At 71.3% G+C, this 57,671-nt stretch carries 46 protein-coding genes and 1 pseudogene (1 of these 47 cut by a window edge); 32 read left to right on the top strand and 15 right to left on the bottom strand.

The annotated features are described in order from the left end of the window. Positions 1-454, bottom strand: partial view of an ATP-dependent helicase gene (locus tag U9R90_RS08470; protein WP_411055779.1) — the beginning only. 4,190 nt of this gene lie to the left of the window's left edge; the window shows 454 of its 4,644 coding nt (coding positions 1-454); it begins with the start codon at positions 452-454; the stop codon falls past the left edge of the window. A gap of 91 nt (positions 455-545) precedes the next feature. Between U9R90_RS08470 and U9R90_RS08465 the strand changes: the two genes are divergently transcribed. Genes U9R90_RS08465 through U9R90_RS08455 form a run of 3 tightly spaced genes read left to right on the top strand, consistent with a single transcriptional unit; the run spans position 546 to position 2,480 of the window. Beyond that, positions 546-1,424 carry an AraC family transcriptional regulator gene (locus U9R90_RS08465; RefSeq protein WP_411055778.1) on the top strand — a complete coding sequence of 293 codons (879 nt, stop codon included), beginning with the start codon at positions 546-548 and terminating at the stop codon, positions 1,422-1,424. Between the two features lie 10 nt (positions 1,425-1,434). After that, the gene (locus U9R90_RS08460; protein ID WP_411055777.1) at positions 1,435-2,175 is read left to right on the top strand and encodes an AzlC family ABC transporter permease; all 741 of its coding nucleotides are present in this window, start codon (positions 1,435-1,437) and stop codon (positions 2,173-2,175) included. Beyond that, on the top strand, positions 2,172-2,480 hold the full coding sequence (locus U9R90_RS08455; RefSeq protein WP_411055776.1) for an AzlD domain-containing protein: 309 nt from the start codon (positions 2,172-2,174) through the stop codon (positions 2,478-2,480). Before U9R90_RS08460 ends, U9R90_RS08455 begins: the two co-directional genes overlap by 4 nt. Positions 2,481-2,498: 18 nt before the next feature. Here the strand turns inward: U9R90_RS08455 and U9R90_RS08450 are convergent, their stop codons facing one another. Further along, complete coding sequence (locus U9R90_RS08450; RefSeq protein ID WP_411055775.1) at positions 2,499-3,455, bottom strand: hypothetical protein; 957 nt, start codon at positions 3,453-3,455, stop codon at positions 2,499-2,501. 79 nt (positions 3,456-3,534) lie between these two features. On the opposite strand from U9R90_RS08450, the gene U9R90_RS08445 reads away from it, so the two are divergent. From U9R90_RS08445 to U9R90_RS08425, 5 genes are all read left to right on the top strand, one after another. Further along, a complete protein-coding gene (locus U9R90_RS08445; protein WP_411055774.1) occupies positions 3,535-3,729 on the top strand; it encodes a DUF3046 domain-containing protein in 195 nt (64 codons plus the stop codon). Between the two features lie 266 nt (positions 3,730-3,995). Then, on the top strand, positions 3,996-5,129 hold the full coding sequence (recA, locus tag U9R90_RS08440; protein ID WP_411055773.1) for a recombinase RecA: 1,134 nt from the start codon (positions 3,996-3,998) through the stop codon (positions 5,127-5,129). Between the two features lie 3 nt (positions 5,130-5,132). Next, positions 5,133-6,104 carry a recombination regulator RecX gene (recX, locus tag U9R90_RS08435; protein ID WP_411055772.1) on the top strand — a complete coding sequence of 324 codons (972 nt, stop codon included), beginning with the start codon at positions 5,133-5,135 and terminating at the stop codon, positions 6,102-6,104. 623 nt (positions 6,105-6,727) lie between these two features. After that, complete coding sequence (locus U9R90_RS08430) at positions 6,728-7,942, top strand: NAD(P)/FAD-dependent oxidoreductase (protein WP_411055771.1); 1,215 nt, start codon at positions 6,728-6,730, stop codon at positions 7,940-7,942. A gap of 10 nt (positions 7,943-7,952) precedes the next feature. Beyond that, positions 7,953-8,909 carry a sigma-70 family RNA polymerase sigma factor gene (locus U9R90_RS08425; protein WP_411055770.1) on the top strand — a complete coding sequence of 319 codons (957 nt, stop codon included), beginning with the start codon at positions 7,953-7,955 and terminating at the stop codon, positions 8,907-8,909. Positions 8,910-9,013: 104 nt separating this feature from the next. On the opposite strand, the gene U9R90_RS08420 is transcribed toward U9R90_RS08425, so the two are convergent. From U9R90_RS08420 to U9R90_RS08400, 5 genes are all read right to left on the bottom strand, one after another. Further along, complete coding sequence (locus U9R90_RS08420) at positions 9,014-10,867, bottom strand: FAD-dependent monooxygenase (RefSeq protein ID WP_411055769.1); 1,854 nt, start codon at positions 10,865-10,867, stop codon at positions 9,014-9,016. A 170-nt stretch (positions 10,868-11,037) separates the two neighbouring features. Then, the gene (locus U9R90_RS08415) at positions 11,038-11,967 is read right to left on the bottom strand and encodes an amino acid ABC transporter permease (protein WP_411055768.1); all 930 of its coding nucleotides are present in this window, start codon (positions 11,965-11,967) and stop codon (positions 11,038-11,040) included. Next, positions 11,964-12,632 carry an amino acid ABC transporter permease gene (locus U9R90_RS08410; protein WP_411055767.1) on the bottom strand — a complete coding sequence of 223 codons (669 nt, stop codon included), beginning with the start codon at positions 12,630-12,632 and terminating at the stop codon, positions 11,964-11,966. Before U9R90_RS08410 ends, U9R90_RS08415 begins: the two co-directional genes overlap by 4 nt. Positions 12,633-12,716: 84 nt before the next feature. After that, entirely contained in the window at positions 12,717-13,559 is an 843-nt protein-coding gene (locus U9R90_RS08405; RefSeq protein WP_411055766.1) for a glutamate ABC transporter substrate-binding protein, read from the bottom strand. 98 nt (positions 13,560-13,657) lie between these two features. Next, the gene (locus U9R90_RS08400; RefSeq protein WP_411055765.1) at positions 13,658-14,434 is read right to left on the bottom strand and encodes an amino acid ABC transporter ATP-binding protein; all 777 of its coding nucleotides are present in this window, start codon (positions 14,432-14,434) and stop codon (positions 13,658-13,660) included. Between the two features lie 311 nt (positions 14,435-14,745). Between U9R90_RS08400 and U9R90_RS08395 the strand changes: the two genes are divergently transcribed. Then, positions 14,746-15,459, top strand: coding sequence for a response regulator transcription factor (locus tag U9R90_RS08395; protein ID WP_411055764.1), 714 nt, complete (start codon positions 14,746-14,748; stop codon positions 15,457-15,459). A gap of 8 nt (positions 15,460-15,467) precedes the next feature. After that, complete coding sequence (locus tag U9R90_RS08390) at positions 15,468-16,919, top strand: ATP-binding protein (protein WP_411055763.1); 1,452 nt, start codon at positions 15,468-15,470, stop codon at positions 16,917-16,919. A gap of 32 nt (positions 16,920-16,951) precedes the next feature. Here U9R90_RS08390 and U9R90_RS08385 read toward each other — a convergent pair whose 3' ends face one another. Then, positions 16,952-17,947, bottom strand: coding sequence for a TAXI family TRAP transporter solute-binding subunit (locus U9R90_RS08385; protein ID WP_411055762.1), 996 nt, complete (start codon positions 17,945-17,947; stop codon positions 16,952-16,954). A gap of 110 nt (positions 17,948-18,057) precedes the next feature. Between U9R90_RS08385 and miaB the strand changes: the two genes are divergently transcribed. The 3 genes from miaB (at position 18,058) to U9R90_RS08370 (ending at position 20,996) form a co-directional block, all read left to right on the top strand. Further along, positions 18,058-19,614, top strand: a complete 1,557-nt coding sequence (gene miaB, locus U9R90_RS08380; protein WP_411055761.1) for a tRNA (N6-isopentenyl adenosine(37)-C2)-methylthiotransferase MiaB — start codon at positions 18,058-18,060, stop codon at positions 19,612-19,614. Positions 19,615-19,712: 98 nt separating this feature from the next. Next, a complete protein-coding gene (locus U9R90_RS08375; protein ID WP_411055760.1) occupies positions 19,713-20,117 on the top strand; it encodes a hypothetical protein in 405 nt (134 codons plus the stop codon). Between the two features lie 138 nt (positions 20,118-20,255). Then, complete coding sequence (locus U9R90_RS08370) at positions 20,256-20,996, top strand: class III extradiol dioxygenase subunit B-like domain-containing protein (RefSeq protein ID WP_411055759.1); 741 nt, start codon at positions 20,256-20,258, stop codon at positions 20,994-20,996. A gap of 645 nt (positions 20,997-21,641) precedes the next feature. On the opposite strand, the gene U9R90_RS08365 is transcribed toward U9R90_RS08370, so the two are convergent. Then, on the bottom strand, positions 21,642-21,908 hold the full coding sequence (locus U9R90_RS08365; protein WP_411055758.1) for a hypothetical protein: 267 nt from the start codon (positions 21,906-21,908) through the stop codon (positions 21,642-21,644). 181 nt (positions 21,909-22,089) lie between these two features. On the opposite strand from U9R90_RS08365, the gene miaA reads away from it, so the two are divergent. From miaA to hflX, 6 genes are all read left to right on the top strand, one after another. Next, positions 22,090-23,028: a tRNA (adenosine(37)-N6)-dimethylallyltransferase MiaA gene (gene miaA / locus U9R90_RS08360; protein ID WP_411055757.1), complete on the top strand. Its 939-nt coding sequence runs from the start codon at positions 22,090-22,092 to the stop codon at positions 23,026-23,028. Between the two features lie 108 nt (positions 23,029-23,136). Then, on the top strand, positions 23,137-23,661 hold the full coding sequence (locus U9R90_RS08355) for a hypothetical protein (protein ID WP_411055756.1): 525 nt from the start codon (positions 23,137-23,139) through the stop codon (positions 23,659-23,661). A gap of 95 nt (positions 23,662-23,756) precedes the next feature. Continuing rightward, positions 23,757-24,647 (top strand): diaminopimelate epimerase, encoded by an 891-nt coding sequence (gene dapF, locus U9R90_RS08350; RefSeq protein WP_411055755.1) that lies wholly within the window; start codon positions 23,757-23,759, stop codon positions 24,645-24,647. A gap of 142 nt (positions 24,648-24,789) precedes the next feature. Beyond that, positions 24,790-26,985, top strand: coding sequence for a RelA/SpoT family protein (locus tag U9R90_RS08345; RefSeq protein ID WP_411055754.1), 2,196 nt, complete (start codon positions 24,790-24,792; stop codon positions 26,983-26,985). A gap of 75 nt (positions 26,986-27,060) precedes the next feature. Further along, positions 27,061-28,614 carry a M1 family metallopeptidase gene (locus U9R90_RS08340; protein WP_411055753.1) on the top strand — a complete coding sequence of 518 codons (1,554 nt, stop codon included), beginning with the start codon at positions 27,061-27,063 and terminating at the stop codon, positions 28,612-28,614. A 155-nt stretch (positions 28,615-28,769) separates the two neighbouring features. Continuing rightward, positions 28,770-30,278, top strand: a complete 1,509-nt coding sequence (gene hflX, locus U9R90_RS08335; RefSeq protein ID WP_411055752.1) for a GTPase HflX — start codon at positions 28,770-28,772, stop codon at positions 30,276-30,278. An 83-nt stretch (positions 30,279-30,361) separates the two neighbouring features. Here hflX and U9R90_RS08330 read toward each other — a convergent pair whose 3' ends face one another. Continuing rightward, positions 30,362-31,549 (bottom strand): trypsin-like serine peptidase, encoded by a 1,188-nt coding sequence (locus tag U9R90_RS08330; protein WP_411055751.1) that lies wholly within the window; start codon positions 31,547-31,549, stop codon positions 30,362-30,364. Between the two features lie 280 nt (positions 31,550-31,829). Next, positions 31,830-33,065, bottom strand: a complete 1,236-nt coding sequence (locus tag U9R90_RS08325; protein WP_411055750.1) for a trypsin-like serine peptidase — start codon at positions 33,063-33,065, stop codon at positions 31,830-31,832. Positions 33,066-33,357: 292 nt separating this feature from the next. Between U9R90_RS08325 and U9R90_RS08320 the strand changes: the two genes are divergently transcribed. From U9R90_RS08320 to U9R90_RS08300, 5 genes are all read left to right on the top strand, one after another. Then, positions 33,358-34,758 (top strand): diaminobutyrate--2-oxoglutarate transaminase family protein, encoded by a 1,401-nt coding sequence (locus U9R90_RS08320; RefSeq protein ID WP_411055749.1) that lies wholly within the window; start codon positions 33,358-33,360, stop codon positions 34,756-34,758. 133 nt (positions 34,759-34,891) lie between these two features. Then, the gene (locus U9R90_RS08315) at positions 34,892-36,895 is read left to right on the top strand and encodes an IucA/IucC family protein (RefSeq protein ID WP_411055748.1); all 2,004 of its coding nucleotides are present in this window, start codon (positions 34,892-34,894) and stop codon (positions 36,893-36,895) included. 30 nt (positions 36,896-36,925) lie between these two features. Next, a complete protein-coding gene (locus U9R90_RS08310; protein WP_411055747.1) occupies positions 36,926-37,672 on the top strand; it encodes a GNAT family N-acetyltransferase in 747 nt (248 codons plus the stop codon). A gap of 109 nt (positions 37,673-37,781) precedes the next feature. Continuing rightward, a complete protein-coding gene (locus tag U9R90_RS08305; RefSeq protein WP_411055746.1) occupies positions 37,782-39,728 on the top strand; it encodes an IucA/IucC family protein in 1,947 nt (648 codons plus the stop codon). A 52-nt stretch (positions 39,729-39,780) separates the two neighbouring features. Continuing rightward, positions 39,781-41,772, top strand: a complete 1,992-nt coding sequence (locus U9R90_RS08300; protein WP_411055745.1) for an ATP-dependent DNA helicase — start codon at positions 39,781-39,783, stop codon at positions 41,770-41,772. Positions 41,773-41,872: 100 nt separating this feature from the next. On the opposite strand, the gene lexA is transcribed toward U9R90_RS08300, so the two are convergent. Next, entirely contained in the window at positions 41,873-42,658 is a 786-nt protein-coding gene (gene lexA / locus U9R90_RS08295; protein ID WP_411055744.1) for a transcriptional repressor LexA, read from the bottom strand. A gap of 466 nt (positions 42,659-43,124) precedes the next feature. On the opposite strand from lexA, the gene nrdR reads away from it, so the two are divergent. Together nrdR and U9R90_RS08285 are read left to right on the top strand one after the other, a co-directional pair. Continuing rightward, positions 43,125-43,664 carry a transcriptional regulator NrdR gene (gene nrdR / locus U9R90_RS08290; protein ID WP_411055743.1) on the top strand — a complete coding sequence of 180 codons (540 nt, stop codon included), beginning with the start codon at positions 43,125-43,127 and terminating at the stop codon, positions 43,662-43,664. Positions 43,665-43,870: 206 nt separating this feature from the next. Beyond that, positions 43,871-46,753 (top strand): vitamin B12-dependent ribonucleotide reductase, encoded by a 2,883-nt coding sequence (locus U9R90_RS08285; RefSeq protein WP_411055742.1) that lies wholly within the window; start codon positions 43,871-43,873, stop codon positions 46,751-46,753. A gap of 374 nt (positions 46,754-47,127) precedes the next feature. Here U9R90_RS08285 and U9R90_RS08280 read toward each other — a convergent pair whose 3' ends face one another. Then, on the bottom strand, positions 47,128-47,658 hold the full coding sequence (locus tag U9R90_RS08280; RefSeq protein WP_411055741.1) for a TerD family protein: 531 nt from the start codon (positions 47,656-47,658) through the stop codon (positions 47,128-47,130). A 136-nt stretch (positions 47,659-47,794) separates the two neighbouring features. Here U9R90_RS08280 and U9R90_RS08275 point away from each other — a divergent pair. Continuing rightward, positions 47,795-47,908: pseudogene (locus U9R90_RS08275) on the top strand (DUF4937 domain-containing protein); the annotation flags it as partial. After that, positions 47,889-48,503 carry a hypothetical protein gene (locus tag U9R90_RS08270; RefSeq protein ID WP_411057679.1) on the top strand — a complete coding sequence of 205 codons (615 nt, stop codon included), beginning with the start codon at positions 47,889-47,891 and terminating at the stop codon, positions 48,501-48,503. The pseudogene U9R90_RS08275 and the gene U9R90_RS08270, both read left to right, overlap by 20 nt. A 190-nt stretch (positions 48,504-48,693) precedes the next feature. Here the strand turns inward: U9R90_RS08270 and U9R90_RS08265 are convergent, their stop codons facing one another. Both U9R90_RS08265 and U9R90_RS08260 read right to left on the bottom strand, forming a co-directional pair. Continuing rightward, positions 48,694-49,362: a hypothetical protein gene (locus tag U9R90_RS08265; protein WP_411055740.1), complete on the bottom strand. Its 669-nt coding sequence runs from the start codon at positions 49,360-49,362 to the stop codon at positions 48,694-48,696. A gap of 219 nt (positions 49,363-49,581) precedes the next feature. Then, positions 49,582-51,747 carry a RecQ family ATP-dependent DNA helicase gene (locus U9R90_RS08260; RefSeq protein WP_411055739.1) on the bottom strand — a complete coding sequence of 722 codons (2,166 nt, stop codon included), beginning with the start codon at positions 51,745-51,747 and terminating at the stop codon, positions 49,582-49,584. A gap of 133 nt (positions 51,748-51,880) precedes the next feature. Between U9R90_RS08260 and U9R90_RS08255 the strand changes: the two genes are divergently transcribed. The 4 genes from U9R90_RS08255 to U9R90_RS08240 all read left to right on the top strand — a co-directional run. Beyond that, complete coding sequence (locus U9R90_RS08255) at positions 51,881-53,269, top strand: DUF4192 domain-containing protein (protein WP_411055738.1); 1,389 nt, start codon at positions 51,881-51,883, stop codon at positions 53,267-53,269. Positions 53,270-53,718: 449 nt separating this feature from the next. Beyond that, a complete protein-coding gene (locus U9R90_RS08250; protein ID WP_411057678.1) occupies positions 53,719-55,617 on the top strand; it encodes a glycogen debranching N-terminal domain-containing protein in 1,899 nt (632 codons plus the stop codon). A gap of 75 nt (positions 55,618-55,692) precedes the next feature. Continuing rightward, positions 55,693-56,442 carry an NUDIX hydrolase gene (locus tag U9R90_RS08245; RefSeq protein WP_411055737.1) on the top strand — a complete coding sequence of 250 codons (750 nt, stop codon included), beginning with the start codon at positions 55,693-55,695 and terminating at the stop codon, positions 56,440-56,442. Between the two features lie 179 nt (positions 56,443-56,621). Next, positions 56,622-57,671: ATP-binding cassette domain-containing protein (locus tag U9R90_RS08240; protein ID WP_411055736.1), on the top strand; the 1,050-nt coding region annotated here is incomplete at its 3' end.

The following is a 57,671-nucleotide window of genomic DNA, read 5'->3' as shown; positions in this document are numbered from 1 at the left end:
GCATCAGGAACAGCGACTCGGGGGTGGTGATCAGGATGTCCGGTGGCTTGGTCGCCAGGGAGCGCCGCTCGGCGGCCGGGGTGTCCCCGGAGCGGATCCCGACCTTCACCTCGGGCTCCGGCAGGCCGAGGCGCACGGACTCCTGCCGGATGCCGGTCAGCGGGGAGCGCAGATTGCGCTCCACGTCGACCGCGAGGGCCTTGAGCGGTGACACGTACAGCACCCGGCAGCGCTTCTTGGGGTCGGCGGGTGGCGGGGTGCTCGCGAGCGAGTCGAGCGCGGACAGGAAGGCGGCCAGCGTCTTGCCGGAACCGGTCGGGGCCACGACCAGGACGTCCGAACCCTCGCCGATGGCCCGCCAGGCGCCTTCCTGGGCGGCCGTGGGCGCGGAGAAGGCCCCCGTGAACCAGCTGCGGGTCGCGGGGGAGAACGAGTCGAGCGCTTTCCCGGTCATGGCCCCCATCGTGCACCGCACCACTGACAATCGCCCGGACCTGGGGAAATCCACTGGCGGACACCCCGGACCCGTGCCACACAATGGACGCATGGCGGCAGGGGAGCAGGCGCGGTACTGGCAGTACCCCGACCTGCCCGGCGTGGACCTGCTGCACGCCCGCTACATCCGCAAGGCGTTCACACGGCACACCCACGAGACGTTCGTCTTCGCCGCGATCACCGAAGGCGTCGAGGCGTTCCACCACCGCGACGAACTGGTGCGCGCGGCGCCCGGCCAGCTCGCCGTGGTGAACCCCGACACTCCGCACACCGGACACGCGGGCGTCCCCGAGGGATGGACCTACCGCACGCTGTACCCGGCCGCCGAGCTGGTCGAGTCGATCGCCGCCGACACCACCACGCTGCGTGGCTCGGTGGCCTTCACCAGCCCCGTCGTGGACGACCCCTACGCGGCCCGGCTGGTCGTGGCCGTACACCGGGCGGCCGAGCAGGGCAACGCGCTGGCGGCCGACAGTCTGCTGCGTCTGGTCACGGCGTGGCTGTTGCGCAGCCACGGGGGCCGCCTCTCCCCGCGCCGGCCGCTCTCGGCGGGCGCGCGCGACGCGGCCCGCGCGCGAGCCGTCCTGGAGGAGCGGATGGCCGATCCGCCGTCGCTGGAACGGCTGGCCCAGGACCTTGGTACCAGCCCCTTCGCGCTGCTGCGCGCCTTCAAGTCGGCGTACGGAATGCCGCCGCACACCTGGCTCACCGACGCACGGGTACGTCGCGCCCGCGGACTCCTGGACGCGGGCACCGCCCCCGCCCAGGCGGCCGTCACCGTCGGGTTCACGGACCAGCCGCACCTCAACCGGCACTTCGCCCGGATCGTCGGGGTGCCCCCAGGGGCGTACCAACGTGGACGTACCGGCAAAGGCGTACCAGCGGAGGGCGCAAGAACGTACAAGACCAGGTCAGCGAGGTCCACGTAACGTCACGGAAGTGGGAGAACAGACAGCAGTCGTAGCGATAGGCCCCGAGGTCGAACCTCAAGCGGGCAAACCAGACTCCGCCGTCGTCCGGGACTCGCTCGGGGTAGGCGTCGCCGTCGGTCTGTCCGGGTTCGCCTTCGGTGTGACCGCGGTCGGCAACGGCCTGAGCCTGCTGCAGGCCTGCGCGCTGAGCCTGCTGGTCTTCACCGGCGCCTCGCAGTTCGCGCTGGTCGGCGCCCTGGCGGGTGGCGGCAATCCGGTGACCGCGGCCGCGGGCGCCTTCTTCCTCGGCGTACGCAACGCGTTCTACGGACTGCGCCTGTCGCAGCTGCTCGCGCTGCCGCGCTGGGTCCGCCCCTTCGCCGCCCACTGGGTCATCGACGAGACCACCGCCGTCACGCTCGCGCAGCCCACCCGGCGCGCCCGCCGCATCGGCTTCGCCGTCACCGGGCTCTCCCTCTACGTGCTGTGGAACCTCACCACGCTGCTGGGGGCCCTGGGTGCCGAGGCCATCGGCGACACCGAGGCATGGGGGCTCGACGCCGCGGGGCCCGCGACGTTCCTCGCCCTGCTCGCACCGATGCTGCGTACGACCACCGAGCGTGCCGTCGCCGCGCTCGCCGTGCTCCTCGGACTCGGCCTGCTGCCAGTGCTGCCCGCCGGGGTTCCGGTGCTGGTGGCCGCGCTCGCGGCGCCCATCGTGCTGTTCGTACAGGGCCGCCGCACCACCACGGAAGGGGCAGGGCGTTGACCATCTGGATCGCGATCGCGGTGACCGTGGTCGGCTGCTACGCGGTGAAACTGCTGGGTCTGCTGGTGCCCGCGGGTGTGGTGGAGCGCCCGCTGATCAAGCGCATGGCCGCGCTGCTGCCCGTCGCCCTGCTGGCCGCGCTCACCGCGCAACAGACCTTCGCCGACGGCAGTCAGTTGGTACTGGACGCCAAGGCGGCCGGGCTCGCCGCGGCGGCGGTCGCGTTGCTGCTGCGGGCACCGTTTCTGGTGATCATCGCGGCCGCCGTCGTGGTGACCGCGGGCGTACGGGCCATCGGAGGCTGACCCCGGGTTCGGCAGCCGTCAGTCCAGGGCGCGTCCATAGGCCCGTAGCGTGCGCAGCGCCTCAAGGGTGACGATCGGCCGTGCCTCCATGGCCGTGCTCGGAGCCCACTGGCGCCAGGCGATCGGCCAGCCGCCGTCCTCCCGCTGCTCGCTCTCAAGGAAGTCCAGCGAGCGCGCCATCTCCTCGTCGGTGAACCAGGAGCGGGCCAGCGACTCGGGCACGCGCGCGTAGTCGTGCGGGAAGTGGTGCTCGCCCGGTGCGTAGCCGGGCGCCACCGGGTACTCCGCACGCCGCTCCGGGTCGAGCACGGCAAGGCGCTGCTCCCGGACGAGGCGGCCGAGCCGGTCGGCCGCGACCTGGGCGCGCGACCGGTCGGGCACGCCGTCCAGGAAGGCGACGGCCGCGTGGATCTCGTACGGGTGGGACTTCTCCAGCCCCTCGACGGCCGTCCAGCAGAAGTCGGTGGCCCGGAACAGCCAGGCGTGCCACACCTTGTTGCGATGCAGCAGCCCCACCACAGGGCCGGTGGCGAGCAGATCGCTCGGCGGATCGTCGACGATCGGGATGAACGGAGCCGCCGGGTAGCCGCGCTGACTGGGGTGGATCGCCGGCAGGGCGCCGTCGGCGGTCGACACCTCCGAGAGGTAGCGGCACACCCGCTCCACGCGCTGCCCGCCGCACCGTCCGATGGCGTCCAGGACACGCAGCGCGTGCGCGGTGTGCAGCGGCTGGCTGACGGGGCCGCGCAGATCGGGTTCGAGCGCGTGGCCGTACCCGTCGTCCTCGTTGCGGTACGCGGCCAGGGCGGTCTCGACCGCGTCCGCCGAGCCGTCGAGGAAGTGGTAGGCGAACCGGCGCTGCTCCAGCACGCGCGCGGTGAGCCAGACGAAGTGCTCGGCACGGGCGAGCCGCGAGTGCTCGGGGCGCCGGGAGTCAAAGGAGCCTGCGGGTGCTCCGGGTGCGGATTCAGGCATGCACCGACCGTAGGGCGGTTGGCGCCCGGGGGCAGCCCCTCGGCCCGTGCTGCACTCTCAGGGGCGTGATACTGGGGGCATGCGGTTGACGGTCTTCTGGGAGCGGATGGCGGAGCACTTCGGTGCGGGGTACGTCGATTCCTTCGCGCGTGATCATGTGATGTCGGAGCTCGGTGGGCGCACGGTGGACGAGGCGCTGGCCGCCGGTCTGGAAGCCAAGGACGTCTGGCGAGCGGTGTGTACGTCGATGGGCGTGCCAGCCGAGCGGCGCTGAAGCGTGTCCCCTCGGCAGCTCGTTCCTTGCCGGGCTCGGCAGCCTCGCCCCCGTCCGTGGACGGGGGCGAGGCTGCCGCGTGGTGCGCTTGACACGAAAATCGAACATCCATTCTGATGGAAGCTCCGGTCCTGCTCCAGCCCGGTTTTCCCGGGGGTTTCCAGGGGTTATCCACAGGCCGGGGCCGACGTCGGGGCGCATTGTCAGTGGCAGGCGTTAGCGTCGTGGACGTGAAGCGATCGACTCAAGCAAATCGGGTGGAACCCATGGCAGGAACTGACCGCGAGAAGGCGCTCGACGCCGCGCTCGCACAGATTGAACGGCAATTCGGCAAGGGCGCCGTGATGCGCATGGGCGAGCGGCCGAATGAGCCCATCGAGGTCATCCCCACCGGGTCGACCGCGCTCGACATCGCCCTCGGGGTCGGTGGCATCCCGCGCGGCCGTGTGGTGGAGGTGTACGGACCGGAGTCCTCCGGTAAGACGACGCTGACGCTGCACGCCGTGGCCAACGCGCAGAAGGCAGGCGGGCAGGTCGCCTTCGTGGACGCCGAGCACGCCCTCGACCCGGAGTACGCGAAGAAGCTCGGCGTCGACATCGACAACCTCATCCTGTCCCAGCCGGACAACGGTGAGCAGGCGCTCGAGATCGTCGACATGCTGGTCCGCTCCGGCGCACTCGACCTGATCGTCATCGACTCCGTCGCGGCCCTGGTTCCGCGGGCGGAGATCGAGGGCGAGATGGGCGACTCGCACGTGGGTCTGCAGGCCCGGCTGATGAGCCAGGCGCTCCGAAAGATCACCAGCGCGCTGAACCAGTCCAAGACCACCGCGATCTTCATCAACCAGCTCCGCGAGAAGATCGGTGTGATGTTCGGCTCGCCGGAGACCACGACCGGTGGCCGGGCGCTGAAGTTCTACGCCTCGGTGCGGCTCGACATCCGCCGTATCGAGACCCTCAAGGACGGCACCGACGCGGTCGGCAACCGCACCCGCGTCAAGGTCGTCAAGAACAAGGTCGCGCCGCCCTTCAAGCAGGCCGAGTTCGACATCCTCTACGGCCAGGGCATCAGCCGCGAGGGCGGCCTGATCGACATGGGTGTGGAACACGGCTTCGTACGCAAGGCCGGCGCCTGGTACACGTACGAGGGCGACCAGCTCGGGCAGGGCAAGGAGAACGCCCGCAACTTCCTGAAGGACAACCCCGACCTCGCCGACGAGATCGAGAAGAAGATCAAGGAGAAGCTGGGCGTCGGTGTGAAGCCCGCGAGCCCCGAGGGCGAGCCGGGCGCGACTCCGGTCGACGGTGCGGCCAAGGAGACGAAGGACGGAGTGGCCAAGTCGGTGCCCGCACCGGCCTCGAAGGCCAAGGCGACCAAGGCCGCGCCGGCCAAGAGCTAGCCCGTGGTACGGCGAACGGACTGGCCGGAGGAGGCCGGGCGGCCTGGCGGCTTCGGCCTGGCGGACACCACGCCGCCAGGCGCCTGGTCGCTGCCCGCGGGCAGTCGACCAGGGAGCCAGGGAGCGCTGGGTGACGGGCCGTGGGACGGCGGTTCGCCCGGCGACGCCCCCGGGAGCGACCGGGATAGCGGTCCGGGCGAGCGTCCGCGCGGCGCTGGTCGGCAGCGTGGCGACCGGCGACGGCCCTTCGGGGACCAGGAAGGCGATCCGCGTGACGGCGGTTCGCCCGGCGAGGCCCCCGGGGACGCCTGGGACGCCCGAGACGACGACCCGGCTGGAGGAGGCCAGGGCGGCGGTCGGCGTGGTGGCGGCTCGCGTCGTGGCCGTCGGCGCGCCTTTGGTACGCAGGACAGCGGCTCCCCTGACCCGTCGAGGGCCGGGGACGGGGAGTCGCGCGGGCCGGGCGAGCGGGAGACTGACCCGGCCGAGCGGGCGCGGGCGATCTGTCTGCGCCTGCTCACCGGCACCCCGCGCACCCGCAAGCAACTCGCGGACGCGCTGCGGAAGCGGGAGATCCCCGACGAGGTCGCTCAGGAGGTCCTCTCCCGCTTCGAGGACGTCGGCCTGATCAACGACGCGGCCTTCGCGGACGCGTGGGTGGAGTCCCGGCACCACGGCCGGGGCCTGGCCCGGCGTGCGCTCGCACGGGAGCTGCGCACCAAGGGCGTCGACTCCGCGACGATCGACGAGGCGGTCGGACAGCTCGACTCCGACCAGGAGGAGGAGACCGCCCGCGAACTGGTCGCCCGCAAGCTGCGATCGACCCGCGGCCTGGACCGAGACAAGCGCCTGCGCCGCCTCGCGGGGATGCTGGCCCGCAAGGGCTACGCGGAGGGCATGGCGCTCCGGGTGGTGCGACAGGCGCTGGAGGAAGAGGGCGAGGACACGGAGGACTTGGAATACGGGGGTTTCTAGGTCCGCCGTCCCGCGGCCATCCCGCCTTGCTCCGCCCGGCCCAGGCCAGTCCGGCCCAGGCCAGTCCGGCCCAGGCCAGTCCGGCCCAGGCCAGTCCGGCTCAGGCCAGTCCGGCCCAGGGGTCGGGCCGTCCGGGACGGTTCCGTGCGGCGGCCAGGTGAGGGGCAGCCCCGCCCCGCCCTTGGCTTCGCCTGGTGCGGGCTGGGGTGCCCGAGGGCGCGGCGGCCGACCGCGTACCCGCTCCAGATGCCCGTCGAGCCCGCCCCGACCGGCTGGAGCCGTCCGTCCAGGGGCGGTTCCCAGCGCGGCCCGGTGCGGCCGGTCACGGCCCCGGACACCTCTCCGTGCCCCACGGTGCAAGGTAGCCACCGCGGCTCCTGACGGCACCGTTGCTTCGGGGCCGACCCCTGGTCAGGTCGACACAACATCGATGTCCATGTCGACGGTGATCGGCATCAGATCACCTCGTTCAGCTCGGCCTGCGTCTGTGCCGCCTCGGCGTCGCGAGCATCGTTGGGCGACGCCCTGTCGCCCCGTGACCCATGTCACATGCAGTTCCTGTCAGGAATCGGGGCGCTGTTCCGCTCAAGTCACGGGAGCAAGCGAACCGATAGGAGCGGCACATGAAGCACCGCATCGTCGTCCTCGGCGCCGGCTACGCCGGCGCCTACGTGGCCGGGAACCTGGCACGCCGGGTGTCCCCGGCGGACACCGAGATCACCGTGATCAACGCTGAGCCGGAGTTCGTCCAGCGGCTGCAGCTGCACCGGCTCGCGGCCGGCCAGGAGATCGAGGCTCCGAAGCTCGCCGACGTCTTCGCGGGCACGGGGATACGGCTGCGCCTGGCCCGTGTCACCGCCGTCGACCCCGAGCGCCAGATCGTCACCGTGGCCGACGCTGACGCCGATGGCGGCGGCGAGCTCGGCTACGACACACTTCTCTACACGCTCGGCAGTCACGTCGCCGACCACGGTGTCCCCGGTGTGGCCGAGCACGCCTTCGACGTCGCCGGCCGGCCCTCGGCGCTGCGCCTGCGCGAGCGCCTGGACAGCCTGGGCAGGCGGGGCGAAGGTGGGAGTGTGCTGGTCGTCGGCGACGGGTTGACCGGCATCGAGACCGCCACCGAGATCGCCGAGTCCCGGCCCGGCCTGTCGGTGGCGCTGATCGCCCGCGGCGAGCTGGGCGCCCGACTCTCCGCCGGAGCCCGCAGCCACCTGCGCCAGGCCTGCGACCGGCTGGGCGTCACCGTCCTGGAGCACACCAGCGTCGAAGCCGTCGAAGCGACGCGAGTGCTGTGCGCCGACGGCACCGCCCTGGCCTCCGACGCGACCGTGTGGACGGCCGGGTTCGCGGTCAACCCCATCGCCGCCGCCAGCGGTCTCGAGGTCACCGAGAACGGTCAGATCGTCGTCGATCGCACGATGCGGTCGGTCTCGCACCCGAACGTCTACGCCGCCGGCGACAGCGTCTACGCCATCGGCGACAACGGCCGGCCACAGCCGATGTCCTGCGGTTCGGCCGGCTACACCGGTATGCAGGCCATGCAAGCAATCCTGGGACGCCTGACTGGCCGCGAGATCGCGAACGTCAAGTTGGACTACGTGGGCAACCACATCAGCCTCGGGCGGCGGGACGGGATCCTGCAGATGGTCGACGGCGAAGCGCAGCCAAAGCCGAAGTATGTGGGCGGCCGGAAGGCCGCGCGGATCAAGGCGGGCATCCTCAGGATGTCGCTGTGGACCATCTCGCACCCGACCTTCGGCCTGCCCAAGCGCAAGCGCCGCCTGGCCGCCGCGTCGGATGCGTCCGCCGAGAGGGGCGGTCGCGTAGCCGTCTAGGGTAATCCGCGTGGACAGCACCGCCACTGATCGCTTCGACACCAGCCGGTTCCAGGCCAGCCGGAACCGGCTGGCCTCGCTGGCGTACCGGCTCCTGGGCTCCGCCGCCGACGCCGAAGACGTCGTGCAGGATGCGTTCCTGCAATGGCAGGCCGCCGACCGGCAGCGGATCGAGGTACCGGAAGCATGGCTGACCAAGGTCGTCACCAACCTGTGCCTCGACCGGCTCCGTTCGGCACAAGCCCGCCGCGAACGCACCGCCGGCGCCTGGCTGCCCGAACCGCTTCTCGACGGCGACCCGATGCTCGGCCCGGCCGACACTTTCGAGCAGCGCGAATCGGTCTCCCTGGCCGTGCTGACTCTTATGGAGCGCCTGTCCCCCCTTGAGCGGGCCGTCTACCTCCTGCGCGAAGCGTTCTCCCACAGCCACGCGGAGATCGCCGAGATCCTCGACCTCACCGAGTCCGCGAGCCAGCAGCACCTCCACCGGGCCCGGCGCCGCATCACCGCCGCGCGCCGCCGCGGCGGCAGCGAAGTCGACCCGGCATCCGCCCGTAGGGTCGTCGAGGAATTCCTCGCCGCTGCCTCCTCGGGCCGCATCGAACGGCTGGTGGCGCTGCTCACCGACGACGTGACCGCGATCTCCGACGGCGCCGGCCTGTCCGAGAAGCTGCTGCGGTACGACACTCCGCAGCGCGTCGCCGCCATCGCACGGGCCGGCTTCAAACCCACACCCGCGAAACGGCGACTTGTCGGCGGCACGCCCGCCGTCCACTACGCGGTCATCAACGGCGCCCCCGCCATCCTCACCGTGCTCGGCGACCAGGTCGTCGGCTCCGTGACGTTCGACATCACCGAGGGCAAGATCGCAGCCGTGCATGGCATCGCCGCCCCCGCCCGCCTCGTCCGCCTCACCGAAGCCTGGCGGCAGCACGAACCGGACCCGCCGCTCATCGCCCAGTGGTGACCCGCCGCCGAGCGCGGCCACCGTCGTGCGCATGCTGCGCGACCACGACGAACCGGTCGACACGGCGGTGAGTACGTGATCATCTCGCTACTTCGCACCGTGGGTCACGGCGAGGAGTCCGGAGCCGTCACACGGTGTCCGCCGCCGGGGGCCGCGCCCTGCGGCTCCTCCGCCGGTGCCGCACCAGACGCCTCGTGCGCCTCATGCGCCTCGTGCTGCTCGCGCCCCTCGTGCCGCTCCGGCTTCGGGTCCTTGGACCGCCGTACGACCGGCTCCCCGCCCCTGGCCGCGTCCGCGGCGGCGTAGAGCTCCGCCGGGCGCACCCCGGCGAGCGCGGTCACCAGATGGCCGTCCGGGCGTACCAGCAGCACCGTATGCGCGGCGGCGCCCGGGTAGCTCTCCGCGACCAGCAGTTCGGCGCGTACCGGCAAGGCCGACACCGCGCCCGCGAGCCGGGGCATCACCCCCGCCGTCAGCCAGTGCCGCCGCTCCCAGACACCGGTGCCGGGAGCGATCAGGACCACCAGCAGCCGATCGAGCCCCAGCCGGTCCCGCAGCCGTACCGACGAGCCGTCCGGCGCCGTCACCCGTACGTCCGCGACGGGAGCCCCTCTGCCGGTCCCCACCGTCACCTGCGCGGAAGCGGCCGCCGAAGTCCCGGCGGGCGACAGCGGCGAGTCGGCGTACGAGGGTGGCGCCCCGAGCGGCCCACGCCCCAGATGGCCGTCGGTGAGCAGCGCATCGTGCCCGCGCGCCGCGCCCGGCACATACGCGCGCAGCCCGCCGCCCCCGCGCAGTATCGGCAGCGACTGGTCACAGGCGCGCAGCCGGGCGGCGACCGCGGTGCGCCGCTCCGCCTGATAGCTGTCGAGCAGCGCCTTGGACGGCCCGTGGTGCCAGCAACGCCCCAGCTTCCAGGCCAGGTTGTCCACGTCCCGCAGCCCCTCTTCGACGCCCTGAGTGCCCAGCGCGCCCAGCAGATGCGCGGCGTCCCCCGCCACGAAGCAGCGGCCCACGCGCCAGCGCCGGGCCAGCCGGTGGTGCACCGTGTGCACTCCGGTGTCGAGGAGTTCGTACGGGGGTGTGCTCCCCCCGCACCAGCCGGCCAGGGTGTCTCTGATCCGGGCCACCAGGGCGTCCGGTGTGACCAGTTCGGTCCGCGAGGGCAGCAGCCAGTCCAGGCGCCAGACGCCATCGGTGAGCGGCCGCGCGGTGACCTCAGGGGACGCGCCGCGCCATGGAGGCGTCCGGTGCAGCACCGCCTCGCCCGGCCAGGGGAGTTCGGTGCGCAGTGCGGCGACCGCGTACCGCTCGACCGCCGTACGCCCGGGGAAGCGGATGTCGAGGAGTTTGCGCACCGTGGAGCGCGGCCCGTCGCACCCGACCAGGTAGCTGCCGCGCCACCAGGTGCCCTTGGGCCCCCGGGCATGCGCGGTGACTCCGCCCGCGTCCTGCTCCAGGGAGTCGAGGCGGCTTTCCACGACGACCTTGATCAGTCGCTCGCGTGCGACCGCGTCCCGCAGTGCGCCGGTGAGTACGTGCTGAGCCATATGCACGGGCGAGGGCCCGCCGTCCACCACGTCCCCGGAATCGTCCGACGCGCCCGCGTCCCCCGGACGGTCGAAGCCGCCGCGATTCTCGACGGCGTCCAAGTCCTCGAAGTCCTCCAGGTCCTCGAAGTTCTCAAGGCCGTCGAGGTCCTCGAAGGCGAGTCGCCGCATTACCTGTCGACGCCGCATCGACCGCCACCCGGCCCACCGGCAGTCACTGAAGGTGACCCCGGTCAACCGCTCGACGAGATCCACGGTGTCCGGACGCAACACGGCGGTGCGCGCGGGCCGCTGCTCGTCCTTGCCGGGCCCTTCGTCCAGTACGACGGAGGGAACGCCCTGGCGGGCGAGGGCGAGCGAGAGCGAGAGCCCGACGGGCCCCGCCCCGACCACGATCACCGGGTCCACGGCGCGGCTCCTCCTGCGCTGGAGGCCGCACGGGGTGCACGGGACGTACAGCTACCGGCAGTTGGAGCAAGGTGCACGATCACAGAACGTATGCAACCTATTGCGGGTGCTTGCGTCAAGTGACGGAGGCAGCGGCGTGATCGCCGCTGCCTCCGGTCCCGTACATCTCGTCAGACTGATTTGTCCGGTGGCCGGTCCCCCGGAGTGGGGAAGTCCGGGTGCTCTTGGGCGCCCGGTGTCGCGAGCTCCTCGACCGCGTCGACGCCGAGCACCGCGCCGGTGCTCTTCTTGGCCTGGCGCAGCCGCTTCTCCAGCCAGGAGGCGAAGCTGGTGAGGGCGAAGTTCAGCACGATGAAGACCACCGCGACGACGATGAAGCTGGGGATGACGCTCGCGTAGAACGCCGCCGCCGTCTTCCGGGCGTCGAGCAGCTCGGCGAAGCCGATCATCGCACCGCCGAGCGCGGTGTCCTTGACGACGACCACCAGCTGGCTGACGATCGCGGGCAGCATCACGGTCACGGCCTGCGGCAGCAGGATGGTCCGCATCGTCTGGCCCTTGCGCAGGCCGATCGCCTTGGCGGCCTCGGTCTGGCCCTTGGGGAGCGACAGGATTCCGGCGCGTACCACCTCGGCGAGTACCGAGGCGTTGTAGAGCACCAGACCCGTGACGACCGCGTACAACGGGCGCGTCTCGGTGCTGACGTCGGTGAACTGGTCGTAGAAGACGTTCGCGAACAGCATCAGGATGAGCACCGGGATGGCCCGGAAGAACTCGACGACCGCACCGGCCGGGATGCTGACCCAGAGGTGGTCGGAGAGCCGTGCGATGCCGAAGAGCGCGCCCAGCGGGAGGGCGATGACCATGGCCAGAGCTGCGGCCTTCAGCGTGTTGGCGAGGCCGGGCAGCAGATAGGTCGTCCAGGCCTCGGAACCGGCGAGGAAGGGGCTCCACTTGGCCCACTCCAGCTGCCCGTTGTCGTCCATGACACGCCAGGCCCACCACAGCCCCAGCGCCAGGAGGACGAAGAAGACGACCGACCAGATGAGGTTGCGCCGTTTGGCGGCGGGTCCCGGGTTGTCGTACAGAACGGAACTCATCGCTTCACCGCCAGCCGCTTGCTGAGCCACCCGAGAATGAGGCCGGTGGGCATCGTGATCAGCACGAATCCCAGCGCGAAGATAACGGAGATGAGGAGCACCTGCGCCTCGTTCTCGATCATTTCCTTCATGAGTAGTGCGGCCTCTCCCACGCCGATGGCCGCCGCGACGGTCGTGTTCTTGGTCAGCGCGATGAGCACGTTGGCGAGTGGCCCGATGACCGAGCGGAACGCCTGGGGCAGCACGATGTTGGTCAGGACCTGGGTGAAGGTGAGCCCGATCGCGCGAGCGGCCTCAGCCTGGCCGACCGGGACCGTGTTGATGCCGGACCGTACGGCCTCGCAGACGAACGCGGCCGTGTAGGTGGCCAGTCCGAGTACGGCGAGCCGGAAGTCCTGGGTCTTGAAGTCCCCACCCGAGCCGAGCGTGACGCCGAAGATGTCGGCGAGGCCCAGCGAGGTGAAGACGATGATGACGGTCAGGGGGATGTTCCGGACGATGTTCACATATGCGGTACCGAAACCACGCATAAGGGGAACCGGGCTGACGCGCATCGCGGCCAGAATCGTGCCCCAGACGAGGGCGCCGATTCCGGAGAAAACGGTGAGCTTCACCGTGACCCAGAACGCCCCGAGCAGGTCGTAGCCTTCAAGAAAGTCGAACACGATCTCCCGCGCTCTCGGATGTGTTGATGGCGTGGTACGCCGCCGGGATACCGGCGGCGTACCAGCGATGAGCTCAGACGAACGTCACTTGACGATGTCGCCGATCTTCGGGGCGGGCTCGTTCTTGTAGTCGGCCGGGCCGAAGTTGTCCGTCACGGCCTTGTCCCAGGACTTGTCCTCGACCATCTTCTCGAGAGCCTTGTTGATCTTGTCCAGCATCTCGGTGTCGCCCTTCTTGACCCCGATGCCGTAGTTCTCGTTGCTCAGGTTGAGCCCGGCGAGCTTGAACTTGCCCTTGTACTCGTTCTGCGACGCGTAGCCCGCGAGGATCGAGTCATCCGTGGTCAGGGCGTCGACAGCGCCACTCGCCAGTCCGTCGAGGCACTCCGAGTAGGTGCCGCGCTCCCTCAGCTGGGCCTTCGGCGCGATGTCGTTCTTGATGTTCTGGGCGGAGGTGGACCCGGCGACCGAGCAGAGCTTCTTGCCGTTGATGTCCGCGCCCTTGGCGATGTTGTCGTCGGAGCGGATCAGCAGGTCCTGGTGGGCGAGGAGGTAAGGACCGGCGAAGTCGACCTTCTCCTTGCGCTCGTCCGTGATCGAGTAGGTGGCCGCGATGAAGTCCACGTCACCACGCTTGAGGGCCTCCTCGCGGTCGGCGCTCGGGGTCTCCTTCCACGTGATGTCCTTGGCGTCGTAGCCGAGCTCCTTGGCGACGTAGGTCGCGACGTCGACATCGAAGCCCGTGTAGCCGTCCGGCGTCTTCAGGCCGAGGCCCGGCTGGTCGTACTTGATGCCGATGGTGATCTTCTTGCCGTCGCCGCCGTCACCCGAGTCCCCGCCGTCACCGTCGTCGGAACCACAGGCGGTGGCGGTCAGGGAGAGGGCGAGAACGGTGGCGGCAGCAGCGCTGACCTTGCGGAGATTCATGGTGAACATCCTTTTGTTTTCTTCGGGGGTGCCGAAAGCTCAGTGGTACGGGACTCAGGTGCGGGACGCGGACCCGGTACTCAGTGGTGACCCGGTACTCAGTGGTGCAGGATCTTCGACAGGAAGTCCTTGGCCCGGTCGCTGCGGGGGTTGGTGAAGAACTGGTCCGGCGTCGTCTCCTCGACGATCTGGCCGTCGGCCATGAACACGACGCGGTTGGCGGCTGAGCGGGCGAACCCCATTTCGTGGGTCACGACGACCATGGTCATGCCGTCGCGGGCGAGCTGCTGCATGACCTCCAGCACCTCGTTGATCATTTCCGGGTCGAGGGCCGACGTCGGCTCGTCGAAGAGCATCACCTTCGGCTCCATCGCCAGCGCCCGGGCGATTGCGACGCGCTGCTGCTGGCCACCGGAGAGCTGGGCCGGGTACTTGTCCGCCTGGTTGGCGACACCCACCCGGTCGAGCAGGGCGCGGGCGGACTCCTCGGCGGCCCGCTTGTCCTTCTTGCGTACCTTGACCTGCCCCAGCGTGACGTTCTCCAGGACCGTCTTGTGCGCGAAGAGGTTGAAGGACTGGAAGACCATGCCGACGTCGGCGCGCAGCCTGGCCAGCTCGCGGCCTTCGGCGGGCAACGGCTTGCCGTCGAGCGAGATGTTGCCGGAGTCGATCGACTCCAGGCGGTTGATGGCGCGGCACAGCGTGGACTTCCCCGAACCGGACGGTCCGATGACGACCACGACCTCGCCACGGGCGATGGTCAGGTCGATGTCCTGGAGCACATGCAGCGCGCCGAAGTGCTTGTTGACGTTCTTCAGCACGACCAGTTCGTCAGGCGCCGTTACGGCATCCTTGGCCGCCGATACTTCGGTCATCGGCTTGTTGCTCCATCCTCCTCGGTTGGAGAGGACAGTAATAACCCGGCGCGACCAGCGTCATTATATCTGAGGGGAAATTGAGCATAACGATCCGGCCGCAACCGGACACACCGCGTGAAGGGGACGCTGCGCTCCGTACCGGCTGCATAACGGAACAACCCCGTAACCAGAACGCACTTGACGGGGTCCTCGTCCATCGGCGTGGATGCCAGAGTGCATGCCTGCGCGCGACCTGAGCGTGCACCCGCGACCTGAGAGTGCACCCTGTCAGTGTCGACCAAACGAGTGATGAACCGAGGGAGGCCGGAATGAGACTGCTGCTCGTCGAGGACGACGATCACGTGGCCGCCGCCCTCTCCGCGATCCTCGCCCGGCACGGCTTCGACGTCGTCCACGCCCGCAACGGCGAGGAGGCGCTGCAGGCCCTGCTGCCGAGCGACAAATACAGCGGCGGACAGTGCGACAAGCCGCCGTTCGGGGTCGTCCTGCTTGACCTTGGCCTGCCTGACCAGGACGGTTACGAGGTCTGCGGCAAGATCCGTAAGCGCAGCGGCATTCCGGTGATCATGGTGACCGCCCGTTCGGACGTACGCAGCCGGATACACGGGCTCAATCTCGGCGCCGACGACTACGTGGTGAAGCCGTACGACACCGGCGAGCTGCTCGCCCGTATCCACGCGGTCAGCCGCCGCAACACCGCCGAGGACGGCACCACGCCCGGCGACGGCTCTCTGGCGCTCGGCCCGGTGGCCATCGAGCTCCCCACCCGGCGGGTCACCGTCGAGGGCGAGAGCGTCCAGCTGACCCGCAAGGAGTTCGACCTGCTCGCGCTGCTCGCGCAGCGGCCCGGTGTGGTCTTCCGCCGTGAGCAGATCATCAGCGAGGTGTGGCGCACCAGTTGGGAGGGGACCGGGCGCACCCTGGAGGTGCATGTCGCGTCGCTGCGCTCCAAGCTGCGGATGCCCGCCCTGATCGAGACGGTGCGCGGCGTCGGCTACCGGCTCGTCGATCCGCCCGGCTAGGCCACCCGGTGCGCACTCGTCTGCTCCCGCTGCTCATCGTCCTCATGGCGGGCGTACTGCTCGCGCTCGGTTTTCCGCTCGCGGTGAGCCTGGCCGCGGCCCAGCAGCAGCGGGTCATGGTGGACCGGATCGACGACACCGCGCGCTTCGCCGGGCACGCCCAGTTCGTCACGGAGCGTCCGACCGACTCGCCTTCGACCGACTCGCGTCCGGTACGCAAGGACGAGCGGCTCAAGCGGCTGGAACGCGAACTCGAGCGCTACCACGAGGTGTACGGCATACGGTCCGCCGTGCTCTACCGCGACGGCGTGTCCATGGCCGCCGCACCCGACGGGCGCATCCTCCACAACAAGCAGGCCGAGCGGGCCTACGAACAGGCCCTTTACGGCAAGAGCCGACAGGCCCCCGAGCAGGTCTGGCCCTGGCAGCGGCAGCGCTTGTACATCGCGTCCCCGGTGATCCGCGAAGGCGATGTGGTGGCCGTCGTCGTGACCGACTCGCCCACCGGCAAGATGCGCTCGCAGATCCTGCGCGGCTGGCTGATCATCGGCGCCGGTGAGGCCGCCGCGATGCTGCTCGCCATCGGCGCCGCGCTGCGGCTCACCGGGTGGGTGCTGCGGCCCGTACGCACCCTCGACGCGACCACGCACGACATAGCGACCGGACGGCTCAAGTCCCGGGTGCCGGCCGCCGGTGGACCGCCGGAACTCCGCAGCCTGGTCCGCTCGTTCAACGAGATGGCCGACAACGTCGAGGACGTGCTGGAGCAGCAGCGCGCCTTCGTCGCCGACGCCTCACACCAGCTGCGCAACCCGCTGGCCGCGCTGCTGCTCCGTATCGAACTGCTCGCTCTCGAACTGCCCGACGGGAACGAGGAGATCGCCTCGGTCCGTACCGAGGGCAAGCGTCTGGCGCGCGTGCTCGACGACCTGCTCGACCTGGCGCTGGCCGAGCATGCCGCGGCCGACCTCCAGCTCACCGACATCGGTGAGCTGGCCAACGAGCGGGCCGCCGCCTGGCGCCCACTCGCCGAGACCAAGGGGGTACGTCTGACCTGCGAGGGACTCGCCGCGACCACCGCCTGGGCGGACCCGATCGCCCTCTCCAGCGCGCTGGACGCGGTGCTCGACAACGCCCTGAAGTTCACCCCCGAAGGCGAGACCGTCACCGTCACGGCCGACTCCAACGGCGACACCTCCACGATCACCGTCACCGACGGCGGCCCCGGCCTCACCGAAGACGAACTCACCCGGGTCGGGGACCGCTTCTGGCGCAGCAACCGCCACCAGAACGTCACAGGCTCGGGCCTCGGCCTCTCCATCACGCGCGCGTTGCTCGCGGCGGGCGGAGGCTCGATCCGCTACGCCCACAACACCCCGCGCGGCCTGCGCGTGACGGTGACGGTGCCGCGTACCAGACCGGCGGAGCAGGCGTCACATGGCCGTACGGCTAGGGCTTGACCGAGCGGAGCAGGCGTCACATGGCCGTACCGCTAGGGCTTGACCGAGCGGTAATAGCGGCGGGCCCCGTCGTGCAGCGCCAGCGGGTCCGTGTAGATCGCGGTCCGCAGGTCCACCAGCTGGGCCGCGTGCACCTGGGAGCCGATGTGGTCCCGGCTGTCGATGATCGTACGGGTCAGCCCCTCGATCAGGGCCGGGTCCACCCGGTCGGTAGTCACCAGCAGGTTCGCCACCGCGAGCGTCGGTACGGCGGTGCCGCCCTGCGCGGTCGGATAGGCGTCGGCGGGCATCACGGCCGCCCGGTAGTTCCGGGACACACCGCCCTGGCTGTGCAGCTCGTCCACCAGGTCGCCCAGCGGTACGAGGCGGATGTCGACCCGCTGCGACATCTCACGGATGATCGTCGTCGGCAACCCGCCCGACCAGAAGAACGCGTCGATGTCCCCCCGCTCCAACTGCTCGGTCGCCGCGCTGATCCCGCTGGGCACCGGCTCGATGTCCCTCACCGGATCGAGTCCGGCCGCCCTCAGCACCCGTTCCGCTATCAGCCGCACCCCCGACGCGGGCTGCCCGACGGCCACCCTCTGTCCGCGCAGATCCGCGGCCTCGCGTACGTCCGATCCCTTGAGTACGACCAGCTGTACGTAGTCGTCGTACAACCGGACGCACCCGCGCAGCCGCTCGGCGCCCGCGCGGCCGTCCCGCTGGTACTTCTCGACGGCGTCGGCGGCCGCGATGGTGATGTCGGCCCGCCCGGTCGCCACCCGCGCCACGTTCTGCTGCGACCCCTCGCTGCCGAGCAGCCGGATCTCGAGATCGGGCAGGTCGCGCGCGGCCGCCTTCTGCAGCAGTTGCCCGTAGCGCTGGTACACCCCGCGCTCCACACCCGTACTGAAGGCCACCTCGCCGCTCGGCGACTTCGGGCCCAGCGGCAGCAGCCACCACACCAGCAGCCCGAACACGGCCAGGGCCAGGGCAGCGCCCTGCAGGGCACGGCGTCGGCCGAGGCGGGGGAGTGCCGGGAACATGCCCGCGATCCTGTCAGCTCGGGCCGCGTGCGGACAGGCCCTATGCCCGAGGTCACAGCTACCGGCGCCTGGCGGGCCAGGGCCGCCGGAGGGACCCTTACCCTTGTCGCATGAGCAGCGCGGGCCGGAGTGAAGCAGTGGACAACGTCGCAACAGTGGACAACGTCGCAGTGGGCGACGTCATGGAGCGTACGTACGAGGTGCGCACCTACGGGTGCCAGATGAACGTCCACGACTCCGAGCGGCTGTCGGGCCTCCTGGAGGGCGCCGGTTACGTCCGCGCCCCCGAGGGTGCCGACGGCGACGCCGACGTCGTCGTCTTCAACACCTGCGCGGTCCGCGAGAACGCCGACAACCGGCTGTACGGCAACCTCGGGCGGCTCGCCCCGATGAAGACCAAGCGCCCCGGGATGCAGATCGCCGTCGGCGGCTGCCTCGCGCAGAAGGACCGCGACACGATCGTGGAGCGCGCCCCCTGGGTCGACGTGGTCTTCGGTACGCACAACATCGGCAAGCTCCCGGTCCTGCTGGAGCGCGCCCGCGTACAGGAAGAGGCGCAGGTCGAGATCGCGGAGTCGCTGGAGGCGTTCCCCTCGACGCTGCCGACCCGCCGTGAGAGCGTGTACGCCGCCTGGGTCTCCGTCTCCGTCGGGTGCAACAACACCTGCACCTTCTGCATCGTCCCGGCGCTGCGCGGCAAGGAGAAGGACCGCCGCCCCGGCGACATCCTCGCCGAGGTCGAGGCGCTGGTCGCCGAGGGCGTCAGCGAGATCACCCTGCTCGGGCAGAACGTCAACGCGTACGGCAGCGACATCGGCGACCGCGAGGCGTTCAGCAAGCTGCTGCGTGCCTGCGGCCGGATCGAGGGCCTGGAGCGGGTCCGCTTCACCTCGCCGCACCCCCGTGACTTCACGGACGACGTGATCGCGGCGATGGCCGAGACGCCGAACGTGATGCCGCAGCTGCACATGCCGCTGCAGTCGGGGTCGGACACCGTGCTCAAGGCGATGCGCCGGTCCTACCGGCAGGAACGCTTCCTCGGGATCATCGAGAAGGTGCGCGCCGCGATCCCGCACGCCGCCATCTCCACCGACATCATCGTGGGCTTCCCCGGCGAGACCGAGGAGGACTTCGAGCAGACGATGCACACGGTGCGCGAGGCGCGCTTCGCGAACGCCTTCACCTTCCAGTACTCCAAGCGGCCCGGAACGCCCGCCGCCGAGATGGACGGGCAGATCCCCAAGGAGGTCGTCCAGGAGCGGTACCTGCGCCTGGTCGCCCTCCAGGAGGAGATCTCCTGGGAGGAGAACAAGAAGCAGGTCGGCCGCACTCTGGACCTCATGGTCGCCGAGGGCGAGGGCCGCAAGGACGGGGCCACGCACCGCCTGTCCGGGCGCGCGCCCGACAACCGCCTGGTGCACTTCACCAAGCCGGAGCAGGAGGTACGCCCCGGCGACGTGGTCACCGTCGAGATCACCTACGCCGCCCCGCACCACCTGCTCGCCGAGGGCGCGGTACTGGCGGTGCGCCGCACCCGCGCGGGCGACGCCTGGGAGAAGCGGAACGCGGCACCCGCCGAGAAGCCGGCCGGTGTGCTGCTCGGCCTGCCGCAGGTGGGCGTTCCGGAGCCGCTGCCCGCGGCGACGGGCGGCTGCGGCATCGCCTGAGGGGGCGCGCGGGCAGGCTGTACGGCGTACAGGAGCTGTACGGCGTACGGGATCGGCGTACGAGTTTGGTGTACGAGATGTACGGGGGACGGGGAAGCATGGCGGCGCGGTGGGGCCTCATCGTCGAGGAGAACGACGGGATGGGGGAGCGCAAGACCTGGGCCACCCAGGTGCTGGGGCGGGTCGAGGGCAGTCGCGAGGAGGCCCTCGCGCAGTTGGAGAAGCTGGCGCGAAGCTACACGTCCCAGCATCCGATGAACCCGACCAGCGTCCAGCTGTACCGGACCGCCGAGGGCTTTCTGATGCTCAGCGAGGGGTCCATGCGCACCTATCACTGCCGCTTCTCGGTCGCCGAGCTGCTGTACGACAGCGTGGAGGCCGAGCGGGCGGCAGCGGCGGCCCGTGCCGCCGAGCGCGCGGCGTGGGAGGCCCACAAGGCGGCGGAGAAGGCGGCACGGCGGGCTGAGCGCGGGCCGCTGTTCGGCAGGCGCCGCGGTCGGTGACAGGGCGGGACGCGACGGCGGACGGCTGGCTGCTCTTGTGTGACGGGGCCATGAGTAAGGGCGATGCGGACAACTTCCGCCTCTGTGCGGTGGAGTGGGATTCGGCCTCCCAGGCCCGACGCGCTTAAGCTCCCGATCATGCTTGTCGCCGCAGCCGTCTGTCCCTGTCCGCCTCTGCTGGTTCCTGAGGTCGCCGCGGGCGCGGCGCCGGAACTCGACGCCGCGCGGGCGGCCTGTAGCGACGCCGTCGCGGTGCTGGCAGCGGCCCGGCCGGACCGGCTGGTCGTCGTCGGGCTGGCTGAGCGGGACGGGCGGGGGCCGCATCCGCAGGGTTCCCGGGGTTCGTTCCGTGGCTTCGGGGTGCCGTTCGACGTCCGGCTCGGGCGGTCGGAGCCGGAGCCGCAGGGGGCCGATCAACCCGACGACCGCCCGGAGCGTGAGCTTCCGCCGTCGCTCGCGGTGGCCGCGTGGCTGTTGGAGCGCACGGCCTGGTCCGCGTCGCCGGTAGAGGGTCTCGGTGTGGGGGAACCGCTCGCGGCCGAGCAGTGTGCGCAAGTCGGACGGGACCTCGCGGCACACGCCGAGCGAGTGGCCCTGCTGGTGATGGGCGACGCCAGCGCCTGCCGCACGCTCAAGGCGCCGGGGTATCTGGACGAGCGGGCGGCGGGTTTCGACGCCGAGGCGGCCCGCGCGCTGGGTGCGGCGGACGTGGCGGCGCTCATGGCCCTGGACGTACGGCTGGCAGCCGAACTCCAGGTGGCCGGACGCGCGCCCTGGCAGGTACTCGCAGGCGCGGCAGAGGACGCCTCGCTACGCGGCCAGCTGCTCTACGACGACGCTCCGTACGGCGTGGGGTACCTGGTCGCGGCCTGGTCGTAGGGGCCTGGCGGCGCGGGCGTACGGCGGACAGCCGGCGGCGGGCGCGCCGTGGCGGCCGATGCGCGACTGCGGTCGCCGGACGCGGGCGAGCGCACCGCGCGGCGGCCGTGGGCCTGCGGCCACGATCGCTCCGGCGTGGGCCGCGTAGCACGCGCTGGCGCGAACACGGCGACTGCCGCACCGTGGCGACCGCACCAGAGGACGGCGGGGCACGTGCGTTGGGCGGTGGGGGCGTCGTGGCGGGCGTGCGGCGGCGAGTACAGCGTGCAGTCAGTCGGTGGCGGGCACCTGCGGTGGACGGTTGGAGCGCCGTGCCGGGTGTACTGCGGCTGNGTGGGGGCGCCGTGCCAGGCGAACGGCGGCCAGACGGCGGCGAGCGCACCGCGTGGCCAGGCGGCAGTGGGCACATCGCGCGCCCAGCCGGTGGCGGGTACCCGCAGCCGTCGACGGGTGCCAGGCCTACCGCGCCAGGCCCACGGCGGCCCGACGGTGGTGAGCATGCCGCGTCGGACCAGACCGTGGCGGGCGCGGCGCCGTGGCCTCCCGCGCTGCGCGGCCAGATCGGCCCGGCCGAGGCCGCGGCAGGCGCGCGCACCGCGGCGGCCGTGAGGGCGGTGCCCCACGGCCGTACCCCGGTGCGTCCGCCTACTTGCGGGCGGCTTCGCCCGCCTCGTTGTCGGCCGCCTCGTCCGCCGACTGCTGCTTGGGGATCTCCACACCCTCGGCCGACGCCGCGTCCGCGTCCGTGTCCGGGACGTCGTCGCCGTCGGCCGCGGCCTCCGCGGAGGCCTCTACCGCCTCTTCCGCGGCCTCAGCCGCAGGCTCGACCGTGAGGGTGGCCGCCTGCGCCTCCGCGGTTGACGCTTCCTCCGTGTCCTTGGACTTGCGGCGGAACCGTGAAAAAACGCCCATATCTACTCCATACGCTGTTCGTGCGGGCGAAATCCCGCGCCGCCCGGAGCGTCCCATTGCGTCGCCCGGGGCTCCGGTCCTCACAACCGGCGGCCAGAACCTCGCAACAGGCAACGACCCCGGACGCGTCGCGTCACGTCGCTCGTTCGGGTCCAGGCCCGTGGTTTGCGAGACTGGGGAGGTGAGTACCGCAGCCTCCACCCCCCGGGTCATCGCCGTCGTCGGCCCCACCGCGGCCGGCAAGTCGGATCTTGGCGTCTTCCTCGCCCAGCGACTTGGCGGTGAGGTCGTCAACGCCGACTCCATGCAGCTCTACCGAGGGATGGACATCGGCACCGCCAAGCTGACACCCGAGGAACGCGGCGGCGTCCCGCACCACCTGCTGGACATCTGGGACGTGACCGAGGCGGCCAGCGTCGCCGAGTACCAGAAGCTCGCCAGGGCCGAGATCGACCGGCTGCTCGCCGACGGCCGCTGGCCGATCCTGGTCGGCGGCTCCGGGCTCTACGTCCGCGGAGCCGTCGACAACCTCGAGTTCCCCGGCACCGACCCCGCGGTCCGCGCCCGCCTGGAGGAGGAACTGACCCTGCGCGGCCCCGGCGCGCTGCACGCCCGCCTCGCCGCCGCCGACCCCGACGCCGCCAAGGCGATCCTGCCCAGCAACGGCCGCCGTATCGTCCGCGCCCTGGAGGTGATCGAGATCACTGGGCAGCCGTTCACCGCCAACCTCCCCGGCCACGACTCGATCTACGACACCATCCAGATCGGCGTCGACGTCGCCCGCCCCGAGCTTGACGAGCGCATCGCGACGCGCGTCGACCGGATGTGGGAGGCGGGCCTCGTCGACGAGGTGCGCGCGCTGCAGGAGCAGGGCCTGCGCGAGGGGCGTACCGCGTCGCGCGCGCTCGGCTACCAGCAGGTACTCGCGGCGCTCGCGGGCGAGTGCGGCGAACAGGAGGCGCGCGCCGAGACCGTACGCGCCACCAAGCGCTTCGCGCGCCGCCAGGACTCCTGGTTCCGCCGTGACGCGCGGGTGCACTGGCTCAGCGGTGCCGCCGCTGACCGACGGGAACTCCCGGTGCGGGCGCTGACGTTGGTCGAACGAGCGGTTACAGCCTGATCACGTGATGGCATCGGGACGCTCCGGCGGTCATCCGGGCCAGCGGGGGCGTGCCATCATCAAGCTTCGATCGAGCCAGTGGAGTCCGAGTTGGGAGGGCGCGTGGCGATGGAGGCCAGCCCTCGCGACACCGCACACGAGGACCAGGGACAGCTGAGTCCCGACGGTCCTGAGGCGACCGGCGCCCCCGCGGCGGCCGACCGCCCCGAGCTGACCGACAGGTCCGACACCTCGAACGGCGGTGTCGTCGCGGACGGCCCCGACGAGACCGACGCCGCCGAGGCGGCGTCCGCGAACGAGGTCGAGGTCGAGCTGCGGCCGCAGCGCCGGATGCGGATCTGGCAGACCGCGCCGATCGTGGTGCTCGCGACCGTGGGCTCCCTGATGTTCGCCTTCCCGCTGGCCTTCGACTTCGGCGACGGCGGCGCGGTCGTGGCCATGCTCGGCCTGCTGCTCAGCTGCTGCGCCGCGGGCTGGGCCGTGATGGCCGCCCGCCGCGTCGGCCTCACCTGGCCGGGACTGCCGGGCCGCGGCTCCGGGCGCCGCCCGGACTGGCGGGTGATCGCCGCGTACACCCTGATCGTCGGCGCCGTCGCCGTACTGGCCGTGTGGCGCGTGGCCCGGCTCCGCTGACTCAAGCGCTCCCCTGGCTCAAGTGCGCCCGTGACTCAAGCGCTGCAAGGCCGTACGGCTCGGGGGTTGTCGTACCGACCCCGTACGATCGAGGAATGAGCACGCGGATCGCCTTCCTCAAGGGTCATGGCACGGAGAACGACTTCGTGATCGTTCCCGACCCGGACAACGCCATCGACCTGCCCCCGGCCGCAGTCGCCGCACTCTGCGACCGCCGGGCCGGCATCGGCGGCGACGGCCTGCTGCACGTGGTGCGCTCCGCCGCGCACCCCGAGGCCAGGGCCATGGCGGGCGAGGCCGAGTGGTTCATGGACTATCGCAACGCGGACGGATCCATCGCCGAGATGTGCGGCAACGGCGTACGGGTCTTCGCCCGCTATCTGCAGCGCGCCGGACATGCCACGGCGGGCGACCTGGCCGTCGCGACCCGCGGCGGCGTCAAGCGGGTCCACATCGCCAAGGGCACCGAAGGCGGCGCCACCGACGGCGACATCACGGTCTCCATGGGCCGGGCGGTGCTCCCCGATGAGCAGGCGACCGCCACCGTCGGCGAGCGCAGCTGGCCTACGCGACACGTGAACATGGGCAATCCGCACGCGGTGGCCTTCGTCGACGACCTGGACCACGCCGGCAGCCTGTTCACCGCGCCGTCCGTCAGTCCCGCCGCCGTCTACCCGGACGGGGTGAACGTCGAGTTCGTCGTCGACCGCGGCGAGCGCCATGTCGCGATGCGGGTGCACGAGCGCGGCTCCGGCGAGACCCGCTCCTGCGGCACCGGCGCCTGCGCCGTGGCCGTCGCCGCGGCCCGCCGGGACGGCGTCGACCCCGCGGTGACCGGTGCGCCGGTGGCGTACACCGTGGACCTGCCGGGCGGCCGACTGGTGATCACCGAGCGGCCGGACGGCGCCGTCGAGATGACCGGACCCGCCGTGATCGTCGCGGAGGGTGAAATCACGGAGGAATGGCTGCGTACCGTAATCCCTTGAACCTTCGCTCGAATGGGTGATCCGTTTCATGCTGGGCGAGAGCCGGTGAGTGGCGCGTGATGGGCTCGGTAGCATCAAGCACCGGCCCGGTCGGGGGATGCCGCCGCCCGCCCCGCCGCCGGTCGAGCTGCGGGAGGTGCCCATGAGTACGGAACCGAAGGGGGCGGCGCATGGCGCCTCGGACCGGGCGGCGGGGGAAGACGGGCAGGCGAATCCCGCCACACCCGCGACACCCCGCAAGCGTGGCCGCGCCCGTATCGATCTGCGCAGGCTGGGACGGGCCGCGCTGCTCGGCTCCACCGCACGGGGCCGGCTGCCGGCCGCCATCGGCCATGTGGCCGAAGCCCATCGCGCGTACTACCCGGACGCCGACCTGGAACCGCTGCGCCGCGCCTACGTACTCGCCGAGTCCTCGCACCGCGGCCAGATGCGCAAGAGCGGCGAACCGTACATCACCCACCCGCTCGCGGTGACGCTGATCCTCGCCGAACTGGGCGCGGAGACCAAGACCCTGACCGCATCCCTGCTCCACGACACCGTCGAGGACACCGAGGTGACACTCGATCAGGTGCGTACGGAGTTCGGCGCGGAGGTCTGCTATCTGGTCGACGGCGTGACCAAGCTGGAGAAGGTCGACTACGGCTCCGCCGCCGAGCCCGAGACCTTCCGCAAGATGCTCGTCGCCACCGGCAACGACGTACGCGTGATGTCCATCAAGCTCGCCGACCGGCTGCACAACATGCGCACCCTCGGCGTGATGCGCCCCGAGAAGCAGGCCCGGATCGCCAAGGTGACCCGGGACGTCCTCATCCCGCTCGCCGAGCGGCTCGGCGTGCAGGCCCTGAAGACCGAGCTGGAGGACCTGGTCTTCGCGATCCTGCACCCCGAGGAGTACGCCACGACCCAGTCCCTCATCAGGGATAACGCGGCCCGCCACGACCCACTCGCGGACATCGCCGACGAGATGCGGGCCGTGCTGCGCGAGGCGGGCATCGAGGCCGAAGTCCTGATCAGGCCACGGCACTTCGTCTCCGTGCACCGCGTACGGATCAAACGCGGCGAGCTGCGCGGCACCGACTTCGGCCGTGTCCTGGTCCTGGTGAACGAGGACGCGGACTGCTACGGCGTACTCGGTGAGCTGCACACCTGCTTCACCCCGGTCATCTCGGAGTTCAAGGACTTCATCGCCGTCCCCAAGTTCAACCTGTACCAGTCGCTGCACACCGCCGTCGCCCGCCCCGACGGCTCGGTCGCCGAAGTCCTCATCCGTACGCAGCAGATGCACAAGGTCGCCGAGGCGGGCGTCGTCGCGCTCGGCAACCCGTACGCGCCCGGCGCCGACGAACCGGGCGACGGCGAGCGCGCCGACCCCACCCGACCCGGCTGGCTCTCGCGGCTCCTGGACTGGCAGCAGGCGACCCCCGACCCGGACGCCTTCTGGAGCTCGCTGCGCGAGGACCTCGCCCAGGACCGCGAGATCACCGTCTACCGCAACGACGGCGGCACCCTCGGCCTGCCGGCCGGTGCCAGCTGTGTGGACGCGGCCTACGCCCAGTACGGCGAGGACGCGCACACCTGCATCGGCGCGCGGGTCAACGGCCGCCTGGCGACGCTCAGTACGGTGCTGCGCGACGGCGACACCGTCCAACTGCTGCTCGCTCCGCAGGAGACCGGCTCCGGGCCCTCGCCCGACTGGCTCGACCACACCCGCACCCCGGCCGCCCGGATCGCGATCCGGCGCTGGTTCGCCACGCACCCGGCCACGGCGCCGGAAGCCACCGGGCCCGCCGAGCGGCAGCCCGGTTTCCCGGAGAGCTCCGCGGCCGCCGCACCCCGGCCGCCGCAGCTCACCGCGGCCGCCACCCGACCGGGACAGCCCAGCGCCGTGGTCGACCTGCCGGGCGCGACCGTACGCCTCGCGCGGTGTTGTACCCCGGTGCCGCCGGACGCGGTGACCGGGTTCGCGGTGCGCGGTGGCGTGGTCACCGTGCACCGTGTGACATGTCCCGCGGTGCAGCGGATGGCCGCGGCAGGACGCGAGCCCGTCGGCGTGCGCTGGGAGGACCCCGACGACACCGCCGAGTGCCGGGTGACGCTCTTCGCCGAGTCCTTCGGGCGACCCCATCTGCTCGCCGACCTGACCGAGGCCATCGCCCTGGAGGGCGCGGAGATCGTCTCCGCGACCGTGGAACCGCCGACCGAGGGGCGGGTGCGCCACACGTACACCCTCCAACTCCCCGACTCCGCCCTGCTTCCCTCGCTGATGCGCGCGATGCGCAAGGTCCCGGGCGTGTACGACGTGGGCCGCGCCCAGCACTCGGCGACGGCAACGCAGTAACCCGGGCAGACCCGTTCGGGTGGGCGGGGCGCGCGCCGTCGCGGCGGGGGCGGCATGCGCTGATAGCCGTGGTCCATGTTGCTCTCGCCCCGGACCAGGGCCGCCCTGCTGGCCGTCGCCTCCGCATCGCTGCTCGCCGCGAGCCTGCCCGCACCCGCCGCCGCCCCACTCGGCATCGGCGACCCGCTCTTCCCGCACCTGGGCAATCCGGGATACGACGTCACCTCGTACGACATCGCCCTCATCTACCGCGGTGACAACAGCAAGCCGCTGGACGCCGTCACCAAGATCGACGCGCGGGCGACCGCCCCGCTGGACCGGATCAACCTCGACTTCACCCGCGGCACGGTGCGCTCCGTGGACGTCAACGGCGCCGCGGCCGGCCACGAAAGCGTCGGCGAGGACCTGGTCCTGACCCCGAAGACCCCGATCGTCTCCGGGAGCCCGATCCGGATCACCGTGCGGCACACCAGCGATCCCGCGGGCGCGTCCGACGGCGGCTGGGTACGCACCAGTGACGGTCTGGCCATGGCCAACCAGGCCGATGCCGCCCACCGGGTCTTCCCGTGCAACGACCACCCGGCCGACAAGGCCCACTTCACCTTCCGTATCACCGCACCCAAGGACCTCACCGCCGTCGCCAACGGACTGCCGACCACCCAGCGGCGTGGCGCGCGGGACACCACCTGGACCTATCGCACCCGGCACCCCATGGCCACCGAGCTGGCGCAGGTCTCGATCGGCCGCTCGGCCGTGGTGCGGCACAACGGGCCGAACGGGCTGCCGTTGCGCGACGTGGTACCGGCCAAGGACCGGGCGAAGCTGGAGCGGTGGCTGGAGAAGACCTCGGACCACGTGGAGTGGATGGAGCGGAAGGTGGGCCGCTACCCCTTCGAGACGTACGGGGTCCTGGTGGCCGACGCCGAGACCGGCTTCGCCCTGGAGACCCAGACCCTGTCGCTGTTCGAGCGGGCGCTGTTCACCCGGCCCGAGTACCCCGAGTGGTACGTCGACTCGATCATGGTCCATGAGCTGGCACACCAGTGGTTCGGCGACAGCGTCAGCCCCCGTGGCTGGTCCGACCTGTGGCTGAACGAAGGGCACGCCACCTGGTACGAGGCCCTCTTCGCCGAGGAACGGGCCGGGCGCACGCTGCGGGCACGGATGAAGCACGCCTACCAGGAGTCCGACCGCTGGCGCGCGAAGGGCGGCCCGCCCGCCGCACCGAAGCGGCCCGAGCCGGGGCAGAAGATCAGCCTGTTCCGGCCGGTCGTCTACGACGGCAGTGCACTGGTCCTCTACGCCCTGCGGCAGGAGATCGGGGAGCGGGCCTTCGACCGCCTGCAGCGCGGGTGGGTGCGTACGTACGCCGACAGGTCGGCGACCACCGCGGACTTCGTCCGGATGGCGGGGCAGGTCTCGGGCCGCGACCTGAGCGGCTTCTTCCGGGACTGGCTGTACGCCCCGACCACGCCGCCGATGCCCGGACACCCGGAGTGGAAGACGGCCGCCGTGCCCTCGGCGTCCTCGGCGTCCTCGGATTCCTCGGCGCCCTCAGAGTCGTCCGCGCCTTCAGAGTCGTCCGCGGCGTCCGCGCCTTCCGTGTCCTCCCCGTCCCCCGGGGTATAAGTCAGGTGACGAGACGGGGCGTGTCGTGCGACTATCAAAGCGTCGGACGGACGGCACGGCCTGACCCGGGGAATCTCCGGGCCACCCCGGACGTTGACGCCACTGACAACCCAGCCGGTGCGACAAGTCATCGGCGCGAAGGACCTAAGGACCCAATGACCTCCTCTTCTTCCCCTTCCCAGGACGCGCAGGACGCGCAGAACCCCGCGCAGAACCTCCCCGAAGGACTTCGGGCCGATGCCCTGATGGAAGAGGACGTCGCCTGGAGCCACGAGATCGACGGAGTCCGGGACGGCGATCAGCTGGACCGCTCCGAGCGCGCGGCGCTGCGCCGTGTGGCCGGACTCTCCACCGAGCTCGAAGACGTCACCGAGGTCGAGTACCGCCAGCTCCGCCTGGAGCGTGTGGTGCTCGTCGGTGTGTGGACCTCGGGCACCGTGGACGACGCCGAGAACTCCCTCGCGGAGCTGTCGGCACTCGCCGAGACCGCGGGCGCGCTGGTACTCGACGGTGTCATCCAGCGCCGCGACAAGCCCGACCCGGCGACCTACATCGGATCCGGCAAGGCCCAGGAGCTGCGTGACATCGTGCTCGAGACCGGAGCCGACACCGTCGTCTGCGACGGTGAACTCTCCCCGGGCCAGCTCATCCACCTTGAGGACGTCGTCAAGGTCAAGGTGGTGGACCGCACCGCCCTGATCCTCGACATCTTCGCCCAGCACGCCAAGTCCCGAGAGGGCAAGGCGCAGGTCGCGCTCGCGCAGATGCAGTACATGCTGCCGCGGCTGCGCGGCTGGGGTCAGTCGCTGTCCCGGCAGATGGGCGGCGGCGGGTCCAGCGGTGGCGGCGGTATGGCCACCCGTGGTCCCGGTGAGACCAAGATCGAGACGGACCGGCGGCGGATTCGCGAGAAGATGGCGAAGATGCGCCGGGAGATCGCGGACCTGAAGACCGGCCGCGAGATCAAGCGCCAGGAGCGCAGGCGCAACAAGGTGCCATCGGTCGCCATCGCCGGTTACACCAACGCCGGAAAGTCCTCGCTGCTCAACCGCCTCACGGGCGCGGGCGTCCTGGTGGAGAACGCGCTGTTCGCCACCCTCGACCCGACCGTGCGCCGGGCCGAGACCCCCAGCGGGCGGCTTTACACGCTCGCCGACACCGTCGGGTTCGTACGCCACCTGCCGCACCACCTGGTCGAGGCGTTCCGCTCCACCATGGAGGAGGTCGGCGAGTCCGATCTCATCCTGCACGTGGTGGACGGCGCGCACCCGGTACCGGAGGAGCAGCTGGCCGCCGTACGTGAGGTCATCCGCGACGTGGGCGCCACGGACGTACCCGAGATCGTGGTGATCAACAAGGCGGACGCGGCCGATCCGCTCGTCCTGCAGCGGCTGCTGCGGGTCGAGAAGCACGCGATCGCGGTGTCCGCGCGCACCGGGCAGGGCATCGACGAGCTGCTCGCGCTCATCGACGTCGAACTGCCGCGGCCCCAGGTCGAGATCGAGGCCCTGGTGCCGTACACGCAGGGCGCGCTCGTCTCGCGTACGCACGCCGAGGGCGAGGTGATCTCCGAGGAGCACACCGCGGAGGGCACGCTGCTCAAGGCGCGGGTGCACGAGGAACTCGCCGCGGAGCTGATGACGTTCGTGCCCGCCAAGCGGTAACGCCTGCCTGCGCGGTAGTACGAAGAAGGCCCGCCCCGATCTCGTCGTCGGGGCGGGCCTTCCGTGTGCCTACTTCCTGGTGCCTACTTCTTGCTCGCCGCGTCGAAGACCTGCTTGGCACCCGAGCCGAGCTGCGGTCCGGCGACCCAGCCACTGCCGCCGGCCGGGCCGATCGAGGTGTTGGACACCAGCGCCAGCAGGCCGTTCGACTTCTTGTGGAACCAGCCGCCGCCGGAGGAGCCACCGGTCATCGTGCAGCCGATGCGGTACATCGTGGCCGTGCCCGGGGCGATGGTGAGGCGGCCCGGACGGTCGATGCACTTGTACATCAGCGCGCCGTTGTGCGGCGGAGCCGCGGGGTAGCCCCAGGCGCCCATCGCGCTCACGCTCTGCGCCGACGGGGCGGAGAAGTCGACCGGGAGCGCGGCGCCGACGGTCTCCTCAAGGGACTTCTTGCCGGGCCGCACCTTCAGCACGGCGTAGTCCTGCGACCAGGCCGCCTGGCTGGTGCCGCCCTGCTTGATCCAGGAGCCGGAGGTCACGCCCCAGGTCGCCCAGAACTGGCCGTAGGGAGCCACCTGCCGGGGCGCGGCGTTGCGCAGCGCGGCCGGGGACTTGCCCTCGTCGTTGTAGGACGGGACGAACATGATGTTGCGGTACCAGCCGCCGTTGCCACCGGCGTGGATGCAGTGGCCCGCGGTCCACACGAGGTTGGACTTGCCCGGGTTGCGCGGGTCCTTCACCACGGTGCCCGAGCAGACCATCGAGCCCTTGGGGGAGTCGAAGAAGATCTTGCCGACCGCGGCGGAGTTCTTGTGGTACGGGGTCTTCTCCGGCTGCGCCTTGACGGGCGTCGGGGTCGGGTCGGTCGCGCCCTGGGTGGTGCTCTGCGCGCTGACCGTGTTGTCCGGGTCCTTGGCGTCGTGCATGCGCTCGGGGTCCCACAGGCCGTCGATGACCGGGTTGGCGAAGTCCTTCGCCTCACGCAGCCACTTGTCCTTCTCCCAGTTCTTCCACCCCCCGTCCTTCCACTTGTCGAGGTCGATGCCCTTCTCCTTGAGCCGGTCGGTGACGTCCGAGGGGAGCTCGAGGCCGTTGTCGTCCTTGCCCCCGCTGTCGCCGTCGCCGCCGTTGCCCGTGTCGCCCGCCTCGCTGGCGGTGGCATCCGGCTTGTCACTGGCCTTGTCGTCGCTCGAGCCACAGGCGGTGGCGGTCAGGGCCAGGGCAGCGGCGATCGACACCGCTGCCAGGGCTGGACGTATGGATCTCATGGTGCGTTACCCCCGATAGGTTGCTGTGTGTCATGTGCGTGGCGTGTCATGCTCGTGTCACTCGAAAGTGTGCTTTGGTGCCCGGCTTGGAGACGCGAGGCTCCACTATGCCGGGCGAGTTGCGGGCGGCCGACGGCGGGGCTGTGCCGATCTTGTGGAGAGCCCCGCCGTCGCATCCGCGTCGCCCGCGGGTCGTATCCGCAGGCGAAACGCGTCGTGTTCGTAGGCGACACGCGTCGTGTTCGCAGGTGACGCGTGTCGTACCAGCCGCCGCTGGGCCCTACTTGGCGTACTTGTCGCTGACCGCGTCGTAGATGCCCTTGGCCTCGTCACCGAGGCGCGGGCCCGCCAGCCACCCGGCGGTCACCGGGCCGATGGAGGTGTTGGAGACCAGCGCGGGCTTGCCGTCCTGGCCGGTGGCGACCCAGCCGCCGCCGGAGGAACCGCCGGTCATGGTGCAGCCGATGCGGTACATCGTCGGGTCGTTCTTCTTCAGCGACAGCCGACCGGGCTTGTCGGTGCAGGAGAACTCCTTCTGGCCCTCGAAGGGCGGGGCCGCCGGGTACCCGGTCGCCGTGATGCTGTCGATCTTCGGCACGGCGGGAGCCTTGAACTCCACCGGAAGCGACGCGCCCACCGTCTCCTCAAGGGACTTGCCGCCGCCGCTCTCGGGCTTGACGTGCATCACGGCGAAGTCGTACGGAGCGCCCAGGCCACCGGTCGTGGCGCCCTGCTCGATCCACTGCTCGGAGGTCTGCGCCCAGTCGGCCCACCAGGAGCCGTACGGAGCGACCTGTTCCTTCGTCGCGCCCCCGTCCCGGAGTTCGGCGAGCGACTTGCCGTCGTTGTTGTACGACGGGACGAAGACGATGTTCCGGAACCAGCCGCCCTGCTTGCCGGCGTGCACGCAGTGGCCCGCGGTCCACACCATGTTGGACTTGCCGGGGTTCGCCGGGTCCGCGACCACCGTGGCGGAGCAGACCGCCTTGCCCTGGGGCGTGTCGAAGAACAGCTTGCCCGCCGCCGGGGCGTTGTCGTGGTACGGAGCCGCGACCTCCTGCGCCTGTACGGGTTCGGGCGTCGGGTCCGTCACGCCCTCGTCACCGGAGATGTCGTCGTCGACGGGCTTGTCCGGGGTCTTGTCGGCGTCCCGCATCCGGTCCGGGTCCCACAGGTCCTTGATGATCGGGTTGACGTAGTCCTCGGCCTCGCGGAGCCACTTGTCCTTGCTCCAGTCCTTCCACTCGCCGTCCCGCCACTTGTCGAGATCGATCCCGTGGTCCTTGAGCCGGTCCTTGAGGTCCTCCGGAATCGTGATCTTGTCGCTGTCCGAGCCGGTGGTGGCCGTGGCGGAGGGCTGGTCGTCGGCCTTGTCGCTGCCGTTGTCGTCGGGGCCGCAGGCCGTCGCCGTCAGGGCCAGAGCGGCACAGACGGCGACCACGGCCGGAACGGGGGAGGTTCTGCGGCGCGCGCCCCTCCCTCGGCGAACGGTCAAGAGTGGGCGAATGGGTCGCATGGTGAGATCTCCCCCTGGACTATCGGTGGACTTCAGCGGCTGTTGAGCACCCCACACTATGTCGGCCCTATGGGGGACTGCCGACGGGTCGGCAACAGTCCTGTCACGGCAAGGATCTTCCCCTTGCCCGTGATCCCCCGGCCCTCGCGTCGTTGGTACGTACGGGGGACACGCGGTGCGCGTTCAGCTTGCTCCCCCCACGGACCGGCAGTGCCCAACTCGCCGACGTACCAGCCCAGTACACGCAGCTGCACCACCAGGACAAGCCCGTACAGCAGGAGGACCCACCGCCGTGTCCGTGACCGAGCAGGCGCCCGCGGGGCCGCCCACCGCACCCTCCGTGCCACCCGACGGCGCGGTCGGGGAGGGGATTCTGCGGCGCCAGTCGCTGCGTGAGTCGGCCGCGCGCACCTATGCGCGGGCGCTCCCGATCGTGCCGGTGCGCGCGCGGGGGCTGACGATCGAGGGCGCCGACGGGCGACGCTATCTGGACTGCCTCTCCGGAGCGGGGACGCTGGCGCTCGGGCACAACCACCCCGTGGTCCTGGAGGCGATCAGGAAGGTCCTGGACTCGGGGGCGCCGCTGCACGTTCTGGACCTGGCGACGCCGGTCAAGGACGCGTTCATCACGGAGCTGTTCGCCACGCTGCCGGGGGAACTGGCGGACCGGGCCCGGGTGCAGTTCTGCGGACCGGCCGGTACGGACGCGGTCGAGGCGGCGCTGAAACTCGTCCGCACGGCGACGGGGCGCAGCGGACTGCTCGCCTTCACCGGCGCGTACCACGGGATGACGGCGGGCGCGCTTGAGGCCTCCGGCGGCGCGCAGGACGTACGGGTCACCCGGCTGCCCTATCCGCAGGACTACCGCTGCCCGTTCGGGGTTGGCGGGGAGCGCGGCGCCGAACTGGCCGCCCGCTGGACCCAGTCGCTGCTGGACGACCCCAAGTCCGGGGTGCCCGCGCCCGCCGGGATGATCCTGGAACCGGTCCAGGGCGAGGGCGGAGTCAACCCCGCGCCCGACGGCTGGCTGCGGCGGATGCGACAGCTGACCGCGGACCGCTCGATTCCGCTGATCGCCGACGAGGTACAGACCGGGGTCGGACGCACGGGCGCCTTCTGGGCCGTCGAGCACAGCGGGATCGTGCCCGATGTGCTGGTGCTGTCCAAGGCGATCGGCGGCAGTCTGCCGCTGGCCGTGGTGGTCTACCGGGACGATCTGGACGCCTGGGAACCGGGTGCGCACGCCGGTACGTTCCGCGGCAACCAGCTCGCCATGGCGGCGGGCGCGGCGACGCTCGCGTACGTCCGCGAGAACGGCCTAGCGGAACGGGCCGGAGTCATTGGGGCCCGGATGCTCGGACAACTGCGGGGTCTTGCCGCCGAGTACCCGTGTATCGGGGACGTCCGCGGGCGGGGGCTGATGATCGGAATCGAGATGGTTGACCCCTCGTCCTCGGGGGACCCCGCGCGGCAGGACCCGGCGGTGCCCGGGCAGCCGCCCGCGGCACCGGAGCTCGCGGCCGCCGTGCAGCGCGAGTGCCTGCGCCGCGGGCTGATCGTCGAGCTCGGCGGGCGGCACTCCAGCGTCGTCCGGCTGCTGCCGCCGCTCACCCTCACCGACGAACAGGCCGCGGCGGTGCTCGACCGCCTGGCCGACGCGGTGGCCTGCGCCGCCCGCGGCGAACACGGGTAGCCCAGGGCCTCCCGGGAGTTGGCTCACCACCACAGCGAACGAGATCGGCCCCCGACCACACCGAACGAGATCGGCCCACCACCACACCGAACGAGATCGACGACGTACTCGACCACCGCACAAGGAACAGCTCTTGAACCGCAACCCCGCACCCGACGGCCGCCCCGACACCCCACCGCACGGGACGCCCGCGCGGCTGGTCGCGGAACCGGAGACGGTACCCAGGCAGTCGGGCGGTGGCCATGACGCGGCGCACCCCCTCGCAGCCGCTCACCGGGTGGCCGCGTACACCGATCCGCTGGAACACCCGGACCCGCGAACCGCCGCGGAGGCCGCGGCCGTCGAGAATCTGCTGCGGTGCTGGGTGCGCGAGAACAACTACCCGGCTCCGGACACGCCAGGCGGCACCCGCGGTCCTGGCGTCCTGCGTATCCCGCTCAAGGCCAGCGGTACCGCCCTTCTCGTCCCCGTGCGCTACTGGTCGGCGACCGGCTGGCACCGCTTCGGTCTGCCCGTGCTGGAGAGCGGCCCGCGTGGCGCGGCGCCCGTCGACGCGGTCACCACCGCCTCGCTCCTGGGCCGTGAAGCGGCGCAGAACAGCGGCGCGAACGGCGACGCTGTGGCCCTCGGAGACGGCGGAGATCTGGTCGGCCGGGTCGCCGACTCGGTCCGCAGGACCGCCGAGTTCCTCGTCGACAGCAGAAGTCGCCCCGAGCACGGGGACGACCTCTTCCTGACCGCCGAGCAGTCCCTCCTCCTGGGCCACCCGCTGCACCCGACACCGAAGAGCCGCGAAGGGCTCTCCGAAGCCGAATCCCGCCGGTACTCGCCCGAGTTGCGCGGCGCGTTCCCGCTGCACTGGATGGCCGTCGACCGCTCCGTACTCGCCACCGACTCGGCCTGGACCGAACGCGGCCGCACCGTACCCGCGCACCAGCTCACCGACCGCCTCGCCGGCCCCGGCCTCGATCTGTCCGGCGGTCGGGTCGCGCTGCCGCTGCACCCCTGGCAGGTCCGCGAACTGGTCCACCGATCGGAGATCGCCGCCCTCCTGGACGCCGGACTGCTCCAGGACCTCGGCACACACGGCGAACCCTGGCACCCCACCTCGTCGGTACGCACCCTCTACCGCTCCGGCGCGCCCGCCATGCTCAAACTCTCGCTCGGACTGCGCATCACCAACTCCCGTCGGGAGAACCTCCACAAGGAACTCCTCCGCGGCGTCGAGGTCCACCGGCTGCTGCGCAGCGGCCTCGCCGAACAGTGGCAGGCCGCTCACCCCCGGTTCGACATCATCCGCGACCCGGCCTGGCTCGCCGTCCTGGGGCCCGACGGCACCCCGCTGCCCGGTCTCGACGCGATGATCCGGCACAACCCGTTCACCCCCAGCGACGACGCCAGCTGTGTCGCCGGGCTGATCTCGCCCAGGCCCGTGCCGCCACACACGCCGGGCGACAGCAGCGAGGGGGACCGCGGCCAAGGCGACCGCACTCCGATGCGCTCCCGGCTCGCGGCGATCGTCACCCGGCTCGCCGCGCGCACCGGCCGTCCCGCGAGCGCCGTGGCCGCCGAGTGGTTCATGCGCTACCTCGAGCAGGTCGTACGCCCTGTGCTCTGGCTCGACAGCGAGGCCGGGGTCGCCCTGGAGGCCCACCAGCAGAACACCCTCGTCCTGCTCGACCCCGAGGGCTGGCCCGCGGGTGGCCGCTACCGGGACAACCAGGGGTACTACTTCCGCCACTCCCGGCGCGCCGAACTCGACCGGCGCCTCCCCGGCATCGGGGAGCACAGCGACACCTTCGTCCCCGACCACGTCACCGACGAACGCTTCGCCTACTACCTCGGCATCAACAACGTCCTCGGCCTCATCGGGGCCTTCGGCTCCCAGCGACTCGCCGACGAGCAACTGCTGCTCGCCGCCTTCCGACGCTTCCTCGGCGACGCCGCCACGGGACCCGACCGGCTTGACTCGCCCCTGCCCGCGCTGCTCTTGGACTCACCTGTGCTGCGCTGCAAGGCCAACCTGCTGACCCGGCTGCACGGTCTCGACGAGCTGGTCGGCCCGGTCGACACCCAGTCCGTCTACGTCACGATCACCAACCCCCTGCACGACTCACCCCGCCCGTCCCGCACATGACCCACCCCACCTTGGGAGAGGAGCGTCGCCGTGCCTCCCACCGATGCGAGCACCGACAGCGAGGACACTCTCGAGCTGCGCCTGCCGGATGACTTCCTCGCGCTCTTCGCCGCTACCACCGACGACGAGAACGAGAGCCATGAGAACGAGACCCCTGGTGACGAGAAGCCGCCGGGAGGGCTGCCGCCCCGCACCCTGCCAGGCGGCTACCTGCTCGACGACATCGCCGAATGGGGCCCGGCCACCACCGCCGCGGGTACCTTCCACCTCCTGCCCGTACGCCCCGAACGCGACCTCTCGCTCATCACCCGCTGGATGAACGACCCAGCTGTGGCCGCCTTCTGGGAACTCGCCGGGGACGAGAGCGTCACCGCCGCCCATCTGAGCGCCCAGTGCGACGGCGACGGACGAAGCGTCCCCTGCCTCGGCGTACTCGACGGCACCCCGATGAGCTACTGGGAGATCTACCGCGCCGACCTGGACCCGCTGGCCCGCTACTACCCCGCCCGCCCACACGACACCGGAATCCACCTCCTCATCGGCGGCGTCGCGGACCGCGGCCGAGGCCTCGGCACCACGCTGCTGCGGGCCGCCGCCGACCTGGTGCTCGACCATCGCCCCCACTGCGCCCGCGTCATCGCCGAACCCGACCTGCGCAACACCCCTTCCGTCGCAGCCTTCCTGAGTGCCGGCTTCCGGCTCTCCGCCGAACTGGACCTCCCCGACAAGCGCGCGGCCCTGATGATCCGCGACCGTGCCCTACGCATGGTGCTCTGACCCGCTCTTCTGATCCCTCGCTCGCCCCGGCCGGGTTCCCACCCCTGCCGCCCCTCTTTGCCACCACCCGTCGAACGGACGCTTCGCGCCCTCTGATCCCGGAGTCCCCGTGCAGAATCCCTCCGCCGCCCACGACACGGGAGAACCGCCCGCGCTCTACGACCCACCCGTGCTGTACGACCCGCCGGAACTGAACCGGGCGGCCTGGGACCAGGCCGCCCGCCGCCTACTCGGCAAGCTGCTCGGCGAGTTCGCCCACGAAGAGATCATCCAACCGGTCCCGGTATCGAGAGCCGCCCCCGACCACGACGCCCCCGACCGCGACGCCCTTGACCGATACACCCCCGACCACGACGCCCCTGACCGATACGCCCACGACCGATACGTCCTCAGCCTCGACGACGCCGCCGAGCTGACCTTCCGCGCCCGCCGCGGCGCGTACGGAAGCTGGCGTGTCGACCCGGAGTCCATCACCCTGCATCCCGCACACAGCCCGCAGGGCACACCACAGGACACCCCGGCGACCCCCTTCGCCGACCCGTTCCGCTTCCTCGTCCTGGCCCGCCGCACCCTGAACCTGGACGGCGCGACCCTCGGCCACCTCATCCGCGAACTGAGCGCCACGCTCGCCGCCGACACCCGCCTCGACCACACCGCGCACACCGCCGCCGACCTCGCCGACCTCGGCTACGCGCAGCTCGAAGGGCACCAGTGCGGCCACCCCTGGCTCGTACTCAACAAGGGCCGCCTGGGATTCTCGGCCCAGGACGCCGCCCAGTGGGCACCCGAGGCCCGCAGGCCCGCCAGGCTGCCGTGGATCGCGGTGCGCCGCACGCTCGCGACGTACCGCGGCGTCAGCGGACTCGAAACGCCCGATGCGCTCTACGACCGCGAGCTCGACGCGCCGACCCGCGCGTCCTTCACCTCCTCCCTGCGCGCACGGGGTCTCGACCCGGCCGCGTACCTCTACCTCCCCGTGCACCCGTGGCAGTGGGACGAGGTCGTGCTGCCGCTGTTCGCCCCGTCCATCGCCACTGACGACATCGTGCCACTCGCCACTGACAGTGACCTGCGGCTGCCCCAGCAGTCCATTCGTACGTTCCTCAACCTGTCCCGCCCGGACCGGCACACCGTCAAGCTTCCGCTGTCCGTGCTCAACACCCTGGTCTGGCGCGGACTGCCGACCGAGCGCACCCTCGCCGCACCCGCCGTCACTTCCTGGGTGCACTCGCTGCGTGACGCCGATCCGTTCCTCCGCGACACCTGCCGCATCGTGTTGCTCGGCGAGGTCGCCTCGGTCACCGTCGAGCACCCCGTCTACGACCGGCTCCCCGAGGCCCCGTACCAGTACAAGGAACTGCTGGGCACGATCTGGCGCGAGCCCCTGAGCCGCTATCTGGCGCCCGGCGAGCGGGCCCGCACGCTGGCGTCCCTGCTGCACACCGACGCCCGGGGCCGCGCGTTCACCGCGGAACTGGTCACGCGCTCGGGCCTCGCCCCCGAGGTCTGGCTGCGTCGGCTCTTCGCCGCGCTGCTGCCGGGACTGCTGCACTTCCTCTACCGCTACGGAACGGTGTTCTCCCCGCACGGAGAGAACGCCATCGTGGTCTTCGACGACCAGGACGTTCCCGTACGGCTGGCGATGAAGGACTTCGTCGACGACGTGAACATCAGCGCCCAGCCGCTGCCCGAGCACGACGCGATGCCGGACGGCGTACGCGCCGTCCTGCTCACCGAGCCCGCCGCCTTCCTGACCCAGTTCATCCACTCCGGTCTCTGCGTCGGTGTCTTCCGCTACCTCGCGCCCCTGTGCGAGGAGCAACTGGGCGTGCCAGAGGCCGACTTCTGGGCGCTCGTACGGGCCGAGATCCTCCGTCACCAGGCGCGCTTCCCCGAGCTGAAAGAACGCTTCGAGCTCTTCGACCTGCTCACCCCGCGGATCGAGCGCCTGTGCCTGAACCGCAACCGGCTCCACCTCGACGGGTACCGCGACCGCCCCGAGCGCCCGCACGCAGCGGTCCACGGCACCGTTCCCAACCCTCTGTCCGCACCGTGATCAAGGGATGGACCCCGGCATTGTCAGTGGCGCCCCTTAGGGTGGACGAGCTATGACGAAGCCCTCACTCCCCGAACTCCTCCATGCCGCCGTCGCCGCCGTCGGCGGTACGGAGCGCCCTGGCCAGGTGACCATGGCCGAATCCGTCGCCGAGGCCATCGACGACGGCTCCCACCTGCTGGTCCAGGCCGGCACCGGCACCGGAAAGTCCCTCGGCTATCTGGTCCCGGCGCTCGCCCACGGGGAGCGGGTCGTGGTGGCGACCGCCACGCTGGCACTCCAGCGCCAGCTCGTGGAGCGCGACCTGCCGCGCACGGTGGACGCGCTGCACCCGCTGCTGCGCCGCCGCCCCGAGTTCGCCATGCTCAAGGGCCGGTCCAACTACCTGTGCCTGCACCGGCTCCACGAGGGCGCGCCGCAGGACGAGGAAGAGGGCCTCTTCGACCAGTTCGAGGCGGCGGCCCCCACCAGCAAGCTGGGCCAGGACCTGCTGCGGATGCGCGACTGGGCGGACGAGACGGAGACCGGCGACCGCGACGACCTCACCCCGGGTGTCTCCGACCGTGCCTGGTCGCAGGTCACCGTCTCCTCGCGGGAGTGTCTGGGCGCGACGAAGTGCGCGTACGGTGCGGAGTGCTTCGCCGAGCAGGCCCGTGAGCGCGCCAAGCTCGCCGAGGTCATCGTCACCAACCACGCGCTGCTTGCCATCGACGCCATCGAGGGCGCCCCGGTCCTGCCCCAGCACGAAGTGCTGATCGTGGACGAGGCCCATGAGCTGGTCTCCCGGGTCACCGGAGTCGCCACGGGCGAGCTCACCCCGGGCCAGGTCAACCGCGCCGTGCGGCGCGCCGCGAAGCTGGTCAACGAGAAGGCCGCCGACCAGCTCCAGACGGCAGCCGAGACCTTTGAACGGCTGATGGAGCTGGCCCTCCCCGGCCGTCTGGAGGAGATCCCGGAGGACCTCGGCTATGCCCTGATGGCCCTGCGGGACGCCGCTCGCACGGTGATCTCGGCTCTGGGTTCGACTCGGGACAAGTCGGTCCAGGACGAGGACGCCGTGCGTAAGCAGGCCCTGGCCTCCGTCGAGACCATCCACGACGTGGCCGAGCGGATCAGTAACGGCTCCGAGTGGGACGTCGTCTGGTACGAGCGCCATGACCGTTTCGGTGCCTCACTGCGAGTGGCGCCCATGTCCGTCTCGGGCCTGCTGCGCGAGAAACTCTTCGCGGACCGCTCCGTCGTCCTGACCTCGGCCACCCTGAAGCTCGGCGGGGACTTCAACGGTGTGGGGGCCTCGCTCGGACTGGCCCCCGAAGGCACCGCGGGTACGGAGGGCTCCGAGGCGGAGGCCCTGCCGGTCTGGAAGGGCATCGATGTCGGCTCGCCCTTCGACTACGGCAAGCAGGGCATTCTCTATGTGGCCAAGCACCTGGCCAGGCCCTCGCGTGAGGGCACCCGCAGCGACATGCTGGATGAGCTCACCGAGCTGATCGAGGCGAGCGGCGGCCGCACCCTGGGCCTGTTCTCGTCCATGCGGGCGGCCCAGTCCGCCGCTGAGGAGCTGCGTTCCCGCATCCCCGAGTTCCCGATCCTGCTCCAGGGCGAGGAGACACTCGGCGAGTTGATCAAGGCCTTCGCCGCCGATCCGAAGACCTGCCTGTTCGGCACGCTCTCGCTGTGGCAGGGGGTGGATGTGCCGGGCGCGAGCTGCCAGCTGGTGGTGATGGACAAGATCCCGTTCCCCCGCCCTGACGACCCGCTGATGAGCGCGCGTCAGAAGGCGGTGGAGGAGGCCGGGGGCAACGGCTTCATGGCCGTGGCGGCGACCCATGCCGCCCTGCTGATGGCGCAGGGCGCGGGTCGTCTCGTACGGGCGTCCGGCGATCGCGGTGTGGTCGCCGTGCTGGACCCCAGGTTGGCCACGGCCCGCTACGGCAGCTATCTGAAGGCGTCACTGCCCGACTTCTGGTACACCACGGACCGCAACCAGGTCCGCCGCTCGCTGGCCGCGATCGACACCGCGGCCAAGGCCGAGGATCAGTAGGGCGAGGACCAGTAGAGCCCAGCGCACAGATCAGCGGGGCCAAGCGCACTGGAGCTCCGGGCCCGCGGGTCCCGGAGCTCCAGTGCGCTTGGCGGTCTGTTCAGACCCGCCGCAGCACGGCCACGACCTTGCCGAGGATGGTCGCCTCGTCGCCGGGGATCGGCTGGTAGGAGGCGTTGTGCGGGAGGAGCCAGACATGGCCGTCCTCGCGCTTGAAGCGCTTGACCGTGGCTTCGCCGTCGAGCATGGCGGCCACGATGTCGCCGTTCTCCGCGACCGGCTGGCGGCGGACCGTCACCCAGTCCCCGTCGCAGATGGCGGCCTCGACCATCGAGTCACCGACGACCTTGAGGACGAAGAGTTCGCCGTCGCCGACCAGCTGCCTCGGGAGCGGGAACACATCCTCGACCGACTCCTCGGCGAGGATCGGGCCGCCTGCCGCGATGCGGCCGACGAGCGGTACGTAGGACGCGGCCGGCTTACCGCTGGTGTCGGTGGGCTGGCTGCTCGGCTGGTCGGAGCCGCGCACCTCGTACGCCCTCGGGCGGTGCGGGTCGCGGCGCAGGAAGCCCTTGCGCTCAAGCGCCATCAGCTGGTGCGCGACCGACGAGGTGCTGGAAAGCCCCACCGCCTGCCCGATCTCCCGCATCGACGGTGGGTAGCCGCGTCGCTGCACGGAGTCCCGGATGACCTCGATCACCCTGCGTTGCCGGTCCGTGAGCCCTGAGCTGTCCGCCCTGATGCCTGGAGGTCGGCCAGGCAGCGAGCGCGTGGGCTTGGGCCCCTCCGGGTTCGTGGCTGGGTCTGTCATGGCATGCACCGGCTCGAGTCGGCCCTGGGAACGGTCCTGGGCAGTGATGGTGGCGCTGTCTGCGGTGGTGGTCACGGCGGCCCCTCTCGAGATGTTCTCCCTAGCTGGACAACGGTAGTTGCTTTCGAAAGGTTGCGCCAAACACACGTTCGAGTGAAAAACCAGCGATTACCTGACGTGATCATGTGCCTGGGTGTATGGCTGACACTCGAACGCAAGCCAATTCGGTTCATTACGGTACTCTTCACCGCCGAGAGGGCAGCCCCTCGTGGTGGCCTTGCCAGTCTGCCACTTCGGGCCCCGCGGGGCGTGTTCCGCCCCCGCTCCCGTACGCTCATGGCCGGTCGGCCGCGCGACACGCGATGGTGTCGAATGCGGGGCCAAACCCCAGATCTAGTGGTTGGATTCATCCGTCCACCCAGAAGTAGTGGTCCCTGGTCCTCCGGCTCCTCGGTCATCGCCTATGCTTGGGGCTGCTTCGAGGGGTTCAAAGCCTGTTTCGAGGCCCATCAGTCGTGCTGTGTAAGGAGGGTTCGGAGTTATGCACTGCCCCTTCTGCAGGCACCCCGACAGCCGCGTGGTCGACAGTCGCACCACCGACGACGGCACGTCGATCCGCAGGCGCCGACAGTGTCCCGACTGCTCCCGTCGTTTCACGACCGTGGAGACCTGCTCACTGATGGTGATCAAGCGCAGCGGGGTGACCGAGCCGTTCAGCCGCGCCAAGGTCATCAGTGGCGTCCGCAAGGCATGCCAGGGGCGCCCGGTCACCGAGGACGCACTCGCCCAGCTCGGCCAGCGGGTCGAGGAGGCGCTGCGCGCCACCGGTAGCGCCGAGCTGACCACCCATGACGTGGGACTGGCCATACTCGGCCCGCTGCAGGAGCTCGACCTCGTCGCCTACCTGCGCTTCGCGTCCGTGTACCGGGCGTTCGACTCACTTGAGGACTTCGAGACCGCCATCGCCGAGCTGCGGGAGCAGCGGGGCTCCGCGCCCGACGTGGGGGACGAAGGCCAGGCAGCCGGACGCGGGTCTTCAGGGGCTGCCGAAGTCCCCGTGCCCGCCACCGCCGCCGACTGACCGGCAGGCCGCCCCCGACCCCCGTGCCCGCCACCGCCGCCGACTGACCGGCAGGCCGCCCCGGACGTCCGGCGGGGGCGGCCGAACGGCGGCTATCCAAGACCTGTCGAGGGCGGCGCGAGCGGCGTCCAAGGCATCAGACATACACCGTGCCACGGGAAGAACGCGGCACTTCAGGGCGTTTTAGCCCGATACAGGGAGGCGGCATGACAGAGACGGCGAGCGGCTCAGCGCGAGGTTCCCGGTCCAAGGGAACCAAGGCGAACAAGGGCCTGCGTATCGAGCGCATTCACACCACCCCCGGCGTGCATCCGTACGACGAGGTGGAATGGGAGCGCCGTGACGTCGTCATGACCAACTGGCGCGACGGCTCGGTCAACTTCGAGCAGCGTGGCGTCGAGTTCCCCGGCTTCTGGTCGGTGAACGCGGTCAACATCGTCACCAGCAAGTACTTCCGCGGCGCTGTCGGTACCCCGCAGCGTGAGACCGGTCTCAAGCAGCTCATCGACCGGATCGTGAAGACCTACCGCAAGGCCGGCGAGGACTACAACTACTTCGCCTCGCCCGCCGACGCCGAGATCTTCGAGCACGAGCTGGCGTACGCCCTCCTGCACCAGATCTTCAGCTTCAACTCCCCGGTGTGGTTCAACGTCGGAACGCCACAGCCGCAGCAGGTCTCGGCCTGCTTCATCCTGGCCGTCGACGACTCCATGGAGTCGATCCTCGACTGGTACAAGGAAGAGGGCATGATCTTCAAGGGCGGCTCGGGGGCCGGCCTGAACCTCTCCCGTATCCGCTCCTCCAAGGAACTGCTCTCCTCGGGCGGCAACGCCTCGGGTCCGGTCTCCTTCATGCGCGGCGCCGACGCCTCCGCAGGAACGATCAAGTCCGGTGGCGCCACCCGCCGTGCGGCCAAGATGGTCATCCTCGACGTCGACCACCCCGACATCGAGGGCTTCATCGAGACCAAGGTGAAGGAAGAGGAGAAGATCCGCGCCCTGCGTGACGCGGGCTTCGACATGGACCTGGGCGGCGACGACATCACGTCCGTCCAGTACCAGAACGCCAACAACTCGGTCCGCGTGAACGACGAGTTCATGAAGGCCGTGGAGTCCGGTTCCAAGTTCGGCCTGCGGGCCCGGATGACCGGCGACGTCATCGAAGAGGTCGAGGCCAAGTCCCTCTTCCGCAAGATGGCCGAGGCCGCCTGGGCCTGCGCCGACCCGGGCATCCAGTACGACGACACCATCAACGCCTGGCACACCTGCCCCGAGTCCGGCCGGATCAACGGCTCGAACCCGTGCAGCGAGTACATGCACCTGGACAACACCTCGTGCAACCTGGCCTCGTTGAACCTCATGAAGTTCCTCAAGGACGACGGCGAGGGCAACCAGTCCTTCGAGTCCGAGCGCTTCGCCAAGGTCGTCGAGCTGGTCATCACCGCGATGGACATCTCGATCTGCTTCGCGGACTTCCCGACCCAGAAGATCGGCGAGAACACCCGCGCCTACCGCCAGCTGGGCATCGGCTACGCCAACCTCGGCGCCCTGCTGATGGCCACCGGCCACGCGTACGACTCCGACGGCGGCCGCGCCCTGGCCGGCGCCATCACCTCGCTGATGACCGGCACCTCGTACAAGCGCTCCGCCGAACTCGCCGCGGTCGTCGGCCCGTACGACGGCTACGCCCGCAACGCGACCCCGCACAAGCGGGTCATGAAGCAGCACGCCGACGCCAACGCCACGGCCGTCCGCATGGACGACCTGGACGCGCCGGTCTGGGCCGCCGCCACGGAGGCCTGGCAGGACGTGCTCCGGCTCGGCGAGAAGAACGGCTTCCGCAACTCCCAGGCGTCCGTGATCGCCCCGACCGGCACCATCGGTCTCGCGATGTCCTGCGACACCACTGGACTTGAGCCCGACCTGGCACTGGTCAAGTTCAAGAAGCTGGTCGGCGGCGGCTCGATGCAGATCGTCAACGGCACCGTGCCGCAGGCGCTGCGCCGCCTCGGCTACCAGCCGGAGCAGATCGAGGCGATCGTCGCGCACATCGCCGAGCACGGCAACGTGATCGACGCGCCCGGCCTCAAGCAGCAGCACTACGAGGTCTTCGACTGCGCCATGGGCGAGCGCTCCATCTCCGCGATGGGCCACGTCCGCATGATGGCCGCGATCCAGCCCTGGATCTCCGGCGCGCTCTCCAAGACGGTCAACCTCCCCGAGACCGCCACCGTCGAGGACGTCGAAGAGGTCTACTTCGAGGCGTGGAAGCTGGGCGTCAAGGCGCTCGCCATCTACCGCGACAACTGCAAGGTCGGCCAGCCGCTCTCCGCCAAGAAGAAGGAGGAGGAGACGGCCGAGATCGCCGAGAAGACCGAGGGCACGCTCCGCGCGGCGGTCGAGAAGGTCGTCGAGTACCGCCCGGTCCGCAAGCGCCTCCCGAAGGGCCGTCCCGGCATCACCACCTCCTTCACGGTCGGCGGCGCCGAGGGCTACATGACCGCCAACTCCTACCCGGACGACGGTCTGGGCGAGGTCTTCCTGAAGATGTCCAAGCAGGGCTCGACCCTCGCGGGCATGATGGACGCCTTCTCCATCGCCGTCTCGGTCGGTCTGCAGTACGGCGTCCCGCTGGAGACGTACGTCTCGAAGTTCACCAACATGCGCTTCGAGCCGGCCGGGATGACCGACGACCCGGATGTGCGGATGGCGCAGTCGATCGTCGACTACATCTTCCGCCGCCTGGCGCTGGACTTCCTGCCGTTCGAGACGCGTTCGGCGCTCGGCATCCACTCCGCCGAGGAGCGTCAGCGGCACCTGGAGACCGGGTCGTACGAGCAGTCCATCGACGACGCCGATGTGGACGTCGAGGGTCTGTCCCAGTCCGCGCCGCGGCAGCAGGAGCCGCAGGCCGTCGCCGCGCCGCAGGCGGAGGCCTCTCAGGTGGCGCACACCTCGGCCGAGCTCGTCGAGATGCAGCTCGGCATCAGCGCCGACGCACCGCTGTGCTTCTCCTGCGGTACGAAGATGCAGCGGGCCGGGTCCTGCTACATCTGCGAGGGCTGCGGCTCGACCAGCGGCTGCAGCTGATACCGGGCGGTGTCGCGTCGGATGCGACACCCGACGTAGCTGAACCCGCAGCGTGACCTCCGGAAGGGAGGGGCGCCGGCCCTTGGCTGGCGCCCCTCCCTTCGGCGGTTGCCGGGTCGGCGGGTTCTTCGCCGGCCTCGCCAAGCCGTGGCCCGACGGGGTGAACACCGCACACCCGTACGGCGTTGCCGTCCCGCAGCCGGTCACTGGCTATCCCGGGTCGGTGACGCCACCCTGCACGCCGAGCGCCAACGAGTCGGGGTCCGCTACGCCGGTGACGATGGCTGTTCCGGGGCAGCTGGGACGGGCATCGCGTGCGATGCGTCGTCAACCCTCGCCGCCGGGCCGCGGGGCTGTCCCCTTCTCATGCCCGCTCAACTGGAGACACCGCCCATCAGCCGGGCGAACGCCACCGGATCGGCGTCGAAGCCGCGGAAGATGTTCTGGAACGTCCATCCTCCCGAGCTGGACCGGGTGAATCTCGAGACAGTCGCTGACGACGCCGTCGGGATATCCGTGAAGTCGTGCAGCGCCAGCTCGTGGTGGCCTTCACGTACGCGTACGCCGACGTTCGCGATGTCGGCGAACGTCTTCTCGGCCGTCGGCTGCTGAATCACCACGCCGACCACCACCAGGGCGTACGCCGAGGCCAGCCGGTTCAGCTCCAGCGTCATGACCTCGTCGTATCCGAGGCCCATTCCGGTGTTGCTCGCACGGTCGAGGGTGATGGTGCCGTCGGGAGACCGGCGGTCGAGATGCACCAGGTAGTCGGGTTGGTCGAGAGGGGCGTCCGCGCGGTAGGTCGCGGCGACGATGTCGAGGTGGTGGGCCGGTGTGCCGGGGGCACTCGGATCCCACCTGAGGCTTACTTCGATCTTCCGCTGCCCAACACTGAGACCGCTCATCGGGCTTCCCCCTCCTCAAGACACGCTGCGACGCCATCGCGCAGCCTTGTCTGATCACACACGCTACGCCGTACGACTGACAAGGGAGCGACCCGGCAGGGTACTTCGGCGATCTGCCGCACCGTACGATGGCGCGGTGCTGGTCAAGTGGATTCGCTGCAGCGTAGGGGACCGCCGAGGTTTTGAGCGGGGGCAGCGGAAATGGGCGGGGCTCCTGGGNGGAGCCTCAGATTCACGAGAGCGCCCAGGGTCCCCGCGCAACTCCGGCCAGCGGCCGCAGTACGCCGACCCCCCGTCCCGTCCCCGGTCCCCGCCCCGCGGCACCCCCGCGTCCCGGACGACCGGGCCCTGCCCGGCCCACTCCGCCGGCCCAGCGCACCCCGCGCGAAGCGGCGCCCGCCACCCCGGCCTCCGGTGCGGGCACCGGCTCCGGAGCTGCCGCTCCGGCCCCTGCCACTCCGCAGATCCAGCTGATCCCGGCCACTGCCGAGGGCGCGCTGGACGCTGCCGAGGAAGCGGTCGACCTGCTGTTGGACACCGGGCGTGCGCCCGGCGACATCCTGGTGGTCACCACCGGCGACCGGCATCCGTGGGCCACGCACGAGCTGTCCTTCGGCGAGGTGTCCTACTGGGCCCAACACGACTCCCGCGACGACGTGTTCCACGCCGCCGCTGCCGACGCGGGCCGGGCCGCCACCCGTCCCGTGGTCGTCGTCGCCGTGAATGGCGGCTCCGATGACGCGGCCGCCGGTGCGCTGCCCCTCGCGCTGAGCCGGGCGGGTGCCCTGCTGATCGTGTGCGGCGACCCGCAGCGCATCAACTCCGTGCTCGGCGTGGGTGTCTGACACCCCCTTGAGGGCGGCCGGTGCACACCGGCCGCCCGGTGGGGGTGGTGCCATACGAGCGGGTGAAGCCGTACGGGCGGGTGACGCGGTACGGGTGGGTGAAGCCGTACGGGCGGCGGCGCGGTGCGTGCCGCCTGGTGCCGTACGGAGTTGGCCCCACCCGGTGTGAGGCGCGCCCCGCACCGCGGAGTCAGCGAGCTGTGGCCCGGCGCAGTGGGGCCGCCGTTCCGCCGCCCAGGCGCGCCTGAGTCCGCTCGATGGCCGGGCGCGGAGCCCGGGGTTCGATGCCGTTGAGCGGCTGTGCGTCGGCGGCCTGGGCATACGGCCGACGACCGGCCCGGCCCTCCCCGAGTACCTGCCACCCGCCGCGCGTCAGCGTGATGTACGCGCCGCAGCGCAGCCCGTGCAGTGTGCAGGCATCCCGCAGCCCCCACATCCAGGCACCGTCCTCCTGGGTCCAACGCGCGTCGCCCTCGCGGCAGAAGAGCAGCACCGCGGTACGCACCGGAGTGCGGCGGCGCAGATCGTGCGGGATGACCCGGCGCAGCTGGGCCAGCAGGGCGTTGCGGTAGACCCAGCCATCGGCGGCCGCCGCCGCGCGCCGGGTGAACGAGGCGCTGGCCCTGAGCCGTTCCTCCTGGTCGAGTACGGCCACGACAGCGGTGTCCGGTGTGGGTAGATGCCGGGTGTGCAGGCTGCTGACGACCTCGCGCGGATCGCGCAGCAGTGGGATGCCCGCGGCTGCCCACTCTGCGGGCTCAAGCATCCTGGCCAGTTGGTTGGTGGCGGCGGACATCTCGGCGGTTATCGGCGACCGCGGCAACGATGCCGCCGGGGACGGAGCGAATCCGAAGGTCACGGTCCTCCCTTCGGCTACGCGCCCACACCTGCGGGCGGGGTCGGACGGTGGGAGCGCACCGCGGGACAGCCCTGCCTGCCACGGAAGAGCCGCACGGGGAGCAGCTCCAATTCTCGCCGTCTCACCGGCGCCAGGCAACGAGCAATCGACGAGGGTGACCGGAATCAGCGGGCGCGTCGCCTATATCCCTGCCCCGGTGCGCCTCGGTCGACGCGCGGCTCACCCCTGTATGGCGAGGACCAGCGGCAACACCCCCTCAGCCGCGGACTTACGAAGCAGGCGCGCGGCCACCGCGAGCGTCCAGCCGGTCTCCGTCAGGTCGTCGACGAGCAGCACCGGACCGCCCCCGGTCTGCCGCAGCGTTTCGGCGAGCGTGGGTGGCACCGTGAGCGCCCCGTCCAGGGCGCGCAGCCGCTGGGCACTGTTGGACCGCGGGACATGTGTGCCGTCCGTCCCCGCGGCGTACTCCAGGGAACCCAGCAGGGGCATTCGGCCGACGGCGGCGATGTGGCTGGCGAGGGACTGGATCAGCTGGGGCCTGGTGCGCGACGGCATGGCCACCACACCGACCGGCCGCGCCAGTGCGTCAGCAGAGCCTGACGCCCAACCGCCGGGCCCTTTCGCCCAGTCGGCGAGTACCTCCACCACGGCCCGCGCGACGTCGTCCGGCACCGGGCCGTCGGGTGATCGGGGCGCCAGCATGGGGCGCAGCCGGTTGCCCCAGCCGATGTCCGAGAGCCGGCCCAGCGCGCGGCCCGGAGCCGCCTGCTCGGCGGCCGGGATGCGCCCCTTGAGGTCCACTCCCACCGCGGCGAGCCCGGTCGGCCACATCTTCCGAGGCTCCACCTCGACACCGGCCCGGCCGAGCTCACCGCGCGCCGCGTCCAGGGCGTTGCCGGACACCTCGGCGGAGAACCGCGGGCCCGTGCAGTTGTCGCAGCGTCCGCACGGCGCGGCACCTTCGTCGTCCAGCTGCCGCCGCAGGAACTCCATCCGGCAGCCGGTCGTCGTGGCGTACTCGCGCATCGCCTGCTGCTCGGTCTCGCGCTGCCTGGCGACCCAGGCGTAGCGCTCGGCGTCGTACACCCACGGCTGCCCGGTCGAGATCCATCCGCCCTTGACGCGCCGCACCGCGCCGTCGACGTCCAGCACCTTGAGCATCGTCTCGAGCCGTGACCTGCGCAGCTCCACGAGAGGTTCGAGCGCGGGCAGCGACAGTGGCCTGCCCGCCTGTGCCAGGACGTCGAGCGTGCGCCGCACCAGTTCTTCGGGCGGGAAGGCCACCGAGGCGAAGTACCGCCAGATCGCCTCGTCCTCAGGGCCCGGCAGGAGCAGCACCTCCGCGTGGTCCACACCGCGGCCCGCACGCCCCACCTGCTGGTAGTACGCGATGGGGGAGGAGGGCGAGCCGAGATGGACCACAAAGCCCAGATCGGGTTTGTCGAAACCCATCCCGAGCGCGGAGGTGGCGACCAGGGCCTTGACGCGGTTGGCGAGCAGATCGTCCTCGGCCTGCTGCCGTTCGGCGTTCTCCGTCCTGCCGGTGTACGAGGAGACGGTGTGGCCGCACTGCCGCAGGAAGGCGGTGACCTCCTCGGCGGCGGCGACCGTCAGCGCGTAGATGATCCCGGAGCCCGGCAGCTCGCCGAGGTGCTCGCCGAGCCAGGCCAGGCGGTTCGCCGCGTCCGGCAGCCGCAGCACCCCCAGGCTCAGGCTCTCGCGGTCCAGTGGGCCGCGCAGCACGAGCGCGTCCGAGCCGCCGCCGGTCCCCAGCTGCTCCGCGACATCGGCCGTGACCCGGGCGTTGGCTGTCGCGGTCGTGGCCAGCACGGGCACGTCCGGTGGCAGATCGGCGAGCATCGTGCGCAGCCGGCGGTAGTCAGGCCGGAAGTCGTGGCCCCAGTCGGAGATGCAGTGCGCCTCGTCCACCACCAGCAGGCCGGTGGCCGAGGCGAGCTTGGGGAGCACCTCATCGCGGAAGTCCGGGTTGTTGAGCCGCTCTGGCGATACGAGTAGGACGTCCACCTCGCCCGCGGCGACCTCGGACTGGACGGAGTCCCACTCCTCCGTGTTGGCGGAGTTGATCGTGCGGGCGCGGATGCCGGCGCGGGCGGCCGCCTCCACCTGGTTGCGCATGAGCGCGAGCAGCGGCGAGACGATCACGGTGGGGCCACCGCCCCGCTCCCGCAGCAGCGCGGTCGCGACGAAGTACACCGCCGACTTGCCCCAGCCCGTGCGCTGCACGACCAGTGCCCGGCGCTTGTCGGCGACCAGCGCCTCGATCGCCCGCCACTGGTCCTCGTGCAGGCGGGCGCGGCCGGTCTGGTCGCCGACGAGCCGGGCGAGTACGGCGTCGGCCGCGGTGCGGAGTTCTTCGTTGCTCATGCGTCCATGCAACCCGATGGCTCTGACATTCGGCGAATGCGTCCGCCGGCCTGTGGATAACGTCTGTCGTGACCGAGTCAAGGGTTATCCACAGGCCCAAGCGGAGTTTGGAAATCCGCGGGACAGTCGGCGCATGACGAATCACAGCGAAGCCGCCGGCCGTCCCGGCGAGCAGATCACCCTGCGCGGCCCGGGCGAACTGGCCGACGCACTGCAGTATCTGATGGGCTTTCACCCCGACGACAGCGTGGTCCTCGTCGCGCTGCACGGCGAGCGCGGCTGCTTCGGCGGGCGGGTCCGGCTGGGCATTCCCGAGCAGGAGCAGGACTGGCCGTCTGTCGCCGAGCAGCTGGCCCAGTGCCTGGTGAGCGGCAGCGAAAAGCGGAATGGCAAACCGGACGGCATCGCCGTCTTCCTCTGCCGGGAGCCCGCGGAGGGAGAGCCGGCCCGCGCGGTCATGGAGCGCCTGCAGCCGCTCGCGGAGGTCCTGCGCACGGCGTGCGGAGCGCTGGATGTGCCGGTGGTCGAGGCGCTCTGCCTATCGGACGGGCGCTATTGGTCCTACGTCTGCCCCGAGGCGCGCTGCTGTCCCGAGGACGGTACGCCGATGGCGCCGCCCGGCACATCGGTCATGGCGGCCACGGCCACCTACGCGGGCATCCAGATGCGCGGCAGGATGCGGGAGATGGAGGTGCGGCTCGCACCGCTGCAGGGCGCGGTGGTCGTGGAGCAGCAGCGGGCGCTCGACGAGGCGAGCATGGCGCTGGTCCCTCGGATGCTGGACGGCGTCAGCCGGGACCGGGTCGAGGCTGAGACGGTGGCTCAGGCCCACCGGATCATGGACCGGCTGCGGGCCGCGCCGCCGGCGGGCGCGGGGCCGCGGGCCGATGCACAGGACGACGCGCTGCTCACGTCCGACGAAGCCGCGGGCCTGATCATCGGCCTCCAGGACCGATGGACCCGTGACCGGGTGGCGGAATGGATGGAGGGAGAAGAAGCGGCATCGGCGCTCCGGCTCTGGCGGGCGCTGGCCCGTCGCTGCGTCGGCCCGTACGGGGAACACGCGGCGGCGCCACTGACCCTCGCGGGGTGGGTGGCCTGGTCACTCGGCGACGAGCCCGAGGCCAGGATCGGCCTCGGTATGGCGCTGCGGGTCGACCCCCACTACACCTTCGCCCAACTCCTGCACCACGCCTGCAACGAGGGTCTGGACCCGGAGGCCCTGCGGAAGTGCCTGCGGGGAGAGCGGGCTGTGCGCACCGGGGGCGATGCGAGGGGTGCGAAGCCACGGCAGCCGTCACTGCCAGCGGCGGCGCCCACCCATCCGGTTGCGCACCGGCCGTCCTCGTGTACGGCAGCGGGTCCGTCCACTGCCCGGCGCGCCAAGGAACGCCCGGGGAACAGGAAGGGCTCGCCTGGTCCCACGGGCTCGAACGGGAACGGCGGTCCACACGGCAACGGGGACGCGCGGTGCCGCAACCGACGCCGCACCGGCGGGCGCGGTACCAGGAGCGGGAGGTGAGGCGGCCGTGACCCGGGCCAGGGGCACTCCGTTCACCTGGGGGACGGGAATCGGCCGCCCGTCGCCTGACCACTGTCCCTCAACGAGCCGCTCCACGGGCTCCCCTCCCCGGCTGCCGAACCCGTCGTCGTACCGCCGAGAACCGACGGGCGCGTCGATGAGGGCGCAGCTTGCGGGAGCGCAGAAGAAGCCACCCCATGTCTCTGTCCCCGCCGTCGCCCGCCCCGGATTCCTCGCCCGCCCCGGATTCCTCGGACTCCTTCGGTTCCTCGGACTCCTTCGGTTCCTCTGGTCCCCGTGGTTCCTCCGGATCCGCAGGCTCCTCTGGCGCCTTCGGCGGGGAAGCCCGGGCCGCCCCGCCGCGTGGTGGGGCCGGGCAGGGCCCGGTGCCCGCGGCCCGTCGTGCCGTGGAACTACCACCCGTGCACACCGCTCTGATCTGCGTCGCCATGCCGGGCCTCGCGATCTCGTCCGAACACGGTCAGCTGACCGGCGAGGGTCTGGAGGGCTTCTACCGCGCGGGCCGCCGACTGCTCTCTCGCTGCCAGCTGCGGGTGGCCGGACGTGAACCGCTCGCGGTGCAGGCGCGGATGCTGTCCGCGGACCGCGCCCGCTTCGTGGCGACCCTGCGCCCGTCCGGGGACAGCGGCCCAGACCCCGTGGTCGTCGTCGAGCGGACCCGGGATGCCGACGGAAGCGAGCGGATCACTCTGCGCAGCGCCGCGAACCGGGTGCTGAGGGTGCCCGTCGAGGTATCCCTGGCCACCGACCTCGCGGAGCTCGGAGCGGTCGCCTTGGGGGCTCCGGGCGGCGAACTGCCCGCGAGCGTGCACGGCTCGGGCATGCGTTGGTCATCCGCCGCCGGTCAGGCCGTGGTCACGTCCGAGCCGCCTCCCGATGACGCGCTCGCCTCGGCGGGGCTGCTGCGCTGGGAGGTGGACCTGCCACCAGGCGGGAGCCGCAGCATCGAACTGCGTGTGCGTCAGGACGGTGCGGCAGCCCTTCGGCCGGTGGGACGCGGTGTCCCGTTCGCCGGGGCACGGGCCACGGGCGACGATCCCCGGGTGCGGGGGTTGCTCGACACCTGTGTCGGGGACCTGCGGGCGCTGCTGCTGCGGGACCCCCGGCATCCGTCCGACGTGCACGCGGCTGCCGGGGCCCCGTGGCGGTGTGGTCTCGCGCCGGCCGAGGCGCTGGCCGCCGCCCGGATGGCACTGCCGCTCGGTACCCGGCTGGCGGTCGGCACCCTGCGGACCCTGGCCCGCACCCAGGTCACGGGCAGCGGGCCGAGCGCCGGGCGGCTGCCGGGGCCGCTGCGGGACGCCGGCCCGCATCTGCCGCCGAGCTGCACCGGGATCGAGGCGACGCTGCTCTTCCCGGCGCTGCTCGCGGAGGCCAGGTGCTGGGGACTGTCGGAACACGAGACGGAGGAGTTGGTGCCCATCGCGGAGAGATGCCTGCAGTGGCTGCGGCGCGCGGTCGGGGACGGCGTCTACCTGCCGGACCCGTACCCCGGTGGACCGCACAGATGCGAGACCCAGGCGCACGCCCACCGCGCCGCGCTGCTCGGCGCGGAGGTGCTTGAGGCGCACGGCCGGCCGGGCGCGGCCGACTGGAGACAGTGGGCGGGGGAGCTGCGAGCCGCGTTCCGCGAGGACTTCTGGATCGAGGACCGGGCGGGCGGCAGGCCCGCCGCCGCCCGGGCACCGGACGGTCGCCCGGTGCCGCATCTGGGGAGCGGCGCCGCGCACCTTCTGGACACCGGCCTGGTCGGTGGAGGAGCACTGGCTGCCGGTCTGCTCGACCGGGTCCAGACCGGGCAGCTGGCGCGACTGCTCGGTGGCCCCGCCATGGACTCCGGCTGGGGACTGCGCAGCCTGGGCGTCAAGGAGGCCGGCCACAACCCGTTCGGGCACCGGGGCGGTGCCGTACGGGTCCATGAGACAGCCGTGGCGGTCGCGGGTCTGGCCGCCGCGGGATACGAGAAGGAGGCGAACTCACTGCTGAAAGGTGTGCTGTCCGCGGCCGAGGCCTTCGGGCAGCGGCTGCCCGAGATGTACGCGGGGGCGCAGAGAACCGAGGGCGGCGCCCCGCTGCCGCACCCGGCCGCCTGCCGTCCCGCCGCCACCGCCGCGGCGGCGGGGGTCCAGCTCCTCACGACCCTGGCCGGGATCCGTCCCGACGCCCCGGCCCGGACGGTCGCGCTGTGCCCGGTGAGCAGCGCGCCGCTGGGGGAGATCGAGTTCACCGGCCTTTCCGTCGCGGGCGGCCCGTTCTCCGTACGGATCAGTAGGCTCGGCCTCGCCATGATCGAGGAGGCGGTGGACGGGCTCCAGTTGGGTGGGTGATGCGCAGGGCCCTGAGTGTGTGATGTGCTGGGCGAAGGGAGTGTTTATCGTCAGGCAGACGACTATGATCGCGGCATGTCGCCCTACGACCCGTCGGCCTTCCCGCCCGTTGCCGTCACTGTCGACCTGGTCGTGCTGACCGTACGCAGTCATGCGCTCTGTACCTTGTCGATCCGTCGAGGCGAGCCGCCGTTCCAAGGGCGTTGGGCGCTTCCCGGAGGGTTTGTCCGCCCGGACGAGGATCTGGCGGAGGCCGCGGCCCGCGAGCTGGTCGAGGAGACCGGGCTGTGCGTGCACGACCCGGGGACCCCCGCCGCCATGCCCGGCAACGGCGCACATCTGGAGCAGCTCGCCACCTACGGCGCCCCCAAGCGCGACCCCCGGATGCGCGTGGTCAGCGTCGCCCACCTGGTGCTCGCCCCCGACCTTCCCGCGCCGCGGGCCGGAGGCGACGCGAACAGCGCGCGCTGGGCGCCGGTCGAGACCTTGCTGGGGTCGGAGGGAGAGCCCGGTGCGCTCGCCTTCGACCATGCGCAGATCCTCGCGGACGGCGTGGAGCGCGCCCGCTCCAAGATCGAGTACTCCTCGCTGGCCACGGCGTTCTGCCCGCCGGAGTTCACCGTCGGAGAGCTCCGTAGGGTGTACGAGGCGGTGTGGGCCGTTGCGCTCGACCCGCGCAACTTCCACCGCAAAGTGACCGGCACGCCGGGCTTCCTGGTGCCCACCGGGGGGACCACCACCCGGCAGGGCGGCCGTCCCGCACAGTTGTTCCGGGCGGGCGGGGCCACCCTCCTCAACCCGCCGATGCTGCGCCCGGAGGTCTGAACCAGGGCGGTTCCGCGAGCCACACCCATCAGGGTCAGCGGCCACACCCATGGCCTACACCCTGCCCGAAATGCCGCGAATATCGCGTTATCTTGCTGGAGTACCCAGGGGTCTGTCCGTCCCCGACGTGGCGGACAGGCCTCGGCCGCCGAGCGGTCGCCCCTTCCGCGAGAGAAGCGATGATCCAGGCCATCGGACTGACCAGCAATGCACGCCGGGACAAGCTGCCCGTCGTCGACGATGTGTCCTTCGAAGTGCGGCCCGGCCGTGTCACGGCGCTGCTCGGAGCCGCGGACTCCGGCACGGCTACCGTGCTGAGACTGATGCTCGAACTCCAGGCGGGCCGCGGCGTCACCTACTTCAGAGGTCGCCCACTGCACCGCATCGCGCGCCCGTCCCGCGAGGTCGGGGCGCTGATCGGCGATGTACCCGGCCATCCCGGGCGTACCGTCCGCGGCCAGCTGCGCATGCTGTGCGCGGCGGGCGGCGTACCCGTCTCGCGCGCCGACGAAGTCCTCGAAGCCGTCGGCCTCGTCAGCCTCCGTGATCAACGCCTGGGCACCCTCTCGCGCGGCATGGACCGCCGCCTCGGCCTCGCCTGCGCCGTCATCGCCGACCCGCACACCCTCGTACTCGACTCGCCCGCCGACGGACTCTGCGCCCGCGAGAGCGCCTGGCTGCACGGAGCGCTCCGGGCCCACGCCGACCAGGGCGGAACCGTCCTCTTCAGTACCGGCGACCCCAGGGAGGCCGCCCGTGCCGCCGACCATGTCGTCACACTCGACCAGGGCAGGGTCGTCGCGGACCAGGCGGCGGACGTCTTCGCCCGCACCAGACTCCGCCCCCGGGTCGCCGTCAGATCCCCGTACGCCGCCCGCCTCGGCGCCCTGCTCGCCAAGGAGGCCAGGGTCGCCCGGCGCTCGGTCGAGATCGTCCGCGAGGACGGCAACCGGCTGTCGGTGTACGGAAGTCGCTGCGCGGACGTGGGCGAGACCGCCTTCAAGCACGGTGTCCTGATCCACCAGCTCGCCGACGAGATCGGCGACTGCGGACCCCCGCCTCCGCCGGAGTCCCCCGACGGCACCACGGCCGCCGCCGCCCCGAAACCTGGGGGCGAAAGCCTCCACCAGGGGAGCCGAGCTGCGGATCGGGGCGGTCAAGCCACGGAACGGGGCAGCCAGGCCCCCCTGTCACCCCTGCCGCCCCCGATCACGGTCCGCCCCGCCCGC

Source organism: Streptomyces sp. E11-3, from assembly GCF_046540415.1.
Classification (GTDB): domain Bacteria; phylum Actinomycetota; class Actinomycetes; order Streptomycetales; family Streptomycetaceae; genus Streptomyces.
Note: the sequence above shows the minus strand (reverse complement) of the source record. Positions and strands in the feature narration are given on the sequence as shown.

What these genes read in the sequence shown, in the direction of transcription:
- U9R90_RS08370 (WP_411055759.1), top strand. Translation starts at nt 20,256, where the DNA reads ATGCTTGTCGCCGCAGCCGTCTGTCCCTGTCCGCCTCTGCTGGTTCCT.
- U9R90_RS08395 (WP_411055764.1), top strand. Translation starts at nt 14,746, where the DNA reads ATGAGACTGCTGCTCGTCGAGGACGACGATCACGTGGCCGCCGCCCTC.
- nrdR (WP_411055743.1), top strand. Translation starts at nt 43,125, where the DNA reads ATGCACTGCCCCTTCTGCAGGCACCCCGACAGCCGCGTGGTCGACAGT.
- U9R90_RS08330 (WP_411055751.1), bottom strand. Translation starts at nt 31,549, where the DNA reads ATGAGATCCATACGTCCAGCCCTGGCAGCGGTGTCGATCGCCGCTGCC.
- U9R90_RS08355 (WP_411055756.1), top strand. Translation starts at nt 23,137, where the DNA reads ATGGAGGCCAGCCCTCGCGACACCGCACACGAGGACCAGGGACAGCTG.
- U9R90_RS08430 (WP_411055771.1), top strand. Translation starts at nt 6,728, where the DNA reads ATGAAGCACCGCATCGTCGTCCTCGGCGCCGGCTACGCCGGCGCCTAC.
- U9R90_RS08445 (WP_411055774.1), top strand. Translation starts at nt 3,535, where the DNA reads ATGCGGTTGACGGTCTTCTGGGAGCGGATGGCGGAGCACTTCGGTGCG.
- U9R90_RS08400 (WP_411055765.1), bottom strand. Translation starts at nt 14,434, where the DNA reads ATGACCGAAGTATCGGCGGCCAAGGATGCCGTAACGGCGCCTGACGAA.
- miaB (WP_411055761.1), top strand. Translation starts at nt 18,058, where the DNA reads ATGAGCAGCGCGGGCCGGAGTGAAGCAGTGGACAACGTCGCAACAGTG.
- U9R90_RS08415 (WP_411055768.1), bottom strand. Translation starts at nt 11,967, where the DNA reads ATGAGTTCCGTTCTGTACGACAACCCGGGACCCGCCGCCAAACGGCGC.
- U9R90_RS08385 (WP_411055762.1), bottom strand. Translation starts at nt 17,947, where the DNA reads ATGTTCCCGGCACTCCCCCGCCTCGGCCGACGCCGTGCCCTGCAGGGC.
- U9R90_RS08280 (WP_411055741.1), bottom strand. Translation starts at nt 47,658, where the DNA reads ATGAGCGGTCTCAGTGTTGGGCAGCGGAAGATCGAAGTAAGCCTCAGG.
- U9R90_RS08405 (WP_411055766.1), bottom strand. Translation starts at nt 13,559, where the DNA reads ATGAATCTCCGCAAGGTCAGCGCTGCTGCCGCCACCGTTCTCGCCCTC.
- U9R90_RS08325 (WP_411055750.1), bottom strand. Translation starts at nt 33,065, where the DNA reads ATGCGACCCATTCGCCCACTCTTGACCGTTCGCCGAGGGAGGGGCGCG.
- U9R90_RS08465 (WP_411055778.1), top strand. Translation starts at nt 546, where the DNA reads ATGGCGGCAGGGGAGCAGGCGCGGTACTGGCAGTACCCCGACCTGCCC.
- U9R90_RS08285 (WP_411055742.1), top strand. Translation starts at nt 43,871, where the DNA reads ATGACAGAGACGGCGAGCGGCTCAGCGCGAGGTTCCCGGTCCAAGGGA.
- U9R90_RS08255 (WP_411055738.1), top strand. Translation starts at nt 51,881, where the DNA reads ATGACGAATCACAGCGAAGCCGCCGGCCGTCCCGGCGAGCAGATCACC.
- U9R90_RS08245 (WP_411055737.1), top strand. Translation starts at nt 55,693, where the DNA reads ATGTCGCCCTACGACCCGTCGGCCTTCCCGCCCGTTGCCGTCACTGTC.
- U9R90_RS08260 (WP_411055739.1), bottom strand. Translation starts at nt 51,747, where the DNA reads ATGAGCAACGAAGAACTCCGCACCGCGGCCGACGCCGTACTCGCCCGG.
- U9R90_RS08340 (WP_411055753.1), top strand. Translation starts at nt 27,061, where the DNA reads ATGTTGCTCTCGCCCCGGACCAGGGCCGCCCTGCTGGCCGTCGCCTCC.
- U9R90_RS08365 (WP_411055758.1), bottom strand. Translation starts at nt 21,908, where the DNA reads ATGGGCGTTTTTTCACGGTTCCGCCGCAAGTCCAAGGACACGGAGGAA.
- U9R90_RS08300 (WP_411055745.1), top strand. Translation starts at nt 39,781, where the DNA reads ATGACGAAGCCCTCACTCCCCGAACTCCTCCATGCCGCCGTCGCCGCC.
- U9R90_RS08375 (WP_411055760.1), top strand. Translation starts at nt 19,713, where the DNA reads ATGGCGGCGCGGTGGGGCCTCATCGTCGAGGAGAACGACGGGATGGGG.
- hflX (WP_411055752.1), top strand. Translation starts at nt 28,770, where the DNA reads ATGACCTCCTCTTCTTCCCCTTCCCAGGACGCGCAGGACGCGCAGAAC.
- recA (WP_411055773.1), top strand. Translation starts at nt 3,996, where the DNA reads ATGGCAGGAACTGACCGCGAGAAGGCGCTCGACGCCGCGCTCGCACAG.
- U9R90_RS08250 (WP_411057678.1), top strand. Translation starts at nt 53,719, where the DNA reads ATGCCGGGCCTCGCGATCTCGTCCGAACACGGTCAGCTGACCGGCGAG.
- U9R90_RS08450 (WP_411055775.1), bottom strand. Translation starts at nt 3,455, where the DNA reads ATGCCTGAATCCGCACCCGGAGCACCCGCAGGCTCCTTTGACTCCCGG.
- U9R90_RS08345 (WP_411055754.1), top strand. Translation starts at nt 24,790, where the DNA reads ATGAGTACGGAACCGAAGGGGGCGGCGCATGGCGCCTCGGACCGGGCG.
- dapF (WP_411055755.1), top strand. Translation starts at nt 23,757, where the DNA reads ATGAGCACGCGGATCGCCTTCCTCAAGGGTCATGGCACGGAGAACGAC.